We start from the raw sequence: 54,841 nt of genomic DNA, 5'->3' as shown, positions 1-54,841 counted from the left end.
GTGCCGTTCAAGGGCGACGAAAATGCAGCTCTCGAAAAGGTCGAAACTCCGCACTGCGCAAGCATCGAAGATCTCACCAAGTTCCTGAACGTGCCTGCCGAATCAACTGCCAAGTGCGTGTTCTTCGACTTCGAAGGCAAGCTCATCACGGTCGTTGTCCCGGGCAACCTCGACGTTTCCGAAATCAAGCTCCACAACCTACTGAAGGCGAAGGAACTTTACCCTGCCGAAGACAGCCTCATCAAGGCCTGCGGCATGGTTCCGGGCTTTGCTTCCCCGATCAATTCTCACGACACCCGCATCATCGTGGACGAAGCGATTGCAGATTCCTTCGACCTCGTGACCGGCGCCAACGAAGAAGGCTTCCACTTCAAGCATTGCAACCCGAAGCGCGACTTCCCGAAGTTCGAAGTGGCGGACATTGCCGAAGCGAGCGAAGTCTGCAAGTGCCCCTGCTGCGGCGAACTCCTCACCGAAACTCGCGGTATCGAAATGGGCAACATCTTCAAGCTCGGCACCAAGTTCTCCGAATCCATGGGTGCGAAGTTCCTCACGGCCGAAAAGACGACCGCTCCGGCCATCATGGGCTGCTACGGCATTGGCGTGGGCCGCCTGATGGCATCCGTCGTGGAAAACAGCCACGATGACTTCGGACCGATTTGGCCCAAGTCCATCGCTCCGTTCCAGGTGGAAATCGTCCCCATCGGCAAGGAAGCCGAACTCGTGGAACTCGCCGAAAAGTTCGAAAAGGAACTCGAAGCCGCCGGCATCGACGTGCTCGTGGACGACCGCGACGAACGTCCGGGCGTCAAATTCAAGGACGCCGACCTGTGGGGCTCTCCGGTGCGCATCGCCATCGGCAAGAAGGGACTTGCCAACGGTGAAGTCGAATGGAAGTTCCGCAACGAGAAGGAATTCTCCATGGTCAAGGTCGAAGACGTCGTGAAGAAGGCGAAGGAATATTTCGAAAAGTAATTAGATCCTCGCCTGCGCGAGGATGACAAAAACGCGGAATGACAACAAGAATCGCGGGGATGACTTATGAGCAAGATTAAAGTCGCAACTTTGCAAGGCAAGTGGACAGGCGATTTCGACAGCAACAACGCCTGGTACGTGGAACAGGCCCGCGCCCTCAAGGGCAAGGGCTACGACCTGGTGGTTCTGCCGGAACTTTTCCATACGCCCTATTTCCCCTTCGAGGAAAACGCGGACTTCTTTGACCTTGCGATTGAAAAGGACCACCCGCTGGTAGCGCAGTGGCAGGGCATCGCCAAAGAACTGAACGCCGTGGTGGTGTTCCCCTTCTTCGAGAAACGCGCCCGCGGCATCTACCACAATTCCGCCTTCGTGTTCGAGCGCGACGGCAGCATTGCAGGCCTCTACCGCAAGAGCCACATTCCCGACGATCCCGCCTTCTACGAAAAATACTACTTCATCCCGGGTGACACGGGTTTCGAGCCTATCAAGACATCCGCAGGCACCCTCGGCGTGCTCATTTGCTGGGACCAGTGGTTCCCGGAAGCCGCCCGCATCATGAGTCTCAAGGGCGCAGACGTGCTCATCTACCCCACGGCCATTGGCTGGATGGATTCTGAGCCCAAGGAAATCTACCCGCGCCAGCAAGACAGCTGGACAACCGTCATGCGCGGGCACGCCATCGCAAACCGCACGTTCGTGGTGGCGGCTAACCGCATCGGTACCGAAGGACACCTTACCTTCTGGGGCACGAGCTTTGCCGCCGCACCCGACGGCTACATTTTGGAAAAATGCGCGCCCGATTTTCTCGGTGTCTCTACCGTAGAAATCGACCTCGCCGAAACCGAAGAGAATCGCCGCTGGTGGCCGCATTTCCGCGACCGCCGCATCGACCTTTACAAGGACATCCTCAAAATCTGGGGTGAATAATGACAACGAAAATTCGCTATCCCGCCGAATGGGAAAACCAAAAGGCTACATGGCTAGCCTTCCCGCACAACAAGCAGAACTGGCACGGAGAACGCGGAATCAAGATTCGCAAGTTCTACATCGACCTCATCCGTACCATTAGCGAGTTCCAGCCTGTCAACGTGCTGCTCCCGAAACTGGATTTCCTTACAGCCGAAGAAAAATTCGCTGTAGCCGACCGTCCTTTTCCGGCCACGTTCATTCCGCTCAAGACCGATGATATCTGGATTCGTGACTATGGTCCGTTCTTCGTAAAAAAGGGAAACAAGACAGCCGTCTCTGAATCCGTATTCAATGCGTGGGGCGCAAAATTCCCGCCCTGGAAAAACGACAACCAGATTCCCGCCAGAATTGCAAAAGCATTCAAATATGCCAAGGGCAAAAGCATTCCCTATATTTTCGAAGGGGGTGCCATTGAAGTAAACGGGGATGGTCTCGGAATCACGACACTGGACTGCCTTGTAGGCAAGAACCGCAACAAGCCGGAAGACCTGACAAAGATCATCAAGGCGATATGCCAGATGCTCGGCCTCAAGAGTCTGCTCATCCTTCCCCGCGGTCTCAACGGCGACCACACGGACGGACATATCGACAACGTAGCCAGATTCGTCGCCAAGGACCGCATCGTCATGTCATGGGATACAAGCCGCAAGGGACCGAACGCCCCCATCCTTGCTGAGGCTAAATACCTCCTAGAAACCTGGCTCGGCGCCTATTACGGAAAAAAATCGAAGGTGGACACGCTTGCGCTCCCGCCGCAGCGAAAGCTAAGCGACGGACAGATTCTCCCGGCAAGCTACATGAACTTTATTTTTGTGAACGGCGGACTAATTTACCCCAAATACAAATGCAAGAACGATTCCGTCGCCCAGAAATATTTCGAGAGCGTTTATCCTGACCGGTTCGTCATCGGACTCGACTGCCGCACCGTCATCGAGGAAGGTGGAAGCCTGCACTGCATGAGCAAGCACGAAAGCCTCTAAAATTTCTACATTTGGCCTATGTTCCTAGACGAAAAAACCATTGAAGTGCGCTCCGGCAAGGGCGGTGACGGCATCGTGAGCTTCCACCGCGAAAAGTTTGTTCCCCTCGGAGGCCCTGACGGCGGCGACGGCGGTCGCGGCGGTCACGTGATTCTGCAGGTGAACGAGCAGTATTCCACGCTCCTCGACATGGGCAACGCACGCGTGTACAAGGCGCTGGGCGGCCAGCCGGGTGGAGCGAAGCGCTGCACCGGGCGTAGCGCCGAAGACCTCATCGTCGATGTCCCGCGTGGTACCATCGTGAAGGATTCCGAAGGTCGCATCCTCGCAGACCTCACGCAGCCGGGCCAGAAATGGATTGCGGCGCGCGGCGGCAAGGGCGGGATGGGCAACCAGCATTTCGCGACCCCGAAGGTGCAGGCACCCCGCAAGTGCACACCCGGCGAAAAGGGCGAAAAGCGCGAACTTTTCCTGGAACTCAAGCTCATGGCCGACGTGGGCCTGGTCGGGTTCCCGAACGCGGGCAAGTCGAGCCTCGTGAACAAGATTTCGAGCGGACGCCCGAAAGTCGGCGACTATCCGTTTACCACCCTCGAACCGGTGCTCGGCATCGTGCAGACGAACGGCCACAGTTTCGTGGTCGCCGACATTCCCGGCCTGCTGGAAGGCGCCAGCGAGGGCAAGGGCCTCGGGCACCAGTTCCTCAAGCACATCGAACGCACGCACACGCTCCTGTTCGTCATCGACGGTTTTGCCGAGAACGCCTACGAGCAGTTTACCGTGCTCAAGAGCGAACTCAAGGCATTCCACCCGAAGCTCGCCGAAAAGCCCTTCGTGATTGCACTCAACAAGGACGATCTCGGAATCGAGAACGCCATCAAGGAATTCAAGAAACACCGCCAGAAGGTCATCGTGACGTCCGCCATGACGGGCGACGGCTGCAAGGAACTCGTACAGGCTCTCGACGAGGCCATCCCGCACGTACAGAAGAAGAAGGTCGGCTGGGAATCGAAGGCCCTCGAAAGCAGCAAGGCCAGCGGCAAGAAGAGCGGCTGGGGCAAGAAGGCTTAGCGCATGGCAAAGAAGGAGCAACAGAGCACGCCGGTCATCATGAACCGCAAGGCAAGCCACCTCTATTTCGTCGACGAGACGTTCGAGGTGGGCATCATGCTCATCGGCTCCGAGGTCAAGTCCATCCGCGACGGCAAGTGCACCATCGGTGAAGCCTGGGTCGACGTCGACGACAAGAAAGACGAACTCTGGCTCATTGGCGCCCGCATCGACGAATACCTTTTCGCGAACAGGTTCAACCACTTCCCCGCCCGCAAGCGCAAGCTCCTCGCCCACGCGCACGAAATCCAGAAAATGCGCAAGGCGAAGGAACTTAAGGGTTGCACCATCGTCCCGCTGAAACTATACTTTAAGAACCGACGGGCAAAACTCGAAATTGGAATATGCAGAGGCAAGGATCAACGCGACAAGCGACAGGATATAATCAACCGCGAAGCGAAGCTGGAAATGGACCGCGCCGCAAAGGCACACCGCTAGTTTTCGCCCTGTTGCTGATAATCGGCTGGGCAATGTCCTTCGCCGACGTCAGTGCCGTCGATGCTGAAGCTTTCGCCAAACAGAACGGCGCCTCTTTCCACTGGTTCCCCATCCAGAAATCGTTCATCCTCGTCACCGAGGAAGACACAGCCAAGTTTGCAGTCGGCATTCCCTTCGCTTCGGTGAACGGCGGAACCATCGATTTATCCGCAAGCCCCGTCCTCGAAGACGGGCACCTGTGGATTGCAGAAGAGGACGCGAAGCAGATTTTCAAGAAAGTTCCTGCCAGCAGCAGTTCAGCCGCAGCAAAGGATTCGAGCTCTTCGACCGGTTCGGCAAGTTCCGCGAAGGCCGAACCCGCGGCAGCGCCCGCAAAGGCAGACCAGAAGGCGGTTTCTGCAACCAAGCCGAAGAACGAGACCGCGGGCACCCGAGAAGTCAAGACCATCGTAATTGACCCCGGCCACGGCGGCAAGGATTCTGGCGCTCTCGGCAAGAATTCGCAGGAGAAGGACCTCGTTCTCGCCATCGGCAAGCTCCTGAAAAAGGCGCTCGCGAAAGAAGGGTTCAACGTAAAAATGACCCGCGACAAGGACGTGTTTATCGAACTCGGGCAGCGCGCCAACCTCGCGAACCAGTGGGATGGAGACCTGTTCATCAGCCTCCACTGCAACGCCGTCGATGCGACTCCCGAACGCAAGAAGCAAATCAGGGGTTACCATGTGTACGTGCTCCGTGCCCCCGAAAGCGAAGAAGACAAGGCGATAGCCCGCCGCGAAAACAAGGTGGCGACCCTCTACGGCGAAAAGAACGCGAAAGAGGAACTCTCCCCCATCGAATGGTTCAAGCTGGAAGCCCGTCTCGAAAAGTATAAACAGAACAGCTACATGTTCACCGAGGAAATGCTCAAGGCGATGGACGGCGGAAAAATCCGCAGGCAGGCGGGAGGCGTCGGAGGTGCCGGGTTCATGGTGCTCGTGGGTGCGCTCATGCCCGCAGTGCTATTCGAAATCGGATTCATCAGCAACCTCGACGACGAGGCCTACATGATGAGCAAGGCCGGCCAGGAAGATATCGCCGACCGAATAGCGAAGGCCGTGAGCACCTACAAGGCGGCAGTGCACAGCTACCGCGAGACTCTCGGGCGATAAGCCGCATCACTCCTCAAGCACAAAAAAACCGACTGCTCCAGGCAATCGGTTTTTCAATTTTTGGAACGAATAGAGCTTACTCAGCAGCGTCCATATCGGCTTCGTCGATTTCGGCGTTGTGGTAAACATCCTGGACGTCGTCGTGGTCTTCGAACTTGTCGATGAGCTTGAGGAGCTTCACGGCATCGTCGTGACCGAGCTTGACCGGGTCATTCGCGACGTAGGTGATTTCAGCGCTCATCATCTCGATTCCGGCGGCTTCGAGAGCCTTGGAAACGGCGTCGAAAGCTTCCGGAGAGGTGGAGATTTCATGCACGCCGTCTTCGGTGGACATGTCTTCGGCACCTGCTTCGAGCACGAGGTCCATCACCTGGTCTTCAGGATACTTTTCTGCGTCGACAATGATCACGCCCTTGTAGGTGAAGGCCCAGGAAACGGAGCCCGATTCACCCATGGAACCGTTGTTCTTGTTGAAGATGTTGCGGATTTCGGCAACCGTACGAACCTTGTTGTCGGTCAGGCACTGCACCATGATGGCAATGCCGGCCGGGCCGCGTCCTTCGTAGAGCGGTTCCGTCATTTCGGTACCGGAGTTTGCACCCGTACCCTTGGCGATGGCGCTTTCGATGTTCTTGGTCGGCAAGCTCTGGCTCTTGGACTTGAGAATTGCCGCACGCAGGCGCGGGTTTGCGTCAGGGTTTCCGCCGCCGAGCTTAGCAGCAATGGAGATTTCCTTGATAAGCTTGTTCCAAGCCTTCGCACGAGCGACGTCAGTCTTGGCTTTCTTGCGTTTGGTGGTGGCCCATTTGGAGTGACCGGACATAGATTACCTCGAATAATTCAGGTTTTCGATTTAGTGAAACTTTTACTTTTTCTTCATGCGGCAACGCTTCTTTTCTCTCGGAGAAAGGTTCGGGTCGTCGCATTCATCCCTGTTGGACATTTTTTTCTTTTTCTTCTTCGGCTGATCGTCGTCAGCCATATCCTTCATGCGCTGTTTCCTCTTCTCGGCAACAGACATTTCGGAATCCTCCGCTTCCATCTTTTTCTTCTTCATGGACTGAAGCTTGCGCTTGTCAATCGGATCGGCGGAAGCCTTCGTGATAGCCCTTTCGTACTTGCCCTTCCAGATCTGGCCAAGAAGCGAGCCCGAAGCAAGAGCGTCGTTGAGGATTCCCTTCGACCAATCGTCATCGGCCGGAGGCAACAGCCTGAACTTCAGGTTACGGATCGTGGTCGGTTCTTCATCATAGTAGAGCATGATGTCGAAGAGGCCCACGTTATACTGTTCGCCATTGACTTCCACGGGGGAATTGTCAATATAGGCAAGAACCGCATAGACTTCGCCTTCGAAAAGGGCTTCGCGCAGAAGCTCGGGATCGCCGTTGGGAGCTCGAACCTCACCGATGGCCTGGAACGCCCAGGGGGCGACATCCACCTTCAGCGAGAACTTCAAAAAACCCTTCTCCGAATCCTTGAGCTTGAGCAACGCACCGGAGAAGGCCTGGAACTTAGGCCTTATAGAACCTTCCTGTGCATAGCCCACCATGGAAAGCGCCAGCACAAGTAATATCAGTATTTTTTTCATATATGCTTTCCTTTTCCCCAAATAAAACACTTAATTCTTGAAGAACAGCGCCTTCGCCGCCTCGAACATCGGGTCCTTTTCGTCCGGTTCACGGCATTCGGTGTAGATGCGCACCTTCGGTTCGGTACCCGACGGACGCACGAGCATCCAGGAGTCGTCTTCGAAGATGACCTTCACGCCGTCGAGCGTGAGGAGCTGCTTCACGGTCTTTTCGTTCTTGCCGACCAAGACCTTTGCACCCGGCTTCGCGATTTCGGCGATGGCGTCGACCTTGGCCTTCAAGGGAGCACCCACGAGGGACTTGTCGACTTCGAAGCCCGAACGGGTCGGGTAGAAGCGGCCATATTCTTCGTAAAGGGCGTCGAGGTATTCACCGAGGTTCTTGCCGGTAACGGCCATGATTTCAAGAGCGATGAGGAGGCCGAACTGGGCATCCTTCTCGAGCGTGTTGTTGAGGCCGGAGATACCGTCGGATTCTTCGAATGCGACGAGAGCCTTCTGCTTCGCATTTCGGCTGAGCCACGGGCGGAAGTTCTTGAAGCCCACCGGAGTTTCCATCACAGGCACGCCGAGCTTTTCGGCAATGATGTTCACGAAGTTGGAGGTCGCGACGGACTTCGCGACGCAGCCCTGTTCCTTGCGCCAGGTTGCCATGTAGTGGAACGCGATGGCACCGAACTGGTTCATGTCAATTTCGCGCGTGCCGTCGTAGAAGCGGATGCGGTCGCCATCCGGGTCAAAAATTGCACCGAGGCGGAATTCGCTCTTGCTTTCGTCGAGCACCTTGCGGACCTTCTCGAGGTTCTTGCTGGACGGTTCCGGAGCGATGCCGCCGAACAGGGAGTCATCCTCGTTGCGGAGCGTGATGAGGCATTCCGGATTGTCGAGCAGCGCAGCCGGGCGGCGGCGGGTAGAGCCGTGCACGTGGTCGCACACGAGGGTCAGACGGCCCTTCTTGATGAATTCCTTGATGCGGTCGAACTTGATGGTTCCCTGCTTCACGAGGAATTCCTTGTAAATCTTGAGGGAGTCGATAATTTCCCAGTCAACCTTGCCCACCGGTTCAAACTTCCAGGTGGCCATCATTTCGTTGCTAAGCTTGGTAATGACGTTCGTGATTTCCGGACCTGCAGGACCGCCGTCAGCCGGGTTGAACTTGATACCGTTGTAGTGGCTCGGGTTGTGGCTCGGAGTCATGTTGATGGAGCAGGCGGCACCAAGCATCTCAATAGCGGCGCTGAATTCCGGTGTGGGCATTTCGCCACCGTAGTAGACCTTCACGCCGGCCTTCGCAAACTGGTCAGCCACGGCTTCGCAGAATTCGTGACCGAGCAAGCGGTTGTCATGACCCACGACCACGCCACGCTTCTGGAGTTCGGCAAAATCCTTCACGCCGAGAGCTTCGAAAAGTTCAGGAGTCGCTTCCTTATAGAGGCGGACGATTGCCGCACCCACCACCTGCAGATTGCGGAGCGTAAATTCGGAACCGATTTCGCCGCGCCAGCCGGACGTACCGAAGCTCACCTTGGCGGGCTCCTGGGAGGTCAGAGCGACCTGTTTCACCTGTTCGACCAGGCCCATGTCGGTTGCCGGGTTGAATTCGGGGGACTGAATCTTTTTCCAAATCTGGGTAATGTTTTCCATAACGGTTCCTGTATTTGAATTTAACGCCTTTAATTTAGCAAAAAATTTTTCTGCGACAGAGCGGACTAGTCCCGCAGGAATCCCGTGAGCGGGTCGGACGCGGAAGCGCCGCGCGTAAGGACGCGCCCAAGGCCTGCAAGGTAGGCCTTGCGACCCGCCTCGATTGCAAGCTTGAAGCTCTGCGCCATCATGGGCAAATCGCCAGCCGTGGCAAGCGCCGTATTCGCCATGATCGCGGCGGCACCCATCTCCATAGCGGCACAGGCCTCGGAGGGTTTCCCGATTCCCGCATCCACGATAACCGGAAGTTCAATTTCGTCAATCAGAATTTGAATAAACTCACGAGTGGAAAGGCCCTTGTTGCTCCCGATCGGGGCAGCAAGCGGCATCACGGCGGCGGCCCCCGCGTTCACAAGGTCGCGCGCCACGTTCAGATCCGGATACATGTAGGGCATCACCACGAAGCCTTCCTTCGCAAGCGTCTCGGTCGCCTTCACCGTCTCGTAGTTGTCCGGCAAGAGGTACTTCGTGTCGCGCATGATTTCAATCTTCACGAAATCGCCGCAGCCGAGCTCGCGGGAAAGACGCGCGATGCGGACCGCCTCGTCGGCGGTGCGGGCGCCGGAGGTATTGGGGAGCAAGGTCACTCCTTTCGGGATATAGTCCAGAATATTTTCATGGTCCTTCGTGTTCGCCCGGCGTACCGCGAGTGTCACAATCTGTGCACCCGCATCGCGCACCGCAGCCTCAATCAGCTTCAGCGAATACTTGCCAGACCCCAAGATAAACCGCGATGTAAATTCATGCTTTCCAATAACGAGAGTATCTTTTTTTTCTTCCATTTTACTTTACCTTTTTCCGCTTTTTCGGAGTAAAATATAGAATTTCTTAACGTTTTTCTAACGCCTCCACCACCAGCAAATCGGCGGGGAGCCAATCCACAGAATGCAACTCCGCAGGAGAGAGCCACCTTGCAGCTTCGTGTTCCAGCAGTTCGGGAGACTTTCCGCCCGCAACCGTGCAAAGATAGCAGTGCATGGTCAAGTGAAAAGCGGGATAATCGTATTCCACGGTGCATACAAAATCACCGACAAGGACATCGACGGCCAGTTCTTCCCTAAGTTCGCGAACAAGCGCCTGCTCGGGAGTCTCGCCGGGTTCCATCTTTCCGCCGGGGAATTCCCAGTAATCCTTATAGTCGCCATAACCGCGCTGGGTAGCGAGCATCCTAGTCCCCGCCAACCGCGGATCGCCATCACAAACAATACCCGCCACGACTTCTATCGTTTTCATGGCGGGAAATTTAGAAATTTTACGATGTAAAGGCTACTTGACTATAACGCGGAAGATACGTCCGCCCTCTTGCGACTTGACCAGGTAGGATCCGGGACGCTTGACCAGAGAGGCAGTCTTCGCCTGCAGATTTTCGGAGCCCTCGCCCATGAAGCGCGCAATAAATTTTCCCTGCATGTCGAACACGCTGTAGCAGGAAACACCCGACGAACCGAACCGCATGATGCGTGCTGCGACCGAAGTCGTAGTATCAACTGTCGACGAGGTATCGGCTGTTCCGCACTGAGCCGCCGCACAAAAATCAAGCCAGTCAATGTTTACGTAATTGCCAACGATTTCGAGCCTGAGCACATGCTCGCCCGCCGTGAGGTTCACCTTTCCCGCATCTAACGTGGAATAAGTCTCCCAGTCGCTACCCTGCGGGAATATCACGTCGTCCGTAACGGCCTTGTCGTCGAGATAAAGCTTGAAGCCCGCATTTTCCGAAGAAGTCGCATAGCTCGCGGACAGGCCATACTCGCCCGCCTCGGCCACCTTCACGGTGTATTCGAGCCATTCGCCTTCCTGCGTGTAGCCGATGGCGTAACCCGAGCCGCCCTTCACGATATCGACAGCGTCTTCACGATACTCGCCGCCCTTGTTGTCGTCGTCCTTGTCGAGGTAAGCCTTGCCCGAACCGCCGACATCGTAATTTTCGACTTCGACCTTGCCCGGGATTGCAGCGGCGACATCTTTATAAGGAGCCTGCGGGATAATCGGGGTGATGTAGACGCGGTAGCCGTACTTGGTATTCGAGATGTTCACCGGCACCGTAATCTTGCCGTCATTCACGTCGTATTCCTTGTCGGACACCAGGTTCGTCGAAGGAACGGCCTTGTCCTTGTTTTCCCAGACCACGTATTCCACCGTCACATTCACCTTGTTGCCAAATGCAGAGGGAATGCCCGAGATGTTCACATTGATATCGCCCTTGGTGTTTCCGCCAAGCACGATGCTCGCAAAGCCCTTCTTTTTATCGAGGGCGGCAAAGCCGTCCACGCCGTCGCTTTTGTCGTTGGGAGGCGTAACCTTGGCCATGTAGCCGCTCATGTCGCCATACCACTTATAGAGCCACCAGCCACCACCGCGTTCGTTATTGGAGGTAAGGAGACTCCCCAGACGGCCCGGAAGCGGTACGAACCACCAAGAAATCATGGCGCTTTCGACACCGTGACGTTCGAACTTGGCGATAAACGGTACGGACAGGCCAGGGCATCCTTCCTCGGAATGTTCCTCGGAGGAATACTCGTTGATGCTGAGAGGACGCGGCTTGACATTATACTTCTTTTCGAGAGCGCGGTAGGTCTCGACAGCGCCCACAAAGCCGCCACTTCCCCACTGGTGCCAGCTTACAACGTCGGGCATGCAGTTGTTCTGCGAGCAGTACTTCACGAATTCTTCCATCTTGGAAGCATGGTAAAAAGAATACGACGGACCGATAATTTTTGCCCCCGGGTCCATCTGGCGAATCAAATCATAGGTCTGTTTCCAAAGACCGGAATTGAAGTCGATGCCAGAGACCTTCCAGGTGTCATTGGGCTCGTTCCAGATTTCGTAGCCGTCAAAGTTCTTGTTTTTGGAAGCAAGCTTGTCGTTGATGACGGATTTCACCTCGTTTTTCCAGTGGTCCATGTTCTGGAACTTGTAAGGCCAACCGGGCAAGACGTCGGCCAAGCGGATCTGGATCTTGGCACCGATGCTTTCCACACGCGGTGCCACGAGGAAGGCTCCGCCTATACCCTGCTGGCGGCCGCTACCGCTACGCGCAGGCGAAAGGAACACGTTCGGCTTGAGCGGGGCGACATCTTTCTCGATATTGGCGGGAAGCGTCTCGGTAAGCCCGTAAAGCGAGCCCGTGGCCACGTGGGTCACCGGCTTGATGCTGTCCCCCAGGCTCACGTTCAGATTGACGGCCGCGTCCGAAAAGGCGGCCATGGACAAAATAGCAACAAAGCTGTTTATCTTTTTCATAAACATCTCCATAATTCACCAATAAAAAAATACCCCTTTTTAGGGGATATTTTCACTTTTTTATCATTTTTCTATGGATGGATTGTCAACGGGATATTGGGCGGCACCTTTTTTACGCTAGGTCAAGAATAATCCGCACCACCGTCAGGGCCTGGTGGGCAGCGCAAAGCATCACACGGGGAGCAACGAGCCCGATTCCGTCGTTCACATCGCTTTTGCCGTCACCACAAACATAAAAGCGTTTGGTCACCTTGCGGGTCGTAATTGAATTTCCGCTATCGTAGCCCGCCATTCCAGAAGCCGCGACTAGGTACTTTTCAGGCATATTTTCGAGCACCGTATTCACAAGCATCGCCTTCGCCTCGGCATTATCAAAAGCCTCGCAAACCACGTCGGCCTTGGCCAGGAGCGGGACCGCATTTTCGGCAGTCACCTTTTCAAAGTGAGTTTCATATTCCGTATACGGCGCGATCTCTTTCAAGTTCGAAAGCAGAGCATCCGGCTTCGGCATGCCAACCTGGCTCGCCCTGTACTGCTGGCGATGCAAATTCGTCACATCGACGCAATCGAAATCAATCAGGACCAGCTTGCCTATTCCGGCACGCGCCAGGGAAATCGCGATATTTGAACCAAGCCCGCCCAAGCCGCAAACGGCAACCGTGGCAGCCTGCAACTTGCGTACGGCATCTGCACCTTGCCGCTTTTCTAGCGCGGCAAGCATCTCTTCGCGAGTCGGCACGCGGAAATCGCACATCTGCGAAATTTCGGATTGCATCACCCGCCGCCCACAAAGTTCACAACCTCGACGACATCGCCATCGGCAAGCACCGTCTCGGCATACTTTGCCTTCGGAACAATTTCCTCGTTCCGTTCCACAGCGATGCGCACGGTATTGTACCCCGCTTCCGCAAGGTATTCGGCAACGGTCTTGCCAGCCGCATCGACACTCTGTCCATTAATCGTAAGCATGTGAACAAATATAGGAAAAGTTTTCAGGCTATCGGCTTTTCTATAAAACGTTGCAAAGAATCGGCGATTCTTAATACATCATTTAAAGGAAATTTTTCCCGTTCCTTATCAAACAACCCGGCAAAGGCGCCATCATTAATTATCCAATATTTGGAGAAATCCTTATTGATATTATCCACATACGCCCCTATCATAATACCAACTCTATACACAGGATAACGGTTTTTCGTCCACTCATTAATCTTCCCTTCTAGCCATCTCCCCTGCGACTCTATTTTATGCATCAGGTCACTTTGCAAGACACCTGTGCTATCAATGAGTTCACCATCTTTAAATATAAAGTCCGCTTGGTTATAATCCCTATCCGGCAATGCCCAATTCTTTGTATCAATGGTAAATATTCCTTTCGTACTAATTATAACATGGTCTATGTTAAATTTTCCGCATACAACATCATGAAAAAAAATGTACTGTTAGAAGAAAGCCTTTCCAACTTTGTGCCTACATAACGTTCGCCATCAAGACCTTTGCGATGATTTCTTATTTGCCTATTAATTTTTCTTACTTTGACAAACGCCCTTACAGAAAAGACGACCAAAAGGATTGTCATAAACACAGCAGAAAGAAGACTTACTGGCAAAAAACCTAGGTAAATCATCCAAATAAATATAGACGCAACAAACGTCACCATCGGTAGCAGCAACGTTTCAAACGATTCATCACCCAATTGATTGATTTTATTCTCTAGAGATTCACCTTGCACATGGGGTCTGAAATGCTGTTTGCGATTCATAAGAACTATTCCATCTCCCATTTCAATACGGGGTACCCATCATTGAGTTCGGAATCATAAGCGAATTCGTCACCGAGGAGTTCGGCAAAGTCGTTAGATTTCATTTCATCAGCGGTTTTGGGCTTTGCAACGCCGCCACCATTATTGAGACCGAAAGGTTCTTGGTCGCCTTGCTCCAGATAATAGTAGTCCGCCATTGTAGTGTTGTAGTTGTAGCCAATCATCAAGCCGATAAGCGAATCACCATCGACTTTGCCAGTGGAATAAGCGGAACTGGTGACGCCTTCTTGATTATATCCAACAATTCCCCCAACATAGGTTAAACCAGAAATATTCCCAACATTATAGAGCAATTTTGATTTTGTGTAGGACATCGAACTAACAATCCCTCCTGTACCCCCTTCTCCAGTAATATTACCCTTATTCACTAAATTATCAATAGTTCCATAGCACACTTCACCAGCAATGCCTCCAACATAGCGCAAGCCAGTCACATCACCATCATTATACGCCTTTTGAATCACCCCACAGGGATAAAAATCATAACACGAATAACTTGATGTTTTGTTTAAGGCCAAATCATTTAAGGTAACAGAGCCTCCGCAATGTCCGATGATTCCGCCAACAAAATGTTTTCCAACAACATTCCCGCTATTCCTTAAATTTTTCGTTTCATTTTTAGAAGAACTACCAACACCACCAAATACTCCTCCAACATAACCAAACCCCTCAATAGCACCTATATTTTCCGCGTCTTCTACCGTAACATAAGTAGCACACCCAGCAACTCCGCCAACATTTTTTTCACCAGCAATAAAGCCCATATTTACAGCTTTTTTTATCACTGAATTTGTCTTATAATCTTTTTGATAAGAACTACCAATTACACCTCCAATACACTCTTCTTTTCCAGACACGCTGGCCAAATTTTTCGTACTTAATACGGAACCTGTACTACGTCCAACAATACCCGCAGAATATTCTCCTCCATACACCCAAGAATTCTCAACAGTCAAATTCTGTATCGTTCCACTAGAATTTCCAAACAATCCATTGTGTGTACTTGTGGTATTGATGAACATGCCGCTAACGGAGTGTCCATCGCCATCGAAAACGCCATCAAAGACAACGCTCGAATTGCCAATAGGAGTCCACTTGTGGAGCTTGGTTGAATCACCAACCAAGGCGCCCTTTTCGTCGATGACATCGCCTTTGTTCAGCTTGATATCAGCTCCGAGCTTAAAGAACTTGCCCTGGTACGCCTTGTCGCTCGAATTCACAACAAATGAGAGATGAGCCAGCTGTTCCGCAGTCAAAATAATGTACGGGCTCAACTTGGTTCCCGCGCCGCAAGCAAAATCCTTCGCAGTGGTTCCGTCCCAAGGCTCCCCTGCCTCCCCGACACAATCTTCATCTAGGTCCTCTGTACTACTAGAAGATTTCTTGTCACCGTTTTTACTCTCGGAACTTGTACCCTTTTTGCTGGAACTGCTGATTTCAGACGAATCATCGTCATTTTTAGGCGCAGAGACCGTTTGCGAGCAAGCAACAAGCAATGCCGCAATTCCAATAAAACCAAACAAAGAGTAGCGCATAAAAGCCTCAAAATAGTCTATTCATTAAAATATATATTATGCCACAAAAAAGAAATACGCGAGAATTATTCCAATATGGAAATTACAAAAAGACCTTTTTATCTCTTGACAATTTAATTTCTCAAATCTATACTTAGTGCACGAGTGAGTAGGAGTACTTACTAAACAACCAGACGAACCCCCGCCTTTTCTTGCATGCAGGCGGAAGGAGCAAAAGATGAATACTAGCCAAACCAGGCAAGAAAAAGTTATATTGCCATTTAGCAATAGATGTACCCCTTCATGACATTAGACGACAACGCAGAAATTGTCCATTCCGAAATGGGCAACGACGGCCGAGTCAAGGTTTACATCGAAAAACCCGATGCAAAAGACGGTTTTCATCGGGCGACATGCTATTTACCCTCCTACACATGGGAAGATATATTCGGTTTTTCAGATGAGGAACTCGACCGCTACAAGAAGGTGATCGAGTCAACGGCTCATCTGATAATGGAATTCTCTCAGAAAGGTGGGTTTAGCAATGCCGCAAATCTTTAAAATAGGCTCTTTCTGGGTTTACTTTTGGTCCAACGAAAACGATCCGTTGGAACCAGTTCACGTTCACGTATCCTAAGGCTCTCCCACTGCTAACGCCACCAAAATCTGGATTACAAAAGCAGGCAAATGCCTTCTTGCACACAACAATTCTCACATCAATCCGAAAGTTCTTCAAAACATTCTTCGGATTATTGAAGCAAGGAACGAAGATGTCATCAACAAATGGAAAGAATTCTTTGGGACGATTTCGTACTACTGCTAAGCCCCGTTCCTAGAACATCACGCGATAGCGGATTCGTCTGTCGAAATGGCGGCCCTTGAGGTCGCGGTAGCCATTGCGGGGGCGCATTTCTCCAGCACGGAGAACACGATTATCGCGGGTATCGATCCGGCGGATTGCATCCGTCGAATCCTTCACGCCCTCGTCGAACTTGATGTTGCCTACGAGCGTTTCGCCGCCGAGGCCTTCCGCTGTCAGGTAGAAGTCCTGCACGCCCTTGAGTTCCGGCAGGTTGGTGCAGCGCACGTCAATCCACTTGCTCGCGTTACCCGCCGAAGGCAACTCGCACTTCGAAATCACGTCGCCCTTCTTGCTATCCTTGCGGATGTTCAGCGTACCGCCGGCTCCGTTCTTCACCTGCACAAGCACGCCCGGGCCCACGATGGAATCCGTAATCACGTTCTCGAAAATCGCGTAGCCGCCGTCCTTGATGGCGAACTCGTCGTCCGCAGTCAGACGCACGCGGATGCCGTTGTCAAAGCCGTTCGCCGGAATCGTGTCGCGGATAATGCGCAAGAAGTCGAGGCGGTCAAGTTCCGCATAGTGCTTGCCCTTCGTAATCTCGATAAAGTTCGAGCCGCGCTTGAGTTTCGCGGGGATGTACACCACCGACTTCTCGGGGAAAGCGCTCCATGCGCCTGTCAACGGCAGCTCCACTTCCTGATTTTTGCCGTTGACGCTCACAAAATGCGAGCTACCGTTTGCACCGTCTTCGGTCCAGTTGTTGTCGTAGCGGTAACGAATCAGGTAATCGCCCGCCTGCGGGATAATCATCGGCAGGCGAATCTTGCTGTCTTCGTAGTTGATGTAGGCGCAAAATTCTCCGTTCGAAGCATCGGAGCTGCTCGAAATATCCACGTGCGTCAAGGCGCCATGTTCCGCCTCTGCGCTCAGGTAACGCCCGAGGAACGGCTGTCCCAGTTCCGGCCAACCGTCGTCGGTATAGACGATGTCGCGAACTTGTATGTAAGAGTTACCGCCGTCGTTCTTGTCGTAGTAATGGTTCACGAAGCGCTGACGGTTCACGTCCTGGAACGCCTCGCCGCCCGCAGGCCCGTAGTAGCGTCCGTAACGGCTCAACAGAATCGTGCCGCCGCCATCCAGCAACTTCTTGCCGCTGCGGTCCACGTACCCACCGTCAATGCGGTTGGAGCGCCCCACCGTCGTCTTGTAGGAATTGTTCTCGAGGTCCGCGCCCTTCTTGCAGCAGTTATCCCACGCCGTAAACAGGTAGTAGTAGCCGTCGTGCTCGATGAGGCTTGCGCCCTCGATTCCCGAGCCGCCACGGTTCGCGATGTTGATCATCTTCGCACCGTCTTTCACCTTGCCTGTTTCTTCGTTCAGTTCCAAAATGTGGATGCCCGTGCCCCACGAACCGAACGCCATCCAGACCTTGCCATCGTTGTCCTTCAGCACTGCCGCGTCAATCGCGTTGTAGGCGTCGCTCTTGACCGTGTGAATCACTTCGCCCTGGTCCGTCCAGCCGTAGCCGGGCTTTGTCGGGTCGATTTCCTTGCTCGACATGAACCCCATGCCCGACGAGCGGATGCCCATCTCGGAACCGCAATAGTACATGCGGTATTCCCCGCCAATGTAATGAATGTCCGGCGCCCAGATGTCGATCATGTTCGGGGCGTAGTCGTAAAGCCACTTCGAAAATTCCGGCATGGCGGGCTCGCCGTTCTTCCAGTTCAGCGCGTCCTCGGAGAACTGCATGAGCATGTGGTTATCCGTTGTCGCAAGCGCGTAGCCGTCCTCGTAACGGATGATGTCCGGGTCATGCCCCGCCCAGCGCGTCTCCTTCGCGTACCAGTCGGCCGCAAGGGCCTGCCCCGCCAGCAGTGCAGAAAGTGCAAAAACCACGTCGTTTCTTTTCATAACGCCTCGCTTTCCACACATCCAGCTTTAAAAATACACTAAAAAATGTTAACGGTCAGCCTTATCCTGAATATTCTAGGTCGATAATGTCCAATTCGTTGATTGCTTTCGGTATTTTATGGGTCGCTGCAAATTTCATCTGTACCCGAACAAATTTTATTTGCCTCTGCAAGGACTTGAATTGTTTTTCCGTTTGTTTTGAAGCTTCTAGTCCTTGAGGCAACGAACGGAGTACCCATAGCCCTTGCTGTTGCCCCCGTACGCAATGCCGTCGTTGTAGTTCATGTGTATGTCGTACGCGCCGTAGCTATTGTACTCTGTAGAACTCCAGAATTCTGCGCCGCTGCCGCCCCCTTTGATGAAACTCCCATAGTCGGACCTGTTGCCAGCAGGCAACGCCGAGAACGAGAACGCATCCGTGCCGTTGCCATTACGATTCCACCCAGACGTGGATTTGAGAACCTTGCCAGCAGTCGTTTCTCCGCCCACCGCCATGAACAGGGCTCTCCATTCCGTTTGAGTCGGCAGATGCCAATCTTCAGGGCAAACGCCGCGAACAGGGTAGAACGACGAACAAGTCTTATCAGCACCGCAATCCTTGCCATTTGCACTCCACTCGCCCACGCTGTCCATGGCTGCGCTCCACAGATAAAGCCTTCCTATTTTTTCGCAATAACTAGCACTATCATTATAGCAGAAACTGTTATCTGTCTCGTAGTTCAGGTTCTGCGCCATCCACCATTGATCACCGATTTTCACCGTCTTATAAACTTGACCATCACGGTCATCAACCAGCTCGCCATACTCGCAGTTGTCTTCGGTTTTTGTCTTGCACGGTGTCGCCAAAGTCACCGAACTAGATGATAATTCGGCTGAACTGCTACTCGAATTTACACTACTGCTGGACTTAGTACTGCTACTGGACACACTTGTCTCACTATCGTTCGACTTCGGTGTGACGCTGGACGAAGACGACTCAATCGAAGAATCATCGTCCGGGCGCGGGGCAAAACTGCTGTCGTCGTCACCGCAGGCGGTGAGGCACAAGGCACAGGCAAGAATTGTTATGAATTTTTTCATAGGTCCTCGCTTTCCACACATTACACTCTAAATTTATACTCCCTTAAGACATTCGTCAACCACCCAACAATCCAATACCATTGATTTTTTCGCAACAAGAAACAGCGTTTTTCAGCGTCCAACCGCTTGCGAACCCTCATAAAATAAGGCACATTTAGAAAGTAGATCTTATAGGGGCTCTTTATGAGCCGAGGTAAAACTCATTCAAAGTTCAAATTTCATCCCCTCCATTCTTCAAAACCGTTCCATTTTGTCAATATTTATTGACAATTTAATCAAAACAATATATATTTATTGACATCATGGGCAAAAAAAGCGTAACTCTACTGCCGAAAACCGGTAAAATCCTTGAACAGATGGGAGAACAGATCCGTCTGGCTCGCATGCGTCGTAAAATTTCTGTCGCACTTGCTGCCGAAAGGGCGGGCGTCAGCCGAGCATCGGTATGGGCGGTGGAAAAAGGTTCCGCGGCAGTGGCCATCGGCATTTACGCAGCAGTACTCCACGCCATAAGCGGCATGGACACCGACCTTCTCAAGGTCGCCGCAGACGACGAACTCGGACAAAAACTCCACGACATCGAACTCCTGAAGAAATATCACCCGGAGGGCAAGTGAAGCAGATTTTGGTTTACGAGAACTGGCTGCGCGCAGCCCCCACGCGCATCGGCACGCTCTTTGTGGAAGGCGCAAGAGGCAAAGAAGTCTGTTCATTCGAGTACGACAACGAATGGCTAAAGCACTCCGGTAGCTTTATGCTGGACCCGGACCTGTCCCTTTTCAAGGGTCGGCAGTTCGCTCCTGTCGGCAAGGAACTTTTCGGCATATTCGAAGACTCGTGCCCCGACCGGTGGGGACGCACGCTCATGGACCGGCGGGAATCCATAATCGCCCGTTCCGAATCGAGAAAGCCCCGAAAACTCATGGAAAGCGACTACCTGCTCGGCGTCCACGACATGTCACGCATGGGAGCTTTGCGGTTCAAAGCGAACGAGGACGGCCCCTTCCTTTCGGACGATTCCGACATGGCAGCCCCTCCGTGGGTCGCCCTCCGCAAACTAAACGACGCCGTAGCCGCATTCGAAAGCGACACCACGCACTCGGACAAATGGCTACAGATGCTAATTGCGCCGGGTTCCTCGTTAGGGGGCGCACGCCCAAAAGCAAACGTCATTGCACCGGATGGCAGCCTTTGGATAGCAAAGTTTCCTTCCAAGAACGACAAGATAAACTGCGGCGCTTGGGAAAAAACGGTCTATGAACTTGCGGAAATGTGCGGATTGAACGTTTCAGAAAGCCGCCTTGAAAAATTTTCGCGATACGGTTCCACTTTTCTCGTAAAAAGATTTGACCGAGAGTCCGGTCGGAGAATCCACTTCACGTCGGCTATGGCCCTGCTCGGCCACACAGACGGGGACGATGACTGCGGATACACCGAAATCGCCTCCTTCATCAAGTCTGCCGGAGCAGCGCCCAAAAAGGACCTTCTTGAACTCTGGAAACGGATTGTGTTCAACATCCTCGTGTCCAATACCGACGACCACTTGCGCAACCATGGTTTTCTCTTGTCCGAAAAAGGGTGGATGCTTTCGCCCCTGTTCGATGTAAACCCGAATCCGTACGGAGAATTCCTTTCGCTGAATATTTCTGACAACGATTCCACACTATCATTGGAACTCGCCCAGGATGTTTGCGAACTTTACGGATTACCTGCGGCAAAGGCAAAAGCAGCCATTACTGAAATGCAAAAAATCGTCAGCGCAAACTGGCGTAAAATCGCAACAAAGAACGGGATTTCCCGAAACGAGCAGTCCTTTATGGAAAGCGCCTTTGCATCTAGGTAATCACCCTGTTTTACTTTTTTTCAGAGTCCAACCGCTTGCGAACCCGCATAAAATAAGGTATATTCAAAAAAAATCTTTTAGGGGCTCTTTATGAGCCGAGGGAAAACTTAGCTTTTTTGACAAGGGCGAAATCATGAAGAAAATAGTGTCATTTTTAATGCTTTTATCTGTTGTAGCTTTGGGTGCACCAGATAACGAAACTAACAATGGGACAGAAGATTATGTTCCCCCCAAAAAAACAGTAGCACAATCTTTACAAGAACTAAAGGAAACAATAGACAATCAAGTTCAGAATAATCGTTGTTATGACCGTTACAAATTATATTCAACAACAAACATGTACAATTTTATAAAGCTGGATACAAGAACGGGAATCATGCACATGGTTCAGTGGGGTCTTGAAGATGGTAAAGAGGGAACTTATACTTTAAATGAAAAAAGTTTGGTTAATGAATGGAATGACTATGGATGTGGTTCATTTGAACTTTATCCAACTCAAAACATGTATCAGTTTATACTTTTGAACAAAGTTGATGGAAGACAATGGCACGTGCAATGGGGTTTTAAGTCAACAGAAAGATGGATTCGCCGGATTTACTAGACTATTGGAAGATTGTATTATCCCTCAGCATTAAAAGTTGGCGATAGTCTTATAGGGGCTCTTTATGAGCCGAGGTGAAACTTACAACTCGTCCGATTCTCGTGAGGTGGCCGAAGCTTTTGCAAATGAAATTTTGAAAGATATAGAGGAATGAAAATAAATGAAGAAGAAAAAAATCATAATAAGACTTTTGATAGCTTTGTTGTGTGCGATTATTTTTGCGTTGTTGGTTCCTTACGTTTACGGAGAAAGATTTACGCATTGTCGTTGGGGAATGGCTTTTTTATTTTGGATGTTTTGTTCTGCTATTGCAATATCTCCTGAAATCACGATAATTCCCATGAATTTAATAGAGAAAAAGAAACGGGAACTAACATTTGATGAAATTCTTTCTGGCAAAGAGGAGCCTAAAGAGGAGGAAGACTTTGATACACTAATTTCCAAGAAGAAATGAGATTTATTATCTTATAGGGACTCTTTATGAGCCGAGGTAAAACTTAAGTATAGCCTCGAAATGGCGAAAAAATATGCCGAATTGATAAAACCGAAAAAGTGACCTGTATTGGGTCGCTTTTTTTATCCCTGATTGGAATAAGGAAAAGCCGATTTTTGCGTATTTTGTTGAATTTTGACACTTTTTTATATATATTAATGGTGTGAGACGGGGTTTACCATGAAAATGACGATGAACATAATTAAAACGAGCAAAATGCCGTCTAAGTGCAAAATAAATTTTGTTTGCGCTGTTTTGCCGCTTGTTCTTTTTGTGTTCGGAGTTCTTTCGCCTGTTTGGACGGACAGCTTTGTTGTTTATGTCTTTAGCCTGCTTCCGTTTTATGTATATACGTACATTGTCGAAAGCGTGTTTGTTGATGGAGGCTCTTTGTTTGGGACTAAACGCGGCCTTTATGCTTCGAGAATGTGGGTTGCAGGAATAGTTGTTACGACGGTTGTTTCTGTAATTGGTGCGTTTTTTCTTGGCGATACAGGGGCTATTTACTATGGTCCGTGCATGATTTTGGCGATTAATATTCCTGTATCTGTCGTTTATGCGATTGTGTGCATTTTTGCAGATTCTGTGAGATATGCTAGACCTCTTCAGAATTTTGTCGCTTAAAAGATGTTCATCTTATAGGGACTCTTTATGAGCGGAGATAAAACAAAAAGTTCAGCCAGCATTAAGGGAATACAATGGAAACAAAAGACATAATTTTCGGAATAGTGATGTTTGTTGTTGAGATTGCTTACTACATGATGGGTGGCCGAAAACAATTTGTCTTTTTTATTCTTATTATAGTAGGGCTGCTTTTATATGGTGCTTTTATTCGATAACTATTTTGTAGTTTAGTCTAAAAAAGAAAACCTTCTTTAAGGCCGCTCATCGGCGGCCTTTTTCCGTATATTAAGGCTAGCAAGGCGGGAAACATGTATTTCCTATCTTATAGGGGCTCTTTATGAGCCGAGCTAAAACATGACGAACATATCTTCACCGACGAATTCGAATTTGTTTCCGTCTAGTCCGTTTAAATAACCTTTGTGTTTAATTGATATTTGTGTTTTTGTTATATTGTAAAAATGTATTTTTTTAACGAATTGGAATAGTGAAAATATGAAGGATCAAAAAAAATGAGATGGAAGAGGTGTCAAAAATAAAGATTTCGGGGTATGTGATTTTCTTTGCATCGATAGTTGGCGGATGGCTTGGCCTGCATTGTGTTATTGCCCGTCGATACCGCAGGGCGTGTGTGTATTTTCTTATGGGTGGAACGCCCTTTGCATGTCTTAATGGGTTGATGAATAAGTCGGGCCCAGTGTGGTTTTATTTTATTGCGTATTCTCTGATGTTTATTCAGATAATATGTAATTTGATTGATACTTATAAAATCAGTAGAGGAAATTATACGGATAAGACGGGAAATATTATATATACTAAAAGTCAGTGGATGCCAATAGTCTTTATTATATTTGCTTTTTTGTACCTGCGCTCCTTTTATTATGATGTAATTCATCTTGCGGTTCAAGTGGTTAAATTATTGCAATAACTGTTTATTGGGAAAAAGCCCGTAACGGGCTTTTTGCAAGCATATTGCGAGCGGTATTCCGTAAAAAATAAAGCCCCGGTTTAGCCGGAGCAGTTTAAAGCGCGAATATAACGGCGCGGTTGCTGTGAGACAAAAAATCGCCTTTCATGAGACAAAATGAAAGGCGATTTTTTAACCATTTGGAACAATGCTATTTAATTGTTCCCATCCATCTTGATTGCTGTTGATTTTATAGAATGTAATACCATAAGGGCTTATAGTCACTTTACGAGTTTCAGAACCAGTAAGAGTGGCTGATGATGTCTTATAAGGGCTCTTTATGAGCGGAGGTAGAACCTCCGAAGGCTAGATTGCTCTAAATACACCACTTTTCTCTGGATTTCCACAGGCACCTCCATTTCAATAGTGCGCAAAGTATTTTCTGTAAAAAACATCAATAAAGCGCATTGTTTCAGCACAAATGTGACCATCACTGAAACCGCAGCAGAACCGCAGTCGGAATGCAGTGACCGTGCAATTTTGTAAAAAAAAATACGATTTGACTTGACAGAGCCAACGAATTAGTATATATTTGTGCAGTAGCACAAAAGTGCATATTCGGAGTTTTTATGATTGAGCGCATTCGCGGAATCCTTATCGAAAAATCCCCCACCTTCGTCGTCGTTGACGTGAACGGTGTCGGTTACGGAGTAAACATTTCAGCCTACACGGCCGGCAAGTTGCCCGAAGAAGGCTCCGAGGTGACTCTCCACACGAATCTCGTGGTCCGCGAAGACTCCATGACGCTCTTCGGCTTTGCGGACAGAATCGAAAAGGACACGTTCCTGATGCTCATCGACGTGAACGGCGTGGGGCCAAAGCTTGCACAGCGCATCCTGAGCGGAGTCTCGCCAGCCGACCTCCTGAACATGGTGGCAAGCGACAACAAAAGCGCCCTCGGCAAAATCAAGGGTCTCGGCAAAAAGACCTGCGAGCAGATGGTCCTCACCCTCAAGGACAAGGCGGGGGCGATGCTACAGGCGCTCGGCGATGTCGAAGGCTCGGGCATTACCGGCATGGGCGTCCTTACCGGAGCGAAGATGGAGGCGGTCCTCGCCCTTCACACTCTCGGCGTAAAAGACCCTGCGGCAGAGAGAGCCGTTGTCAAGGCGGCCGAAATTCTCGGGGATTCCGCCGATGCGGCGACCCTCATACCCGAAGCTTTGAAGTATCTTTGATCGCAAACCACAAACGAGGAATGTTTTTTCATGGACGACCAGCGGATTATTTCGCCCGAAAAAAGAATCGGTGAAGGCGACGACGTGGATCGTACGCTCAGGCCACCCAGCCTCGCGGAATTCACGGGACAAGGAGACATCAAGGAAAGTCTTTCCATCGCCATCGAAGCGGCGAAACACCGCGGCGATTCGCTCGACCACTGCCTTTTCGCCGGCCCTCCGGGTCTCGGCAAAACGACCCTCGCAGGAATCATCGCGAAGGAAATGGGCGTCAACATCCACATCACGAGCGGCCCCGTCCTCGACAAGGCTAGCGACCTGGCCGGCCTCCTGACAAGCCTGCAGGAGAACGACGTCCTCTTTATCGACGAGATCCACCGGCTGAACCGCGTGGTCGAGGAATACCTCTACCCCGCCATGGAAGACTACAGGCTCGACATCATGCTCGATTCGGGACCGACGGCGCGTAGCGTCAACCTCCCGCTCAAGCACTTCACCCTCGTCGGAGCAACCACTCGCAGCGGCATGCTCACGGGTCCTCTCCGCGACCGATTCGGCCTCCAGTACCGGCTGGAACTCTACAACGAGGACGACATCGTCAAAATCCTTATCCGGAGCGCGCGGATCCTGGGTGTCGGGCTCGAGGAGGACGCCGCAAGGCTGCTCGGCGGACGTTGCCGCGGGACGCCCCGCATCGCGAACAGGGTGCTGCGCCGTTGCCGCGACGTGGCCCAGGTACGCGGGAACGGGACGATCGACCTCGAAGCCGCCCAGCGCACACTGCAGATGCTCGGAATCGACACCGAGGGGCTCGACCCTACCGACCGGAAGATCCTCGGACTCATTATCGACAAGTTCGACGGCGGGCCAGTCGGCATAACAACCATCGGGGCCGCGATGGGCGAAGAGCCCGACACGCTAGAAGAAGTCTACGAGCCGTACCTCATCCAGAAAGGTCTCCTTTCCCGAACCCAGCGAGGGAGAATCGCCACGCGCAACGCCTACGCCATGCTCCACCGCGATATTCCGCAGAAACAAGTACCAAGCGACCAGATTGAACTTTTCTAGGCGACGCGGGGGCCATGCCCCTACTTGAATTCGGGCGCGATGGTCAGCACCAGGTTCACGCCATGGAGCCCGTGAAAACCAAGCTGCACGCGGAACCAGTACATGTCCGGCTTGCGGACGCGGACGCCGAACCCCCAGGAATTGTTGAGACGGTGAACCGACCAGTCCTTGAATGTCGGCGAAAACATCGCATACTCGTTGAACAGGACGCCGTCCACATAATAATCGATAGGCCAGCGGTATTCCATGCTCAGGCTCATGACATGCTGGGCCGCATAGTAATCCTGGAACCCTCGCAGCGGAAACCTCGGCCCGACGAGAGAATACAGCTTGAACGGGGCTCCCCCCTCCTCTATTTCCCAACTGTCTATCATCCTGAACTGAAGCGCTATCACCCTCCTTTCGAACAGGGTTTCACGGACATTGTCGGGCCGCCACATGCGAAGGGCGTCATTCCAGTTGAAGTCCATGTAAAAGCGCCGATTCTGTCGCGCCTCTTTTTTTGTCAGGTGGAACTTTTGCGCTTTGCCAAAATAGAAATAATGCTGGAACACGAATTCCGTCCGCACGAAGTCGTGGTTCATGCCGTTATCATCGAAATCAAACCTTGTCGGCCGATTTCCCGGCTCCTCCGCATTATCGAAGGATATCCCGCTGTATTTTCCAACAAAAAAGTAACGGGCCAGCAGCTGCATGCGGCTCCCCCGCGAAGGCGCGAAGGGAAAATCGAGATTGTCGAACAAGACCGAGAGCCCGACAGGGAACATCAGGAACGACTGGTAAAGGCCGCGGTCGTCGATGGAAAAATCACGGCTGACAAGGATGCTGTCCTGCGAATTTCCCGGAAGGCTACGGTCCACGATATCCACCGTGCCCAGCAGCTCGAGACTCCAACGGCCATCGCTCGTAAGGGGTATGCCCGCCTGCAAGTCGATGGTGAATGAGGAATCCGGCATGACAAAGTCCTCTCGCGTCCCCGGATAGACAAAGAACCCGTCGCGGTCCCAGAACTTACGAAGCCGAATGCCCCCGAACAAGTCGGTCCCGAAAAGTTCGTGCTTCGTGTAGCGCAGGTCGACGAAGAAATCGCCGTTCGCGAAATACTGCGGCGAAAGGACTAGGTAATCCTTGCCAAAGAACAGGCTCCTGTGGCGGTAGGTCAACCCTAGCATCGTGGAATTGCCGGGTTTAAGGTTCATTATGGGATAAAGCAGAATGTTCCGTTTCTCGCCAAACGTAATCAGGTCGACAGCCGTCTCGATGACCCCGTTGTCGAACGCGTAATGCAGGGGTTGCGCTATCGGATAGACCGCCGCGTTCAGCACCGGCTGGATGATATGTTCGAAAGGCCAGGTGAAAAAACGTTTCCACGACGAGGAGGATTCTTCGACTGTAGCCGAAGAATCGGGACCGTGCGCCATCGAGTCGGCAACGGCCACAGAATCCGCCTCGGCAAAGGCGGATGTGGCCAGCGCAAGGGCAAAGGCGATTATGCAAAGCCGCAAGCGAATCATCTCAATCCTAATTTATAATTATATTATAGCCGATGTTTTCCCTAATCAGCAAAATAACCAGAAGACTTACACGATTTCCTGTAGCCGTTTTGCTTTTCGGGACCATTTTCGCCATTCTTTCGGCGTTTCCCATCATGAACCTGCGGTGGGACCTCCAGTTGCAGGACACGCTCTCCTTCAGCGACGAGTCCAACAACGACTACAAGCGTATCGAAAGCGACTTCGGCGGGCTCGGGAGCCTCATTGTCGTCCTGCATTCCAAGGACAGCCTCCAGAACTACACCACCGCGAAAAGTCTAGCGCAGATGTTGCGCAAGGATCCGCTGGTCCACTTCGTGGATTTCGAAACCGACACCGACTACTACACGCGGCACTGCCTTCTCTATATCGACGAGAGCGACCTCGATTCCACCATCAACCGCATCCGCCCCATACGGGACAAGTTCATCAGCAGGAATAACCCGTTCTACGTCGACCTGGACGCCGGCCTCGATTCCTCCACGGAAAAGGAAATCGAATTCCGCGTGAACGACCTCCAGGAAAAATACGCGAGAATCATGAACCGCAGCCACTCGAATCCCGACGGCACCATCCGGGTTGTAGAGATATACCCCACGCACCCGCTAACGGACCTCAAGGCAAGCCGCGAACTCCTGTCGCAGACCAGCACCTACCTCTCCGCAATCATCCAGGGCGGCGACGTGCAATCCTACTTTACCGGAAAGGTTTTCGAGACAATCCGCCGCGGACGGACGCTCCTTCCCGAAGCCCAGCTAGCGGGCGGACTTACCGCCCTCATCATCCTGCTCCTCTTTGTCGTGAATTTTTACAGGCAGCCGCAGCTGATATTTATCTCGTCGGTGGCGACGGCGCTCCCAATCGTCTACACGCTCGCCCTCGCATCGCTCCTCTACGGGAGAATCAACCTATACACCCTGCTCCTCGCCATCATCCTGCCGGGCCAGGCATGCCAGATAGTGAACCACGTCTACAAGCGCTATTTCGAAGAACGCGCCCGCAACCTGAGCCCGCAACTCTGCATCGAGAGCGCTATTCTCGGCATCGGCCCCTCCACATGCGCATCCTCGTGCATCATGGCCTCCCTCTTTGCATGCATGATGTTCGTGCCGCTTCCCGGGCTGCAGGAACTTGCCATCCTAGGGAGCCTCGGGACACTCATCAACTGGATGGTCACCCTCCTTGTCGCCACCGCCCTCCTGCGCGTATTCCAGAAGAGCCGTCCGTTTTCGGTCAACTCATTCAAAATAAATCCGTCCTCGCACAAAGTGACGCTTCTCCCCCATAGGCTCAATGTCGTCCTCATCGCCATCGTGTCTATCATTAGCCTCGTATGCCTTGTCTACGGAGGGTCAAATCTCAAGTTCTTCTACGATTTCAGCAAGACCGAAATCAAGAAGACAACCGGCACGGCCGATTCCCTCCTCGCCCAGACCGGATTCCCGCAATACGACCCCATCATCGTCGAGACAACAAGCGCAGAGGCAAGCACGGAGCTCTACCGCAACTTCGAGCAGCTAAAGAAGAAAGGCGCCATCCCGAACGTCCAGAAGATGTACACGCTCGCCAAGACTGTTCCGCACGCAAGCGTTTCTCGCGAACAGAAACTCGACACGCTGGAGGCTTTCGCGAAAGGAATCGACGTCAAGGATCTCGACGAAAAGCAGAAGAAAGCCTACGACTTTATGGCCGAGGCGCTTTCGAACAGGAAGGTCGACGACGAGGACCTGCCTGACAACGTGAAAGTCAAGTTCAGCGACAAGAACGGGAACCGCGGCGTTTTCTCTTTCATTTTCCACAATATCGATCCAGACGACGGACTCGCGTGCCGCAGGCTGAACGAGAACCTCGACAAGATCAGGGGCCCGGAAAAGGAAGGTATCCTGATGACCGGGGAACCCGTCATCCGCGCAACCGTCCTCGACCTCATCCTCAAAAACCTGGACAAGACCCTCTGGATTGGAAGTTTCCTCGTATGGTTCTTCCTGCTCATGTTCTACAACCGATTCAGCAGGGCCATATTCACCCTCCTCCCCTCGGTATTCGCCATAAGCTGGCTGCTGATCCTCATTAGGCTGCTCGGCATCGAGCTTTCGTTCTACAGTTCGCTCGCATTCCCCCTCATCATCGGGGCTAGCGTCGACGGTTCGCTGCAGCTCTGGAGCGCCTTCTACACGAAACAGGCAGGGACAGCCATCACGGTCCTCCAGACAAAGTTCTTCGGCATCCTCCTGAGCCAGGCGGCATCGTTCATCGCCTCCTTCAGCCTTATCATATCATCCCATCCCGGACTCCGCAGCATCGGCCAGGTCTTGCTACTGGGGCTCGCCTGCATTGCGCTTGCACAGTTCACCACCTTCCCGCTGATTGCCGGAATCCTCGACAACTACCGAATCTGGAAAAAGAAGAAAGAGTCAAAATGACACGTCCCCTTTCGACACGAACAGAAAATATCGCAGCATCGCTCACTGTCGCCATCGATACGCTCGCCAAGCAAATGATCGCCGAAGGCAAAGATGTGGTCAGCCTCGGCGCGGGCGAACCCGACTTTCCGACTCCAAGGCCCATCTGCGATGCCGCCACCAGGGCGATTACCGATGGCAAGACGCGCTATACCGCCCCCGTCGGGATTCTCGAGGTGCGCAAGGAAGTCTGCAACAAGCTCAAGCGCGACAACGGCCTCGACTACGCTCCCGAACAGATCATCATGACTAGCGGTGCGAAGCACGCCGTGTTCAATTCACTCGCGGCCCTCGTAAACCCGGGCGACGAAATCATCATTCCCGCCCCCTACTGGGTCACCTACCCCGAACTCGTGAAGTGGCTCGGCGGCGTTCCCAAGTTCGTGCCGACCACCATCGGGAACAAATTCAAGATGACCGCGGAGCAGTTGCAGAGCGCCATCACCGAAAAGACGAAGGCGATCCTCATCAACAACCCCTGCAACCCGACCGGAAGCGTGTATTCGCACGAAGAACTCGCCGGCCTCGCTAAAGTCATCGTCAAGAACGACATCTACTGCATCTCCGACGAGGTTTATGAATACTTCGTCTATGGCGCACAGTTCGCAAGCATTGCGAGTTTCGACGGGATGGCCGAACGAACCATCGTCGTGAACGGGTTCTCGAAATCGCACTGCATGACGGGCTGGAGAATCGGATACGACGCCGCCCCCGCTCCGATTGCAAAGATAATCGGCAAAATTCAGGGACAGGCAACACACCACCCGAGCAACATCGCGCAATATGCAGCCCTCGAAGCTCTCCGCATGGGCATGGGCGAAGTGGATAAGATGCGCGCGGCATTCCGCAGGAGGCGCTACTTCATGGTATCGCAGGTTTCGAGAATCCTCGGCGAAAGCATCTCCGCGCCCGAAGGCGCATTCTACCTGTTCGCGCCCGTCGCAAAGCTCTACGGCAAAAAGACGCCCGCAGGTGCAGCCGTAAACAGTTCGATTGACTTCTGCAAATACCTGCTCGAGACACAGGGACTCGCCATCGTGCCGGGAGCCGCCTTCGGAGACGACAGCTGCGTGCGGTTCTCGTATGCGGCAAGCGACGAGACGTTGGCAAAAGCCTGCGAAAGATTCGAGAACGGAATCAAAGAGCTCAAGTAATGCGGCGGTAAGCGGCCATGTTCAGAATCATTACGCCAGATACAAGCAAGCCCTTCACCATCGGGCGCAGAGAAGGAAGTGACCTCCGCTTCTCGGAGCGTTTTGTATCCAGGGAACATGCCGTCATTGAACGAGAGCAAGGTCCGAACGGAGCCGTCTGGAAAATCCGCAGCCTTACCGAAAACAGTTTCACCCTCCTGAACGAAGCCCAGATAAACGAAAGCGAACTTCACGACGGCGACATCATCGGAATCGGGGTCAAGAGGCTGAGGGTCGACATCAAGGAAGACAAACTTTCCCTCCTGCTTTACGACATCAACGACGAAGTCCAGGAGCAACCGCTCGAAGACAAATTCTGCATGGTGGATCTAGGCGAGGACGGTTCGACAAAACCCATCCAAGTGCGCAAGGACGGAGACGGCGCCGAAATCCGTTTCCAGCACCCCATCATAGACGAGGAAGGCAAGAGCAGGAAAAAAATAGGGCTCCGCCCCGGCGAAGGAATCCGATTCGACCAGACGGAAATGAGCGTCAGGGATGGGAAGCTCTTCATGCGAAAAGCGGGAGCAGGGTTCGAATTGCACGTCCGGGACCTCGACGTATACGCGGGGAAGAAGCAGCTCTTGTCGGGTATCGACTTCGACCTCCCCGCCGGCGAAATACTCGCCATCATCGGACGCTCGGGACAGGGAAAATCAAGCCTACTGAAACTCTTCGAAGGCACCTACCGCAAGGGCGAAAGAAGCGAAGTCACCATAGGCGGCGTCGACTACCGCCACAGCCAGATTCGCGAACGCATCGCCATTCTCGAACAGGATCCGCCACTCCGCAGCGACCTGACCGTCGACGAAACGCTCCGCCATGGCGCCCGCATTACGCTTGACGCAAAGGACTTTCGCGAAAGCGCGGACGGGCGACTCGAAAAGTTCTGCGAACTTTTCGGGCTGAGCGGCAGGCGGCAGAGCCGCATCAGGACGCTCAGCGGCGGCGAGATACGCCGCGTCGCCCTCGCAGCGGAACTCATGGGAAACCCAGGTCTCATCATCCTCGACGAGCCGCTTTCGGGTCTCGACCCATTCAACTCCCGCATCCTGTGTTCGCACCTGAAGCAGCTCGCCTTTCTCGGGCACACAATTATCCTCACCACGCACAGTTACGAGGCGCTCCGCATTGCGAACAAAGTGCTCGTCATCCATCAAGGCGAACAGTGCTTCTACGGCAGCCCGCAAGGAGCATACCAGTTCTTCAAGACAAGCAATCCTGACGAAATCCTCTCGAACCTCTCTACGGATTCATCTTCGATTTGGCAAAAATCAGGAATCATCAGCAAGGACACGGTTTCGAACAACCTAAGCCACTACTACTTCACCAAGCAACGGCACAAGGGTTCGCTATTCTACAACATGGCGCTCATGCTTCGCCAATGGGTTCGTGACAAGGGGAAGCTAGCCGCACTTCTTTTGCAGCCCTTCATCATCGGCTTTCTCTTTTCGCAAATTTTCTCGCGGACATCCTCGCTCTGGACAGTCGCATTCGCCATCGTGCTCTGCGCGAACTGGTTCTCGCTATCGCTTTCCATCCGCGAAATCGTTCAGGAAAAAAATACAATCAAGGGCGAATTCCGCAAGGGGGCCCGCATACTTCCCTACCTCTCCGCCAAATTCATCCTCCCCACGATTGTATCCATCCTGCAGACCGTCATTGTATACGCCTTTATCGCCTACCGCATTCCCATCCACCACGACATTCCCGAGCTCCTGGCAATCGCCGTTACGGCAACAACTCCCGCCATCGCCATCGGGCTTCTCGTGAGCTCACTATCGCGCAATTCGGGACAAGCGAACGCCTTCTTGCCGCTCCTCATCATCCCGCAAGTGGCGCTCGCCGGGGCCCTGGTTCCCTTCGACCAAATGCAACAGGTGGGCAAATGGCTTTCCTACATCGTCTGGTCACGCTATAGCCAAAGTTCGCTGCTGAACACGCTGCTCGAACATCCCGATGACGTTTGGAACAAAGGAGCGGCCCTACTCCTCGCCGCATTATTTTGTATAATTACCGCAACGATTCTTTACCGGTCCAAGAAAGCAAAATGACAGAACCTGCATCACAGAATTTTCCCAGGCCCTTCAACGAGAACTACGACCTTATCGGCACCCTCGGCAAAGGCGGCATGGGACTTGTCTACAAAGCCCTCGACAAAAAGCTCAAGCGCGAAGTCGCCTTCAAGATTCTCGACGCCTCCGCCGACGAAGAAGCCATCCAGAGGTTCTACCTGGAAGCGCAGGCGATGAAGGAACTGGACCACCAGAACATCGTCCACGTATTCGACTTCGGAAAGCAGAACAACCAGCTGTTCATCGCGATGACCTACGTGCAGGGATTCTCGCTTTCGGACGTATTGCAGAAGCAAAGCAAGCTGCCGTTCGACGCCATCGAGGTCATCATCCGCCAGATTGCGCGCGGGCTCCTCTACGCCCACAGCAAGGGCATCGTCCACCGCGACGTAAAGCCCTCGAACATCATGCTCACGCGCGACAACCGTGTCTACGTGATGGATTTCGGGATTTCGTACATCCAGGAGATGGAAAAGGATAGGCTCACCAAGACGGGCGTTACCATGGGTACGCCGGAATACATGAGCCCCGAGCAATGTCACGGAGACGAAGTGACGCTCCAGTCGGACATCTACAGCATGGGCGTTATCTTGTACGAAATGACCTGCGGAAGACTCCCCTTCAACGGAAGCCGACCCGTAGAAATTGCGCTCAAGCACGTTCAGGAACCTCCCCCGGATCCCAAACAGTTCCGCCCCGACATGCCACCGGGACTCTCCGAGCTCATCCTCAAGTGCCTTAAGAAAAAGCTCAACGAACGCTTCCACGACATGCAGGAATTCCTCGATGAATGCGACCAGGTTTTCCCGCAAAAAGAAACGCACGGAAGCGTAAAGATCGGCAAGAAGGGCTCCCTGCTGCGGCACGGTCCCGCCTCGATTGCCGAAGCGGCCACCCGCCTCCCATCGCACGTACGCGTCATCCGCAGGCGTTTAACCGCGCTTGCCATCTCGCTGTTCCCGCTCATCATCCTGCTCCTCGTTCTCCTGATGCTCACGCACAAGCCCGAGAGGATGCTTACGGAGATTGAATGGGACGATGCGATGGGCAACCACGAGACCGCAGCCATCGAAGCCGACATCTCGGGTGGCTACCCCATCGACAACCTCACCGATGGCGACCTCAAGACGGCCTGGCTCAACGCCATGCCTGCCAAGCCGCAGAACCCGGTACTCACGCTGTTCTTCGACAATATCACGCTCATCACGCACGTCGGATTTGCCGTAGGTTACCAGAAATCGGTCGACGACCCATTCGGCGACCGCTTCCGCATCTTCAAGAAGCCGAAGACGCTCACCTTCGAGACCAAGGAAGGCTTCAAGCAGAAGGTGACGCTTGAAAACATCAAGGGCATGCAGTATCCGAAAATCCAGGCGATGGAAACCAGCGAAATCAAGATTTACCTCGACGAAGCCTACGACGCCGAAAACAAGGACTTCGCCATTTCTGAAATGCGCCTGCTCGGCATGGAGCTCCATTGAACAGCAAATCCAAAGGAAACCTCGTCGAGACACACGCCTCCGCGTACCTCTTGCGAGAAGGGTACCGTGTCCTCGCCCGTAACTACGCCTATCGCGGCGGCGAACTCGACATCGTTGCAAAGCAGGGCGAAACGATTGTTTTCGTAGAGGTAAAATCCGTATGGAAAACCGGCGAAGGGAATCCCGCCGCACGCGTGAACGTGCAGAAGCAACGGAAAATCTGGCAGACGGCGTGCCACTTTTTGCACACACACCGCGAAGAAGCGCCCAGGGGCTTTGACCAGCCATGCCGTTTCGACGTCCTCACCGCGCGCATGTACCAGACGCCCGTGCAATTCGCACACATCAAGAACGCTTTCGAAGGCACCCAAGTGATTCCGCAGTGCTAGCGAGATAAACTATCTGCCCTAAAGATCCTCGCCTTGCTTCGACAAAACTCAGCACAAGTCGCGAGGATGACGATGCAAAATCCAGCCATATTTTTATATTATCGCCATGCGTTTTGAAGTACATCCAGACAACCCGCAGGCGAGAATCGTGAAACTCGCTGCAGCAGCCCTCGAAGACGACGCGCTGGTACTCTACCCCACCGAATCGGGCTATGCCATCGGCTGCAATGCAGAATCCCCGAAGGCAATCCACAAGCTTTACGCCCTCAAAAAGCCTATGAAGAAGTTCTTCATGGCGCTCATCGTCCCCGACATCCGCAGTGCGACCGAGTACGCCCGCATCGACAACTTCGCGTTCAACATCATGAAGCCGCGCGTGCCAGGACCCTACACCTTCATTCTGCCCGCCGACCCGCACATTGCCCGCAGGCTCGACGTGAAGCGCCCCGAAATCGGCATCCGCATGCCCACGCACCCGTTTTTCAAGGAACTCTTCCAGCATTTCGACAAGCCCATCCTCAGCACGGCGGCAAAACTCAGCGAAGAGGACATCTTCGAGCCCGACGTAATCTGGAAGACCTTCGAGCATTCCGTAGAGATGATGGTCGACTGCGGCCCCATTGAGATTAACCCGACGAACATAATAAGCCTCATCGGCGGGAACGTCGAAGTCATCCGCGGCGAGTTGCTCGACCCGTAGGCACCCAGAGCAAAATCAACTAGAAAAACACCCAGACGGCAATCCAGTAAGCCATCAGGGCGAACTCCATGCCCTGCGAGATGCGCGAGAGGAACGTGGAGCCAAACACGGAGACGGCGATTGCCAAGAGGCGTGTCCACGGCATGTCGAAGCCGTGGTAGAAGAGCGACACGGAGCCGAAGAACTCGACCCAGAACCACATGACCTGAGCCATGAGCAGGTAACGGCGGCGCTTGACGGGCAGGGCCGTCGTAGAGAAGCACAGGGCCAGCGCGAACATGCGGAAGGGGTAAGATTCCATCGCAGGGTCGTTCATGTCGCCCGAGAAGTAGGCGTAGACGCAGAACACGACTACGGCGGCAAGCAAGAAGAACGCCTCCTTGAACAGGCGGATGGGGCGGCGCCAGAAGAACTGGGCCATGGCGAGCGCGAGGAGGCAGGCGACAGCGTTCATCAGCGGGATCATTGTAGAACCTCCGCCGAATCGTTTGTTTCGGGCGTCGAATTGTTTATCTCGTGCGTCGAATCGTTTATCTCGGGTGCAGGGATGTCCTCCGGGGCAAGCGAGCGCATGTATCGCACGAGGGCGCGGGCTTCAGCCTCGGTAATGCGGTCACCATACGGGTTCATGTTCGTGCGCCCGTACATAATCACGTGTACCAGAGAATCCTCCCCGAGGGAATCGAGACGAGCCGCAGTCAACTTTTGCGGAACCGGGTAGAACTCGCGGACAAACTTCGCGTTGAACTTGCCGTCCGTCCCGTGACATCCGCTGCATCGCGCGTTCCATACCGCGCGCGTCCGCAGCGTATCAAACGCGCCACTGTCCGCCTCCCCCGGGACCTGCGCATAGCTCGTGAATTTCGAGGGCGCAGACGAACCGCCCGCATAAAACACTCCCGCAAAAAACGCAAACATAAGTACACATATAGCAAAGGCGATTTTCAGGTAACGGGAACCGCATCCATCTGCATTGTGCGCCGAAACCGCCTGCCATACCGGGCGTATGCATAGGGCAATAGCGGCCACCAGCGCCACAATCGGGTAGAATAGCGGGGCAACGTTCGGGATAGCGACCGCCACCGTATCGAACACGGGCTGCGACACCGCCCAGAGCGTGTAGACAAGCGCCACGAGCACGCCCAGCAACAACGGGAAGCGCAACACGATAAACTCGCGGCTCGTGAGCGGTTCCGTATGGGGTTCCACAACCGGCGCAGAAGCCTCTTCCAGTTCGCCGAAAAGAAGTTCCCCGCCCTCGATGGGCTTACGCAACTTTACACGCAAAATCACAAGCAACGTTGTAAACAACCCGATGGAAAAAGCGACAAGGCCCGCATCGACATACCCAAAGCCGCGCGGTTCGGCGGGCATTACCAGGAAGAAGCGTTCCAGCCAGAGCCCGAAAAGTACCGAGATCGAAATCGCAAGCCGCCCGATGGGGCTTTCGCGCACGGCAGACACCCACCAGAGTTGCGGCAACAGCGCCCCGAACGCGAACACCGAGAAGTTCCAGTCCCCCTTCAACGCGAAGTTCCAAGCCCAGAATACGAGCATCACGAAGGAACCGACCATCATGAGCTTTTCGAGCAGGCGCACGCGGCAGCCTTCCGCAACAAGCAGCACGTTCACCATCGCAAGGCCCGAATAGATGGCACCCGCGATAAAGTACAGCGGGAAAAACGCCCCGCGCCACTCGGGCACGAACGTCACCGCAAAATCGAGACTCACAATCGTGTGCACCCAGAGCACCAGCGGGAAGAGTAGCCATGCCATCGGGCGACGCACATCTTCCAGCGCCTGCGACCTATCCGCAAACAGGTGAATCGCGAAAAACACGAGCGAGAGTACCGCATAGATGGCGATGCAGCAGAAGTCCCACACCAGCGGGGAACGCACGTTCGCGAAACTCCCCCGTGCATCCAGAAACGGGATGACCATGTAGAAGTTTTCCACCACACCGAGATGCATGAGCGGGTATATCGCGGCGACCAGGAGCGCGCAGAGAGTCGTGAGTTCGGCAAGCATCGAGGTGCGGCGATCGAGCGGCACGCCGAGCGCAAGGAGAATCGCAGAAATGAGTGTACCCGCATGGGCGATGCCTATCCAGAAAACGAACAGGCTTACGGGAGTTCCCCAGAAGGTATGCGTGTCCAGCGACCACACGGCAGGGCCTTCCCAGAGGGAATACCCTAGCGCGGCAAGGCCGGGCAACAGGAGCGCAAGCCCCGCATATAGGAGGATGCGGAAAATCAACGATGCCCCCTCATGTAGACGATAGACGGGTCAAGCGAGGCGACTGCCTTCGGGGCATAGAGCACGCGGTCCTTCGCCGCCCTTACCAGCGGGGAACCTTCATCGAGCCAGTTGCCGAATATAATCGCGTTCTTGGGGCACGCGGCGGCACAGGCGGTGGTCACGCCGCGCCCGCGAAAACTTTCTCCCGGATGGAGCGCCTTGAAGTCGTGACGCGCATCCTGCAGGCGCTGCAGGCACAGCGAGCATTTTTCCATCACGCCCTTCTCGCGCACGGGAACGCCAGCGTTAAACTTGAGCGAACGGCCCGAAGCCACAGGGTCATCGAAATTGAACTTGCGGGCATGCACGGGGCAGTTCGCACCGCAAAAACGGCTCCCGGTACAGCGCTTGTACATCATCGCAGAGACGCCATCGGGAGTGTGGTTCGCGGCCCCCGTCGGGCAGACTTTCTCGCAGGGGGCATCCCCGCAGTGGAAGCACATCGCGGGCGCACCGCCGCACATCTCTATCCAGTGCATGAACTGCCCGCGGTTCGCACGCTCGGGAGCACTAAGCGGGATGTTGTTCTCCTGGATGCAGGCAAGCACGCACTTGCCGCAGGCATCGCAGGCATCCAGGTCGATAGCCATGCCAAAACGGTTCTCCTGCGAGGCACCGGGAGTCTTGAGCGCTGCGGGCATCGGCACGCGCACGAGTTCCATACCGGGCTTCATCTTCGAGAGGGCGAATTTCACCTCGTTCTCGAAGTCAGCGAGCTTGAGGCGCGCGCCCTTGACCGGCATATCGCCGAGCAGGCCGTCGCGGCACCCGAACAGCGCAAAACCCGCCACCGTCGCCGAAAGGATTTTCAAGAACTCGCGCCTGTCCATAAACTACCTGTGGCACGCGGCGCAGTACGTGGCCGCCCGCCTGAAATTCTTCTGTTTGAACGTTTCGCCCCTGTGGCAGGCGAGACACATCTGCATGCTGAAATTCTCGCCGCCGTACACGTCGGCCTTCGCGCCGGGCTGAGCTCCGGCAAAACCGCGGTGACAGTCCGCGCACTCCACCCCGGCGGCCGCGTGTACCCCGTGGTGGAACACCACGTGCTCCGGCAACGCGGACTCGTGCTTCCAGGGGTATGCCGGAGCGGCGGCCAGCGCCGAATCCAGCTTCTCGATTCCGGGATTTTCGGTGAGCGGCAGGCGGTGGCAATCCATGCAGTCCGCCTTTGCGGGCATATATGCGCGCGCCCCGGACGCAGCACCCGTATGGCAGTGGCTGCAATCGAGCCCGATGTTTTCGCCGTGAAGCTCGTGCAAAAAGGCAATCGAATTCGGGCCGCCCGCATCGGCACCCACTCGCACAGGAGTGGCCTTCTGGCAAAAGAGGAAATCCGCCAGAAAGAACGCGCACACGACCGCAAAAATGCCACCCATCCAATACTTCAAGCACAGCTCCTGTTACTTAGGCCTTCCGAGGTCGTCCGGGTGCTCCAGAATATACAGCAGCCACGACGCCATCATCTTCGCGTCGGCTTCGCTCATGGGCGAAATTTCCATCGGGTCCCACTGGTCAGGGTGCTTGGGTTCGGGCTTCATCAGGTACTGCACCAGAGCCTCGGGATTCTCTACATACTGCGCGACGTTATCCTTCATGGGCGGCGCCGCAAACTTGCGCGCCCAGCGATGGCAACCCTTGCATTCGTTGTTGTAGTACTCCCCCGCTTTCGCCTTGAGTTCGGGCGTCACGGCAGGTAGCACAAACACGTCCGCCGCAAAAAGCGCACAGACAAGGAGCACAACGGGTATAACGACACGAGAAATCATCAAAAAACAATATAGAAGTTTTTTGGCGAAAGAGTCCCATGCTAGTCCTTGACGCAACGGACTGAGAGCGCCATCTCCTTTTCACTGCCCGCCATGCCCACCAAGTCGTCTTCGTAAACAAAGTTCACCTCATACGCAGCATCACTATTATCCTCGGTAGAGCTCCAGAAAGCAGCGCTGATGCCCTCATTGTGGTATTCGCCATCGTAGTTGTAGCCGGCAGGAAGCACCGAGAATCCATAAGTATCAACGCCATTTCCTCCATCTTTCCAGCCAACCTTAGATTTTAAACTTTTACCAAACTGATCACTACCGATCAAATTAGGCAATATATCGAATTCCTCCTTGCTCGGCAAATGCCAACCGCTCGGGCACGCAGTTCTTGCTGCGTTCCATTTGTAAAGACGGCCATACTTTTTGCAGTTTACAAACTTACCGCCATAGCAATAGCTATCCTGCGTCTTGTAATTCAGGTTCTCCGCCATCCACGTCTGGTTGCCTATTTGTACCGTCTTGTACGATTTCCCATCGCGCGTATCTACCAAAGTTCCAGCAGAACTATTCGGTTCACCCAATTCGCCAGCGTCCTGGAGGCAACGCACCGAGAACCCAACGAGTTTATCGTTGAAAGACCGGCTCGCATTGTCCATGCCGTAGTTCAAATATATGTAGAACGCGTCGTAACTACTGGCTTTCGTAGAACTCCAGAAGTGCGAGAAGTTGCCCTCTTCGAGGTAATTTCCATCGTAGCTCCTAACACCAGCAGGAATCGCCGAAAAACCGAAGACATCCGTGCCGTTACCGTCGCTATTCCAATCAGACTTGGCCTTTAATTTTACTCCAGCAACCTGTTTTCCACCAACAGATTCGAACAATGTTTCAAATTCTGCATTGTTCGGCAAGTGCCAGCCTTCGGGACAGGCCGAAGTTGCCGCATTCCATGTGTAAAGGCGACCATACTTGGAACAGTTGCTAGAGTTATCATCATAACAGTAACTATCCTGCGTCTTATAATTCAGGTTCTCTGCCATCCAGGTCTGCGAGCCGATTTGCACAGTCTTGTACTTTTTCCCGTCACGTTTGTCAATTAAGGATCCTGCAGAACTATTTTCATCAACAACCACTGATGCGGCCAGAACCGGGCCTTCAGAAGAGTCGAATAATATAACTTCTTCTATATAATCTTGAATACAACGCACAGATAACCTACGATCTGAGGCTGTATGACCGGTTTCCAAACCCGCGTTGAGGTAGCGATAGTCCAAAACCATATAGTACGCGGATCCAGCATTTGCCTCAGAAGAACTCCAAAAATCAGCACCGATGCCCTCATAGTTGTACCCCTTACTGTCGTAGCCATAGCTGCAGCCGGAAGCGAGCGCCGAAAAGCCAAAGGAGTCCGTTCCATTACCACCATCTTTCCAGCCATTCTTTGATTTCAATTTTTTACCAGCGATGCTTTCGCCACCAACGGACTTAAACAATCTCTCAAATTCCTCTTTGTCCGGCAAATGCCAGCCTTCAGGACAGGCCGATCTTGCCGCATCCCAAGCGTAAAGGCGACCATATTTGGAGCAATTTGCAGCCTTGTCTTTGTAGCAGTAGCTATCATTGGTCTTGTAATTCAAGTTCTCTGCCATCCAGGTCCGATCGCCGATGGTAACGGTCTTATATGTTTTGCCGTCGCGTTCGTCTATCATGGAACCTGCCGTAACATTTACAACCGACCTTGTTGATTCATCGCCATTCCTGAGACAACGGACTGAGAACCCATAGTCCCTAGGCCCATCCTCCAAACCCACACTGTTGTAATCATACAAGTACATGTAGTATGCAAGATCTCTGCTACGCTCTGAAGAACTCCAGAAGTACGCAAACTCGCCTTTGGCTCCATAGCCCCCATTGATGCTTCTGTAGCTAGTGGGGAATCCCGAGAATCCGAAGGAGTCATTACCATTGCTATTGCCGTTCCAGCCAGCTTTCGATTTGAGAGCTTTACTAGCAGAGCTTTGACCGCCAACAGCCTCGAACAAAGTTTTAAATTCCTCTTTATCCGGCAAATGCCAACCAACAGGACAGGCCTTTTGAGCGGCATTCCACGCGTAAAGGCGACCGTATTTTTTACAATTTGCCGACTTGTTTTCGAGACAGTAGCTGTCCTTCGATTCGTAGTTCAGATTTTCCGCCATCCACGTCTGGTTGCCGATGGAAACCGTCCTATACGTTTTACCGTCACGTTCATCTATCAAGGAAGCACTGGATTTTTCGTCATTGTATACATTCCATGCCGCGTTTACTGGCTGCACCTCCGATTCGTCATCGTCCAAGAGGCAACGGACGGATACCTTGTAGTGCTTAAAGGGGTCGATACTTAATAATACATCGTCGAAGTTACCACTCAAATTCATGTAGCAGACACCATTGCTATCATTCTCTGTAGAACACCAAAACGTTGCGTTGTAATTTTCGCGGTTGAAACCACCATTGGAATCCCAGCTGCCGGCTGGGAGCACAGAGAAGCCGAAAGCGTCAGAACCATTGCCAATCTTTCCATTCCATCCGCCTTTCGATTTAAGAGCCTTGCCTGCAACATTTACCCCGCCAGTTGCAGCAATCAGAACCTCGAACTCCTCTTTGCTTGGCAAATGCCAGCCAGCGGGGCATACATTTAACGCAGTTTCCCATGTGTAAAGGCGACCATATTTTTTACAATTTGCAGCCTTTTCTTCATAGCAGAAACTGTTCTCCGTCTCATAGTTCAAGTTCTCCGCCATCCAAGTCTGATCGCCTATTGTAACGGTCTTGTACTTTTTCCCATCTCGATTGTCAACGAATTCTTTTTCATCGTCCTTGAGGCAGCGGACAGACAATCTTAAATCAGCTGATTCTGCTCCCAAGTAGACATCGTCTGAATTCCAAAGAAAATCTATGTAGAACGCATTGCCGACATGGGCCCCAGAAGAACTCCAGAAATTCGCGATATCATCCATGCCGATGTATCCATAATAATCTCCAGAATAAGTCCAGCTACCAACAGGACGCACGGAGAAACCAAATGCATCGATTCCATTCTCCTCAGACCAACCAGTTTTTGACTTCAATTTTTTTGCAATTCCCTTGCCGGCAGCATCTCCACCAATTGAAGCAAACAATGCTTCAAACTCCTCTTTATTTGGCAAATGCCAGCCAGCAGGGCATGCTTGTAGTGCTGCATCCCATTTATAAAGGCGTCCATTTTTTTTGCAGTTTGCAGACTTGTCTTCGTAGCAATAGCTTTCCTTAGTCTTATAATTCAAGTTCTCAGCCATCCAGGTCTGCGAGCCAATTTGCACCGTCTTGTACTTTTTCCCATCGCGCTTGTCGACCAAGGTTCCCTGCGCTGCAGCCATGGCCGAAGAGACCACAAGCAAAAGAGCCAATATTAAAGTTGAATACTTCATACCTTTAAGATAACACATTTTTACACAAACCGTACGCATAGCCAACGCATTTTTTCTTTTGGCGAGCTATTTTCCCCTCTTTTCCGCAAGTCCGCGAAAAAAACGGCCCAAAGGTAACGTTTTCGCGTTTCAATCGTTTTTATAGGTAGGCACACCCCAATTCCGGGGTATCGCCAACCCAAAGGGAGATTAAATGAACCGCATTGAATACATCGCCATGGCAAAGGACGTGCACGAGCACCCCGAGCGTCTGGCATACTACCGCAAGAAATACAAGAACGTCTATCCGTTTAGCGACGGCATCTTCAAGATGCTCCTGGCGAACGAGGCCAAGCCTGAACGCACCGTGAAGTTTCTAAACGCAATGCTTGGCCTCACCGGTGAAAAAGCGATAAAATCCTATACACTCGGAGTACCCGAAAATCCCGGTGTTTTGAACGACAAGACTGCAATTTTCGACATTTACGGAACTACGCAGGCGGGAGAACCCGTGCTGATTGAGGTCCAGCAGAACTTCAACACGCTTTTTGTGGACCGGCTTCTCTACTATACCGCCCGTGTTGTCTCGCGCACGGTCAAGAAGTCGCAGGATTACAACCTGCCGCACATCTACGTGCTCTCCATCCTGACCGAGAACCAGTTTCCGAAAGAACGGAATACGTACCTACACCACGCTCAACTGGTACGGAACCATCGTCTCTACTATGACAAGATGGACATCTACCTGGTCGAAATCGAGAAGTTCTTTGCCATCGACGATCGCACCCCGCCCGAAAAGCGCGACACGTCCGACAGGGCCGAAATGCTGCGCTTGTTTCGCGATGTACTTGAAGAAAATGAAATCCCCGAAGAAAAGCTGAAGCGCCTCCTTGACAAAGAGTTCGCAAAAGATGTATCTTTAGAAGGGTATACGGACGAAACTCTATTGAACGAGGTTGACGGAATGACGGACATGCTTTATGAGAAACAGGGCTCGTATTTGCAGGGAAAAGAAGACGACCGTAAAGAAGTCGCCCAAATCTTAATAAAAGCCGGCAAGCTATCTCCCGATGAAGCGGTCAGCCTCCTTCATGTTTCCAAAAGTGACATTCTGTCAAACGTGAAATAATCTTTCCATCAATCTTTTCTACACAAAAACGGCTCCCGGATGGGAGCCGTCGGCGTTTTTTAATATGTATCTACCTCAGTGGATTCTTGTCGCTCTTGTACCACTTCATGAACTCAGCGATGCCGTCGTGCAGGCTCCAGTGCGGCTTGTATCCGCATTCGGCCTCGAGCTTCGTGGTGTCGGCGTTCGTCTGGTAAACGTCGCCCGGCTGCATCGGCAAGAATTCCTTCTTCGCGGGCTCACCGTAAGCGTTCTCGATTTCGGCGATAAAGTCCATCAGCTTTACCGGGTGGCTGCAGCCGATGTTGTACACCTTGTAGGGCACGCCGTTTTCGCATTCCGCAGCGACAGGCATGTGGTCGAGCGCATGAACGCTGCCTTCCGCGATATCGTCGATATAGGTGAAGTCGCGAATCATGTCGCCATTGTTGAAGACCTTGATGGGCTCGCCCTTCGAGATGGCGCGGGCAAAGAGCATCGGGCTCATATCGGGGCGGCCCCACGGGCCATAAACCGTAAAGTAGCGCAGTCCCGTCATCGGGATGCCGTAAAGTTTCGCGTAGGAATGCGCCATCAGTTCGTTGCTTTTCTTGCTTACCGCATACAAACTAATAGGCCTGTCGACATTGTCTTCTTCGCTGTAGGGCACCTTCGCGTTCAAGCCATAAACAGAACTGGAAGAAGCATAGAGCAGGTGCTTTACCTGGTTGTTGCGGCATGCCTCGAGAATGTTGAGGAAGCCGACCATGTTGCTCTGCATGTAGGCATACGGGTTCGTGATGGAGTAGCGCACGCCGGCCTGTGCCGCGAGGTTCACCACCTTGTCGAACTTCTCGGCCGCAAAAAGTTTGTCGATAGATTCCTTGTCGGCGAGGTCCATGCGCACGAAGCGTGCACCCGCGAGCGTCGAACTTTCAAGCATTTGCCCGAAGGGGATTTCGGCAAGCACACCACCATTCACCGAACGGAAGCCGTTTTCCCACAGGCGCCCGTACTTGAGGCGTACATCGTAATAGTCGTTGATGTTATCGAGTCCCACCACCTCGTCACCACGGGCCGAAAGCATCGCCATGATCTTCGAGGCGATAAAACCCGCCGCACCTGTCACCAGAATCTTCATTCCTACAATCCTATTTTGTAACGAAAAGTAGAAAAATTCTATAATTCAAAACATGAAGAAGATTTTATTTACCATATTAGCCGTGTATTTCGCACAGACCTTCGCCGATACCCCCGAAGAATGGATTACGAGGGCGAACAGCGTCATCAAAAAAGAAATCCGCGCCTCGAGCAACACCATACGCTCCGCCTATTCCCTCGGGAGCCTACAGGAGGCATCGGCAATACTAGATTCTGCGCTCGAGCGCTTCCCGTACCGAATCGACATCTGGCTCGGGCAGGTCCAACTGAACGGCGAAATGGAAAACTGCAAGGAGCAAGTCAAATACTTCGAAAAAATCCACGACCTGTTAAAGACGAAAAAGGACAAGTGCGAACTCGCAGGTGGGCGAAAAATCGACAACGCAGACAAACTACTGGAGGGCGAATTCACCATCGCCGCAAGGAAGCACTTCGAAGTAGAAAACGACCCGTGCTACGAGATGCTCGCGCGCCAGATGTTCAAGTTCCTCCCCAACAGCGTCGAATCGCTGAACGCCATGAGCGTCGTGCACATGCTCCAAAAGAGCGACAGCGCGATAGTTTATCTGGAACGCGCCCACAAACTATACCCTTCCGACTGCATCGTGATTCACAACATCGTGGAATTCTACAAGCGCAAGGGCAACAAGAAAAAACACGAAGAATACACCATGAAAGAAGCGCTCATGTGCAAGCAGAAATAGAGCAACTCATATAAAAACAAAAAAGACCGAAGCGTCATGCTACGGTCTAAATTTTTTGCGGGGCGCAATCTTAGAAGTGGATCACGCGGACCTTGATGACCTTGTCGAGCTTGGAGAGTTTCTCGATGATGGAGTCGTCCACCTTGCTTTCCACGTCAACGAGGTTGTAACCGATTTTGCCGTTGCTCTTGTTGCTGAAGCTGGCGATGTTGATGCCTTCGGCGCCGAACACCTTCGTGATTTCGGAAATCATGTTCGGAACATCCTGGTTGATGACCACGACGCGGCTCTTGACGCCAGCGTGCGGGTGATCAACGAGGGCCGGGAAGTTCACGGAATTGCGGACGCAACCGAATTCGATGTAGTCCTTCAGTTCTTCGACGGCCATGACGGCGCAGTTTTCTTCGGCTTCTTCGGTAGAGGCGCCGAGATGCGGGAAGCAAGTCACCTTGTCGTTCTTGATGAGGTCTGCATCCGGGAAGTCGCAGAGGTAGCCCTGCAGAGAACCAGAGGCGAGCATCTCGTTGACCGGGGCCATTTCCACGATGCCACCGCGGGCGAAGTTCATGATGTAGCTGCCCTTGAAACCGGCGAGGTTCTTGCGGTTGAGCAGGTTCTCGGTCACGCCCTTGATGAACGGGACGTGCACGGTGAGGAAGTCAGACTTCGCAATCACGGTGTCGAGGTCGGCGATTTCCACCTTGTTGGAGAGTTCATGCATGTTGGCGGCGTTCGGATACGGTTCGTAAGCGATGACGCGCATGTTCTTCCAACGGGCATAGTTGGCGACGAGCACGCCGATCTTGCCGAGGCCAATCACGCCGAGAGTCTTGCCAGCGAGTTCCATGCCGGCGAATTTCTTCTTGCCGCTTTCGACGGTCTTCGCGAGGTCCGGGTCGGTGGTGTCGAGGTTCTTGACCCATGCGGCGGCCTTGTCCACGTTACGGACGGCCATGCCGAGCACGGTCATCACGAGCTCGGCAACGGCGTTGGCGTTTGCACCCGGAGTATTGAACACGCAGATGCCCTTTGCAGAAGCCTTGTCGATGGTGATGTTGTTCACGCCAGCGCCGGCGCGGGCGACAGCCAGCAGGCCGTCAAAGTTGTCGGTATCAACCTGGGCGGAACGCACCAAGATAGCATCCGGATTTTCGACGGAGTCGGAAACCTGGTAGAACGAGCCAAACAGGCTCAAGCCTTTCTTGGAAATGTTGTTCATCGTCTTAATAGTTGCCATTTTTATGTCCTTTGTTAATGTTTAAAATCTTTTCTTCAATGTCATCCTCGCGAAGGCGAGGATCTTTTAAGGTTCCTGCCAGCGACCGCGCTCCTTAATCAAATTCACGAGTTCCTCGATGGCGTCCTCTTCGGGGATATTCTTCTTCACAGCCGTCTTGCCTTCGAACAGCGTAATGCGGCCGGGGCCACCGCCCACATAGCCGAAGTCGGCGTCAGCCATTTCACCCGGGCCGTTCACGATGCAGCCCATGATGCCGATGGAAATGTCGGAGAGGTGTCCGAAGCGGGCCTTGATCTTGCCCATGACCTGCTGAATATCGTAGAGGGTGCGGCCGCAGCTCGGGCAGCTGATAAAGTTCGTCTTGCTGCGGCGGCAGTAGGCGGCCTGCAGAATATCGAATGCAAGGAGCACGCATTCCTTAGCGCCCTTGTAGCCGTCGATAACGACGGCGTCGCCAAGACCGTCGGTTACCAAGCTACCGATATCGGCGGACACGCGGAGTGTTTCCTTTTCGGAGTCACCAATTTTGGCGTAAAGCAAAATCGGGTCTTGGCGACCTGCCGCATCCAATGCGGCAGCAAGGGCGCGCACGCCAGCGACCATCTCGGCGCCGGTATAGCAGAACACGGAACCTGCGGGCACGCTCGCCGGATTCGCGGCGAACCCCGCGATGTCTATCGCGTCCTTGAACTGTACCACGGGGGCGGCATCCAAACTCGGCAGCGCAAATTCCGCGTTGCGGCGTTCGCCGGTAAGTGCAATCGCATCGGCCTTCACGCCGACCTTCACCGGACTATTGCCACCAATTTCCACGCCGGAAACATTCACGACAGAAGTCGCGCGGCGCTCGTAATGGTACGGGTCCTTCTCGAGAACCGGCACGTTGTATGCCGTCGGCGCAGCAGGCAAAGCGCAGGCCTTGATAAGCTCCTGCGCCACCGGGACTTCGGCCACAGGATCTTCGGTGAGTGATACGCGAATGGTGTCGGCGAGACCGTCAAGCAGCAAGGCGCCGATGCCGGCCGCAGACTTCAAGCGTCCGTCGGCACCCGCGCCCGCTTCCGTGACACCCACGTGGAACGGGTACGGCTTGAAGCCTTCCTGCTTGATGCGGGCAGCGAGCATGCGGTAGGCGGCAATCGCCACGCGCGGGTTGCTGCTCTTCAAACTTAAAACAACTTGGTCAAAATGCTCGGCTTCGCACACGGCCAGGTATTCCATGGCGCTTTCCACCATGCCTTCCACCGTATCGCCGTAGCGGTAAATCATGCGGGCAGAGAGCGAGCCGTGGTTAACACCGATGCGGATGGCGCGTCCCAAGCGCTTGGCCTCCTGCACAAACGGAGTGAAAGCCTCGGCAACCTTTTCCTTGCCCTCGTCAAACGACTTGTCCGTCTGCTGGTCGAGCGTCAAAATGCCCGTATCCACGAAGTTACCCGGATTGATGCGGACCTTCTCGACCCACTTGAGCGCCTCGAACGCGGCCTTCGGCTGGAAGTGGATGTCGGCGGAAACCGGCACCGTGCAACCGGCGGCACGCACCTGCTTCATCACTTCTTCAAGAGCGGCTGCATCTGCAAATGTCGGAGCGGTAATGCGAACCAGGCCACAGCCCACCTTGGCGAGCGCTAAAGTTTCGGCCACCGTCTTCTCGACGTCCTTCGGCTTGGTGGTGGTCATGGACTGAACTAAAATGGGGGCGTTGCCCCCGATAAGTGCGTCGCCAACGCGAACTTGTACAGTTTCCCTGCGGACGGCATTGAAGCGGTCGGCAACATACGGGAATTCGCTAAACTTTGTCATGGTGCCAAAGATAGAAAATTAAAAGCCAAAGCGGGTTATTTTTACTTTTCGTTGGACTCCCAGCCGGGGCTATTCCTGTAATAGTTCTCGAGTTTTTCGCGGCACGCGACAAAACTTGCCTTGAGCCTCGGGTCAAAATGCGTCCCCATCGAATCTATAATCAAATTGTAAGCATCCTCAAAGGACATCTGCTCCTTGTAGCAGCGCTTGCTCACCAACGCATCGTAGACGTCCGCAATCGCCATGACGCGCGCCTCGAACGGGATATTCGCGCCAAAGAGCCCGTACGGATAACCGCTCCCGTCAAAACGCTCGTGATGGAAGCAAGCGATATTCTTCGCAATCTCCACAAAGAAGGGTTCCTCGATTTCAGAAAGCAAGTTCTCCACGATGGCGGCCCCCTTCTCGGCATGCGTCTTCATCACCTCGAATTCTTCGGGCGTAAAGCTGCCGGGCTTGCGCAGGATCTTGTCGTCAATCGCAATCTTCCCGAGGTCGTGCATCGGCGCCGCCGCAATCAGCGCGTCGTAATATTCCTTCGTGCGCCCAAAGCCATCATCCTTCCGAAGTTCTTCGGCAAGGATTCCCGCGACCGCACTCGAGCGCATGATGTGGCCGCCCGTATTGCTGTCGCGACTTTCGACCATCTTCGCCATGCCCACAATCATCTGCTCCTGGATGGCGTGGATATGCCTGTCGTTATCCTTGATAACGTCCTTGAGTTTCGTGTTGTGCGTATCGAGTTTCTTGATATAGCGCTGCAGCTTGGTCTCATCCTCGATGCGAAACAGCACGATATGCGAAATCTTGTTGCGGGCAACCTTCCGCACGCACACCCTGAAGTTGCGCCGTCCATACGCGAAATAGCTGTCGCTCGGGGAATCCTTCCTCACGAACGATTCCATCAGCGAGCCAAAATGCTTCGAGATTTCGAGCCCCTCGGGCATCGTCTCATCCACACGGAATTCGTTGAGTTCCGGGAAAAACTTGAAGGCGATGTCGTTACACCCGAGGTAGATTCCCTTGTCCGAAAACGCCACATAGGCATTCTGGTTCTCCGCCTCGAGCGATTCAAGGACGGAATCCGAAATATCGCTCATCCTTACGCGCAGGCACACGAAAAAGAGAATAAATTCGTCAATGACAAACACCGTCGGCACCACCATCGTATCGCTCCCGACCTTTCTCGAAACAAGGAACGATATAATGGAAATCAGAGTCATGCACGCAATGGCAATCAGGTTCTTGTAGCTCACGTTGATCCGCGTACGCGCCGCATAGCTAATGGTCACGATATTAGCAAGCGTGTAGCACACCAGCACTATGTTCCACAGGATATGCGTCGGCCCATATTCGCAAGAGCAATAGCCCACCCCGTACATGTGCGTGTAGGTGACCGTCTTGTAATAGATATCGCTATATCCGATAGTGCAAGCGAGCACGAGTATCGCTACAGAACAAAGCCCCAGCAAAAGCTTTCCCCAGTCCGGGAACCTGAAGCGGCAGATGCGGAGGATAATGAAATACTCGAACATCGGCACGAAAACGGACCCCAGGTAGCAAAGCTTGGTCGCGATGATGACCGTCTCCCTCGTCTCGGAAAGGGCCCCAGCCAAGTAGCCGATGTTCGCAACAAGTACCGAGACAAAGATAGACGCGAAATAGAAATTCAGCTGTTTGCGATACAACAGCACAAGCGCGAACAGGTTCAGGAACGAGACCACGCACATCAGCACCAAGTAAGAAATCACCATGTTTTCCATACGCTAGTGCTCCACGGTCCTGTAGTAATCGCGAAGTTTTGGTTCGCAGTCAATAAAATATTTCTGAAGGACAGGGTCGAACTGTGTCCCCATCCCGGAGAGGATAATATCCCCCGCCTTGTCATACGACATGCTTTCCTTGTAGCAGCGGCTACTCACCAGCGCGTCGTAGACATCCGCGACCGCCATAATGCGTGCTTCCACGGGAATCTCCTCGCCCCGCAAGCCATGCGGGTAGCCCGTACCGTCAAAACGCTCGTGGTGGTAATGCGCCACGTTTTTCGACAGCTGCACAAAGAAGGGGGTCTCGATTCCGGTCAGCAGGTTTTCGACTATCACCGCACCCTTCTCGGCATGGGTCTTCATCTGCTCATATTCGTCATCGGTAAATCGTCCGGGCTTGCGCAAGATTTCGTCATCGATAGCTATTTTACCAAGGTCATGCATCGGAGCGGCAGAAATCAACGCATCGTAGAAAGAATCCATCCTCCCGTAGGCCATGTCCTTGCGCATCTCGGATGCCAGTATGCGAATCACCTGGCTCGTGCGCTTGATGTGACCCCCCGTATTGCCGTCACGGCTTTCGACCATATTCGCCATGCCGACAATCATCTGTTCCTGGATAGCGCTCACCGCCTGCGCATTCTGCTCGACCACCTTCACCAGCTGGTTATGACTCTTGCCAAGCGTGTCCACGTACATTTGAACGCTCGTATCATCCTCGACGCGGAAAAGGCAAATCTGCATCACGTTCCAGAGAGGAATCGTTCGTGCCGAGCACCTGAAATGACGATTGCCGAACCAGAACTTGAACGCATTCCGCGATTTTCCGCTCTCGACCTGCTTGAGCAGCGGATTGAACACCGCCCCCATCTCGCTTTCGTCGGGAATCGCCACATCCACGCGGCACTCCGCAAGCTTCGGGAAAAAGGCAAGCGCAATCTCATTGCAGCCAAGGTATTCGCCATCAGGCGTGAAAGAGACAAACGCGTTCGTGTTGTCCTTTTCAAGCGACTGCATCACGCTCCTAGCAATGTCGTACCACTTTACGTTCAAGCTGATGTAAAGCAAGAAGAACTGGTCGGCGAGATACACGAAGGGCATGCAGAGCATGTCGTTTTCCATGTACCTCGAAACAAAGAACGACGAAACCGTCACGAGCTGTAGAGCAAACATCGCAAAGATATTCTTGAGCGAGACCAGCCTCCGCATAAGGCAGGCATGGACAATCACCCCGATATCGAGCACCCCATATAACAGGATCATCGCATTGAAGACATCGTGACCCCAGCCGTAGGTCGCCACGTAGTTGCCCGCCCCGCTCTGCACCACGAACTCGACGGTCTTGTAGTAGATGTCGCTATAGCCCACCGTGAACGAGAGAAAAAGGACAAAGCAACTAAAGGCAATCAGAAGGACCCGCACCACCGGATGAATCCTCAGCCGGCAAACCTCCGCGAGCGTAAAGAACATGAGCATCGGCAAGAACGCCGAGCCCAGGTAATTTATCTTATTTGCAAGGATGGCCCCGTCGACCGATTCCGAGAACCCCAGGAGCCAGTGACCGAAACAGCTGACGACGATGGCGACAAACGTAAAGAACATGTAATTGTTCTGCTGCTTCCGAAATAAAAGCAGAAAGACAGCGAAATTCACTATCGAAAGAGCAAACGCCAATGTCAATAAGAACGGTCCCATCACAATCCTTGTTACAAAAATATAACAAAAAAGACGTTCTTTCCGCCTTTATGCCTAATTATTCATATAAAATCGCAAAAAAAGCATTCCATTTGACGAAAAAAATGTTAAAATAAGGGTGTAGACGGAGAATTTTTATGATCCCGAAGATATTTCATTATTGCTGGCTTTCGAACGAACCTTTTCCGGAAAAGGTTCAACGTTGTATGGAATCCTGGGAAAAGTTCCTGGGCGACTACAACTGCATTTTTTGGGATTACCAGAAGGCCAAGGCGACAGGCATTCCCTGGATTCTTGAAGCCATGGAACAGGGCAACTGGGCGTTTGCCGCCGACGCGGTGCGCCTGTACGCGCTCTACACCGAAGGCGGAATCTACCTGGATTCCGACGTACAGCTTCTGATGTCGCCGAACCACCTCCTCGACCGCAAGTACATTCTCGGATACGAGAACGGTTCCAAGCGAATTGAGCCTTCGTTCCTGGGGGCGGAGAAGGGCTCGCCCATCATCGGCGAGGCGCTCAAGTACTACACCGAAAGGCATTACGAATACAGCGAAGAGAAGGTGGAACAGCTGGTACTCCCGCAGATTCTCGCGAACGCCTGTGACAAGTTCAACGGGCTGGATATCCTGCCCGAATGGTACTTCTCGCCCAAGCGCTTTTTGGACGGTGCTATCAATACCGCCGACGAGACGGTGAGTATCCACCACTTCGGGAGCAACTGGCGCCCCGAGAACATCCGCATCGGCATGAAGCGCAGGCAGTACATCTTCAAGAAGTTCCCGCGCCCCATCGCAGAACTGCTAGCCGTCCCGACCACCTTCTGGTCCGACATGAAGGCCCAGGGAATCGGGGCTGCGTTTAAGCACCTCTTCTCTAAATAGCGACAAGGGCGGGCTTGGCCCTCCAACCACCATTGTCATCCCCGCGTAGGCGGGGATCTTTCTTTATATACGAAAACGCCCGGCGGTTAAGCCGGGCGCTTTCAATTTCGTATAAACGAATTATGCTTCAGCCGGAGCTTCTGCAGCAGGTGCTTCAGCGGCCGGAGCATCAGCCGGAGCAGCCTTCGGAGGGAGGAGCGCCTTCATAGAAAGCTTCACCTTGCCCTTCGGGTCCACACCGAGGCAGAGCACTTCGACTTCGTCACCGACGTGAACGACGTCTTCGACCTTATCGACGCGGTGGTCGGCAAGTTCGGAGATGTGCACGAGGCCGTCGCGACCAGGCAGGATTTCGACGAATGCGCCAAACGGCTGGATCGTCTTGACCTTGCCCTTGTACTTGCGGCCCGGTTCGGGTTCGGCAGTGAGTTCTTCGATCATGCGGCGGCAGACTGCAGCGGCCTTGCCACTGGGAGCGGCAATGTCGATGTTGCCATCGTCGTCGATGTTGATGGTGCAACCCGTCTGAGACTGCATGCCCTTGATCACGGAGCCACCGGAACCGATGACGTCGCGAATCTTGTTCGTCGGGATGCGCATCTTGATCATGGTCGGAGCCTTCTCGGAAACCTTCGGACGCGGAGCGGCGAGGCCGAGTTCAGCCATCTTGCCCAAGATGTGGAGACGGCCCTGACGAGCCTGTTCCAGAGCTTCGCGCATGAGTTCCGGCGTAATGCCGCGGATCTTGATATCCATCTGGAAGGCCGTGATGCCTTCGGCAGTACCCGTCACCTTGAAGTCCATATCGCCGAGGTGGTCTTCCGTACCGGTGATGTCGGTCAAGATCTTGATCTTGCCGCCTTCCTTGACGGAACCCTTTTCGGAGATGAGGCCCATGGCGACACCTGCGACCGGAGCCTTGATAGGAACGCCAGCGTCCATCAAGCTGAGGCAGCCACCGCAAACAGAGGCCATGGAAGAAGAACCGTTGGATTCCTGAATTTCGGAAACCACGCGGATGGTGTACGGGAAGTCTTCCGGCAGCGGAAGAACGGCAGCGAGAGAACGTTCGGCGAGGTGGCCGTGACCGATTTC

The 54,841-nt window shown here is 53.2% G+C and carries 49 protein-coding genes and 1 pseudogene; 24 read left to right on the top strand and 26 right to left on the bottom strand.

Annotation, left to right across the window (positions count from 1 at the left end; translation table 11 throughout):
- The 6 genes from B2310_RS01160 to B2310_RS01135 all read left to right on the top strand — a co-directional run.
- The coding region (locus B2310_RS01160) for a proline--tRNA ligase (protein ID WP_290728080.1) at window positions 1–975 on the top strand (975 nt) is incomplete at its 5' end.
- A 66-nt stretch (window positions 976–1,041) separates the two neighbouring features.
- A complete protein-coding gene (locus tag B2310_RS01155; RefSeq protein ID WP_290728078.1) occupies window positions 1,042–1,905 on the top strand; it encodes a carbon-nitrogen hydrolase in 864 nt (287 codons plus the stop codon).
- Window positions 1,905–2,927: an agmatine deiminase family protein gene (locus B2310_RS01150; RefSeq protein WP_173381959.1), complete on the top strand. Its 1,023-nt coding sequence runs from the start codon at window positions 1,905–1,907 to the stop codon at window positions 2,925–2,927. The genes B2310_RS01155 and B2310_RS01150 overlap by 1 nt, the downstream gene beginning before the upstream one ends.
- Window positions 2,928–2,945: 18 nt before the next feature.
- A complete protein-coding gene (gene obgE, locus B2310_RS01145; protein WP_290728076.1) occupies window positions 2,946–3,998 on the top strand; it encodes a GTPase ObgE in 1,053 nt (350 codons plus the stop codon).
- Between the two features lie 3 nt (window positions 3,999–4,001).
- On the top strand, window positions 4,002–4,475 hold the full coding sequence (gene smpB / locus B2310_RS01140; protein WP_173366342.1) for an SsrA-binding protein SmpB: 474 nt from the start codon (window positions 4,002–4,004) through the stop codon (window positions 4,473–4,475).
- 32 nt (window positions 4,476–4,507) lie between these two features.
- Complete coding sequence (locus B2310_RS01135) at window positions 4,508–5,626, top strand: N-acetylmuramoyl-L-alanine amidase family protein (protein WP_290728074.1); 1,119 nt, start codon at window positions 4,508–4,510, stop codon at window positions 5,624–5,626.
- 76 nt (window positions 5,627–5,702) lie between these two features.
- On the opposite strand, the gene B2310_RS01130 is transcribed toward B2310_RS01135, so the two are convergent.
- The 11 genes from B2310_RS01130 to B2310_RS01080 all read right to left on the bottom strand — a co-directional run bounded on the left by B2310_RS01130 (window position 5,703) and on the right by B2310_RS01080 (window position 15,518).
- Window positions 5,703–6,449 (bottom strand): YebC/PmpR family DNA-binding transcriptional regulator, encoded by a 747-nt coding sequence (locus B2310_RS01130; protein WP_173366345.1) that lies wholly within the window; start codon window positions 6,447–6,449, stop codon window positions 5,703–5,705.
- Window positions 6,450–6,491: 42 nt separating this feature from the next.
- Window positions 6,492–7,214 (bottom strand): hypothetical protein, encoded by a 723-nt coding sequence (locus tag B2310_RS01125; RefSeq protein ID WP_173366346.1) that lies wholly within the window; start codon window positions 7,212–7,214, stop codon window positions 6,492–6,494.
- 30 nt (window positions 7,215–7,244) lie between these two features.
- Window positions 7,245–8,858, bottom strand: a complete 1,614-nt coding sequence (locus tag B2310_RS01120) for a phosphomannomutase (RefSeq protein ID WP_290728072.1) — start codon at window positions 8,856–8,858, stop codon at window positions 7,245–7,247.
- 65 nt (window positions 8,859–8,923) lie between these two features.
- Window positions 8,924–9,700 (bottom strand): thiazole synthase, encoded by a 777-nt coding sequence (locus B2310_RS01115; RefSeq protein ID WP_290728070.1) that lies wholly within the window; start codon window positions 9,698–9,700, stop codon window positions 8,924–8,926.
- A 46-nt stretch (window positions 9,701–9,746) separates the two neighbouring features.
- Entirely contained in the window at window positions 9,747–10,151 is a 405-nt protein-coding gene (locus tag B2310_RS01110; protein WP_290728068.1) for a (deoxy)nucleoside triphosphate pyrophosphohydrolase, read from the bottom strand.
- Window positions 10,152–10,184: 33 nt separating this feature from the next.
- Window positions 10,185–12,161, bottom strand: coding sequence for a cellulase family glycosylhydrolase (locus B2310_RS01105; protein ID WP_290728066.1), 1,977 nt, complete (start codon window positions 12,159–12,161; stop codon window positions 10,185–10,187).
- Between the two features lie 112 nt (window positions 12,162–12,273).
- The gene (gene thiF, locus B2310_RS01100) at window positions 12,274–12,936 is read right to left on the bottom strand and encodes a thiamine biosynthesis protein ThiF (protein WP_290728064.1); all 663 of its coding nucleotides are present in this window, start codon (window positions 12,934–12,936) and stop codon (window positions 12,274–12,276) included.
- On the bottom strand, window positions 12,936–13,130 hold the full coding sequence (gene thiS / locus B2310_RS01095) for a sulfur carrier protein ThiS (protein WP_072978161.1): 195 nt from the start codon (window positions 13,128–13,130) through the stop codon (window positions 12,936–12,938). The genes thiF and thiS overlap by 1 nt, the downstream gene beginning before the upstream one ends.
- A gap of 23 nt (window positions 13,131–13,153) precedes the next feature.
- Window positions 13,154–13,546: a hypothetical protein gene (locus tag B2310_RS01090; protein ID WP_290728091.1), complete on the bottom strand. Its 393-nt coding sequence runs from the start codon at window positions 13,544–13,546 to the stop codon at window positions 13,154–13,156.
- A gap of 11 nt (window positions 13,547–13,557) precedes the next feature.
- A complete protein-coding gene (locus B2310_RS01085) occupies window positions 13,558–13,923 on the bottom strand; it encodes a hypothetical protein (protein WP_290728062.1) in 366 nt (121 codons plus the stop codon).
- Between the two features lie 5 nt (window positions 13,924–13,928).
- The gene (locus B2310_RS01080; RefSeq protein ID WP_290728060.1) at window positions 13,929–15,518 is read right to left on the bottom strand and encodes a hypothetical protein; all 1,590 of its coding nucleotides are present in this window, start codon (window positions 15,516–15,518) and stop codon (window positions 13,929–13,931) included.
- Window positions 15,519–15,800: 282 nt separating this feature from the next.
- Here B2310_RS01080 and B2310_RS01075 point away from each other — a divergent pair, with 282 nt between their 5' ends.
- Together B2310_RS01075 and B2310_RS13325 are read left to right on the top strand one after the other, a co-directional pair.
- Window positions 15,801–16,058 carry a hypothetical protein gene (locus B2310_RS01075; RefSeq protein WP_290728058.1) on the top strand — a complete coding sequence of 86 codons (258 nt, stop codon included), beginning with the start codon at window positions 15,801–15,803 and terminating at the stop codon, window positions 16,056–16,058.
- Window positions 16,042–16,320: pseudogene (locus B2310_RS13325) on the top strand (DUF4160 domain-containing protein). The gene B2310_RS01075 and the pseudogene B2310_RS13325 overlap by 17 nt, the downstream one beginning before the upstream one ends.
- A gap of 9 nt (window positions 16,321–16,329) precedes the next feature.
- Here B2310_RS13325 and B2310_RS01070 read toward each other — a convergent pair.
- Window positions 16,330–18,216 (bottom strand): family 43 glycosylhydrolase, encoded by a 1,887-nt coding sequence (locus B2310_RS01070; protein ID WP_290728056.1) that lies wholly within the window; start codon window positions 18,214–18,216, stop codon window positions 16,330–16,332.
- Between the two features lie 207 nt (window positions 18,217–18,423).
- Complete coding sequence (locus B2310_RS01065) at window positions 18,424–19,296, bottom strand: fibrobacter succinogenes major paralogous domain-containing protein (RefSeq protein ID WP_290728054.1); 873 nt, start codon at window positions 19,294–19,296, stop codon at window positions 18,424–18,426.
- A 302-nt stretch (window positions 19,297–19,598) separates the two neighbouring features.
- Between B2310_RS01065 and B2310_RS01060 the strand changes: the two genes are divergently transcribed.
- The 7 genes from B2310_RS01060 to ruvB all read left to right on the top strand — a co-directional run bounded on the left by B2310_RS01060 (window position 19,599) and on the right by ruvB (window position 26,067).
- Window positions 19,599–19,913 (top strand): helix-turn-helix domain-containing protein, encoded by a 315-nt coding sequence (locus tag B2310_RS01060; RefSeq protein ID WP_073054531.1) that lies wholly within the window; start codon window positions 19,599–19,601, stop codon window positions 19,911–19,913.
- Entirely contained in the window at window positions 19,910–21,139 is a 1,230-nt protein-coding gene (locus tag B2310_RS01055; RefSeq protein WP_290728050.1) for a type II toxin-antitoxin system HipA family toxin, read from the top strand. The genes B2310_RS01060 and B2310_RS01055 overlap by 4 nt, the downstream gene beginning before the upstream one ends.
- 133 nt (window positions 21,140–21,272) lie before the next feature.
- Window positions 21,273–21,740 (top strand): hypothetical protein, encoded by a 468-nt coding sequence (locus tag B2310_RS01050; RefSeq protein ID WP_290728048.1) that lies wholly within the window; start codon window positions 21,273–21,275, stop codon window positions 21,738–21,740.
- 160 nt (window positions 21,741–21,900) lie between these two features.
- Entirely contained in the window at window positions 21,901–22,194 is a 294-nt protein-coding gene (locus B2310_RS01045) for a hypothetical protein (protein ID WP_290728047.1), read from the top strand.
- Between the two features lie 219 nt (window positions 22,195–22,413).
- Window positions 22,414–22,857, top strand: coding sequence for a hypothetical protein (locus tag B2310_RS01040; RefSeq protein ID WP_290728045.1), 444 nt, complete (start codon window positions 22,414–22,416; stop codon window positions 22,855–22,857).
- A gap of 1,533 nt (window positions 22,858–24,390) precedes the next feature.
- Window positions 24,391–24,999, top strand: a complete 609-nt coding sequence (gene ruvA / locus B2310_RS01035; protein WP_290728043.1) for a Holliday junction branch migration protein RuvA — start codon at window positions 24,391–24,393, stop codon at window positions 24,997–24,999.
- A 30-nt stretch (window positions 25,000–25,029) separates the two neighbouring features.
- A complete protein-coding gene (gene ruvB / locus B2310_RS01030) occupies window positions 25,030–26,067 on the top strand; it encodes a Holliday junction branch migration DNA helicase RuvB (RefSeq protein ID WP_173366224.1) in 1,038 nt (345 codons plus the stop codon).
- Window positions 26,068–26,087: 20 nt separating this feature from the next.
- On the opposite strand, the gene B2310_RS01025 is transcribed toward ruvB, so the two are convergent.
- Window positions 26,088–27,581 (bottom strand): BamA/TamA family outer membrane protein, encoded by a 1,494-nt coding sequence (locus B2310_RS01025; protein WP_290728041.1) that lies wholly within the window; start codon window positions 27,579–27,581, stop codon window positions 26,088–26,090.
- 134 nt (window positions 27,582–27,715) lie between these two features.
- Here B2310_RS01025 and B2310_RS01020 point away from each other — a divergent pair, with 134 nt between their 5' ends.
- The 6 genes from B2310_RS01020 (at window position 27,716) to B2310_RS00995 (ending at window position 35,899) form a co-directional block, all read left to right on the top strand.
- On the top strand, window positions 27,716–30,022 hold the full coding sequence (locus B2310_RS01020; protein ID WP_290728039.1) for an MMPL family transporter: 2,307 nt from the start codon (window positions 27,716–27,718) through the stop codon (window positions 30,020–30,022).
- On the top strand, window positions 30,019–31,215 hold the full coding sequence (locus B2310_RS01015; protein WP_290728037.1) for a pyridoxal phosphate-dependent aminotransferase: 1,197 nt from the start codon (window positions 30,019–30,021) through the stop codon (window positions 31,213–31,215). Before B2310_RS01020 ends, B2310_RS01015 begins: the two co-directional genes overlap by 4 nt.
- 17 nt (window positions 31,216–31,232) lie before the next feature.
- A complete protein-coding gene (locus tag B2310_RS01010; RefSeq protein ID WP_290728035.1) occupies window positions 31,233–33,308 on the top strand; it encodes an ATP-binding cassette domain-containing protein in 2,076 nt (691 codons plus the stop codon).
- On the top strand, window positions 33,305–34,810 hold the full coding sequence (locus B2310_RS01005) for a serine/threonine-protein kinase (protein WP_173366219.1): 1,506 nt from the start codon (window positions 33,305–33,307) through the stop codon (window positions 34,808–34,810). The genes B2310_RS01010 and B2310_RS01005 overlap by 4 nt, the downstream gene beginning before the upstream one ends.
- Window positions 34,807–35,199: a YraN family protein gene (locus tag B2310_RS01000; RefSeq protein WP_173366218.1), complete on the top strand. Its 393-nt coding sequence runs from the start codon at window positions 34,807–34,809 to the stop codon at window positions 35,197–35,199. Before B2310_RS01005 ends, B2310_RS01000 begins: the two co-directional genes overlap by 4 nt.
- Before the next feature lie 106 nt (window positions 35,200–35,305).
- Window positions 35,306–35,899 (top strand): L-threonylcarbamoyladenylate synthase, encoded by a 594-nt coding sequence (locus B2310_RS00995; RefSeq protein ID WP_173381944.1) that lies wholly within the window; start codon window positions 35,306–35,308, stop codon window positions 35,897–35,899.
- Between the two features lie 19 nt (window positions 35,900–35,918).
- On the opposite strand, the gene B2310_RS00990 is transcribed toward B2310_RS00995, so the two are convergent.
- Genes B2310_RS00990 through B2310_RS00965 form a run of 6 tightly spaced genes read right to left on the bottom strand, consistent with a single transcriptional unit; the run spans window position 35,919 to window position 43,406 of the window.
- Entirely contained in the window at window positions 35,919–36,365 is a 447-nt protein-coding gene (locus tag B2310_RS00990) for a hypothetical protein (RefSeq protein WP_073115869.1), read from the bottom strand.
- Window positions 36,362–38,155 carry a c-type cytochrome gene (locus tag B2310_RS00985; RefSeq protein WP_290728032.1) on the bottom strand — a complete coding sequence of 598 codons (1,794 nt, stop codon included), beginning with the start codon at window positions 38,153–38,155 and terminating at the stop codon, window positions 36,362–36,364. Before B2310_RS00985 ends, B2310_RS00990 begins: the two co-directional genes overlap by 4 nt.
- Complete coding sequence (locus B2310_RS00980; protein WP_290728030.1) at window positions 38,152–39,027, bottom strand: 4Fe-4S dicluster domain-containing protein; 876 nt, start codon at window positions 39,025–39,027, stop codon at window positions 38,152–38,154. Before B2310_RS00980 ends, B2310_RS00985 begins: the two co-directional genes overlap by 4 nt.
- A gap of 3 nt (window positions 39,028–39,030) precedes the next feature.
- A complete protein-coding gene (locus tag B2310_RS00975) occupies window positions 39,031–39,588 on the bottom strand; it encodes a cytochrome c3 family protein (RefSeq protein WP_290728028.1) in 558 nt (185 codons plus the stop codon).
- A gap of 12 nt (window positions 39,589–39,600) precedes the next feature.
- Window positions 39,601–39,966 carry a c-type cytochrome gene (locus B2310_RS00970; RefSeq protein WP_290728026.1) on the bottom strand — a complete coding sequence of 122 codons (366 nt, stop codon included), beginning with the start codon at window positions 39,964–39,966 and terminating at the stop codon, window positions 39,601–39,603.
- Between the two features lie 41 nt (window positions 39,967–40,007).
- Window positions 40,008–43,406, bottom strand: coding sequence for a fibrobacter succinogenes major paralogous domain-containing protein (locus B2310_RS00965; RefSeq protein ID WP_290728024.1), 3,399 nt, complete (start codon window positions 43,404–43,406; stop codon window positions 40,008–40,010).
- A gap of 193 nt (window positions 43,407–43,599) precedes the next feature.
- Between B2310_RS00965 and B2310_RS00960 the strand changes: the two genes are divergently transcribed.
- Window positions 43,600–44,514 (top strand): PD-(D/E)XK nuclease family transposase, encoded by a 915-nt coding sequence (locus B2310_RS00960; protein ID WP_290728022.1) that lies wholly within the window; start codon window positions 43,600–43,602, stop codon window positions 44,512–44,514.
- A gap of 70 nt (window positions 44,515–44,584) precedes the next feature.
- Here the strand turns inward: B2310_RS00960 and B2310_RS00955 are convergent, their stop codons facing one another.
- The gene (locus B2310_RS00955; RefSeq protein WP_290728020.1) at window positions 44,585–45,634 is read right to left on the bottom strand and encodes an NAD-dependent epimerase/dehydratase family protein; all 1,050 of its coding nucleotides are present in this window, start codon (window positions 45,632–45,634) and stop codon (window positions 44,585–44,587) included.
- Between the two features lie 52 nt (window positions 45,635–45,686).
- Here B2310_RS00955 and B2310_RS00950 point away from each other — a divergent pair, with 52 nt between their 5' ends.
- Window positions 45,687–46,358: a hypothetical protein gene (locus B2310_RS00950; RefSeq protein ID WP_290728018.1), complete on the top strand. Its 672-nt coding sequence runs from the start codon at window positions 45,687–45,689 to the stop codon at window positions 46,356–46,358.
- Between the two features lie 70 nt (window positions 46,359–46,428).
- On the opposite strand, the gene B2310_RS00945 is transcribed toward B2310_RS00950, so the two are convergent.
- From B2310_RS00945 to B2310_RS00930, 4 genes are all read right to left on the bottom strand, one after another.
- A complete protein-coding gene (locus tag B2310_RS00945) occupies window positions 46,429–47,595 on the bottom strand; it encodes a phosphoglycerate dehydrogenase (RefSeq protein ID WP_072810253.1) in 1,167 nt (388 codons plus the stop codon).
- A gap of 66 nt (window positions 47,596–47,661) precedes the next feature.
- Complete coding sequence (gene ispG / locus B2310_RS00940; protein ID WP_290728016.1) at window positions 47,662–49,401, bottom strand: (E)-4-hydroxy-3-methylbut-2-enyl-diphosphate synthase; 1,740 nt, start codon at window positions 49,399–49,401, stop codon at window positions 47,662–47,664.
- A 41-nt stretch (window positions 49,402–49,442) separates the two neighbouring features.
- On the bottom strand, window positions 49,443–51,164 hold the full coding sequence (locus B2310_RS00935; RefSeq protein WP_290728014.1) for an HD domain-containing phosphohydrolase: 1,722 nt from the start codon (window positions 51,162–51,164) through the stop codon (window positions 49,443–49,445).
- A 3-nt stretch (window positions 51,165–51,167) separates the two neighbouring features.
- On the bottom strand, window positions 51,168–52,862 hold the full coding sequence (locus B2310_RS00930) for an HD domain-containing phosphohydrolase (RefSeq protein ID WP_290728012.1): 1,695 nt from the start codon (window positions 52,860–52,862) through the stop codon (window positions 51,168–51,170).
- Window positions 52,863–52,999: 137 nt separating this feature from the next.
- Between B2310_RS00930 and B2310_RS00925 the strand changes: the two genes are divergently transcribed.
- On the top strand, window positions 53,000–53,746 hold the full coding sequence (locus B2310_RS00925; protein ID WP_290728011.1) for a glycosyltransferase family 32 protein: 747 nt from the start codon (window positions 53,000–53,002) through the stop codon (window positions 53,744–53,746).
- Window positions 53,747–53,866: 120 nt separating this feature from the next.
- Here B2310_RS00925 and B2310_RS00920 read toward each other — a convergent pair.
- A partial coding sequence (locus B2310_RS00920) for a S1 RNA-binding domain-containing protein (protein WP_290728009.1) occupies window positions 53,867–54,841 on the bottom strand: 975 nt, incomplete at its 5' end.

The sequence above is a fragment of the Fibrobacter sp. UBA3629 genome, from assembly GCF_002374005.1.
Classification (GTDB): Bacteria; Fibrobacterota; Fibrobacteria; order Fibrobacterales; family Fibrobacteraceae; genus Fibrobacter.
The sequence above is the reverse complement of the archived record's forward strand: the minus strand, read 5'-3'. Positions and strand labels throughout refer to the sequence as shown.

What these genes read in the sequence shown, in the direction of transcription:
- B2310_RS01155 (WP_290728078.1), top strand. Translation starts at nt 1,042, where the DNA reads ATGAGCAAGATTAAAGTCGCAACTTTGCAAGGCAAGTGGACAGGCGAT.
- B2310_RS01150 (WP_173381959.1), top strand. Translation starts at nt 1,905, where the DNA reads ATGACAACGAAAATTCGCTATCCCGCCGAATGGGAAAACCAAAAGGCT.
- obgE (WP_290728076.1), top strand. Translation starts at nt 2,946, where the DNA reads ATGTTCCTAGACGAAAAAACCATTGAAGTGCGCTCCGGCAAGGGCGGT.
- smpB (WP_173366342.1), top strand. Translation starts at nt 4,002, where the DNA reads ATGGCAAAGAAGGAGCAACAGAGCACGCCGGTCATCATGAACCGCAAG.
- B2310_RS01135 (WP_290728074.1), top strand. Translation starts at nt 4,508, where the DNA reads ATGTCCTTCGCCGACGTCAGTGCCGTCGATGCTGAAGCTTTCGCCAAA.
- B2310_RS01130 (WP_173366345.1), bottom strand. Translation starts at nt 6,449, where the DNA reads ATGTCCGGTCACTCCAAATGGGCCACCACCAAACGCAAGAAAGCCAAG.
- B2310_RS01125 (WP_173366346.1), bottom strand. Translation starts at nt 7,214, where the DNA reads ATGAAAAAAATACTGATATTACTTGTGCTGGCGCTTTCCATGGTGGGC.
- B2310_RS01120 (WP_290728072.1), bottom strand. Translation starts at nt 8,858, where the DNA reads ATGGAAAACATTACCCAGATTTGGAAAAAGATTCAGTCCCCCGAATTC.
- B2310_RS01115 (WP_290728070.1), bottom strand. Translation starts at nt 9,700, where the DNA reads ATGGAAGAAAAAAAAGATACTCTCGTTATTGGAAAGCATGAATTTACA.
- B2310_RS01110 (WP_290728068.1), bottom strand. Translation starts at nt 10,151, where the DNA reads ATGAAAACGATAGAAGTCGTGGCGGGTATTGTTTGTGATGGCGATCCG.
- B2310_RS01105 (WP_290728066.1), bottom strand. Translation starts at nt 12,161, where the DNA reads ATGAAAAAGATAAACAGCTTTGTTGCTATTTTGTCCATGGCCGCCTTT.
- thiF (WP_290728064.1), bottom strand. Translation starts at nt 12,936, where the DNA reads ATGCAATCCGAAATTTCGCAGATGTGCGATTTCCGCGTGCCGACTCGC.
- thiS (WP_072978161.1), bottom strand. Translation starts at nt 13,130, where the DNA reads ATGCTTACGATTAATGGACAGAGTGTCGATGCGGCTGGCAAGACCGTT.
- B2310_RS01085 (WP_290728062.1), bottom strand. Translation starts at nt 13,923, where the DNA reads ATGAATCGCAAACAGCATTTCAGACCCCATGTGCAAGGTGAATCTCTA.
- B2310_RS01080 (WP_290728060.1), bottom strand. Translation starts at nt 15,518, where the DNA reads ATGCGCTACTCTTTGTTTGGTTTTATTGGAATTGCGGCATTGCTTGTT.
- B2310_RS01075 (WP_290728058.1), top strand. Translation starts at nt 15,801, where the DNA reads ATGACATTAGACGACAACGCAGAAATTGTCCATTCCGAAATGGGCAAC.
- B2310_RS01070 (WP_290728056.1), bottom strand. Translation starts at nt 18,216, where the DNA reads ATGAAAAGAAACGACGTGGTTTTTGCACTTTCTGCACTGCTGGCGGGG.
- B2310_RS01065 (WP_290728054.1), bottom strand. Translation starts at nt 19,296, where the DNA reads ATGAAAAAATTCATAACAATTCTTGCCTGTGCCTTGTGCCTCACCGCC.
- B2310_RS01060 (WP_073054531.1), top strand. Translation starts at nt 19,599, where the DNA reads ATGGGCAAAAAAAGCGTAACTCTACTGCCGAAAACCGGTAAAATCCTT.
- B2310_RS01050 (WP_290728048.1), top strand. Translation starts at nt 21,273, where the DNA reads ATGAAGAAAATAGTGTCATTTTTAATGCTTTTATCTGTTGTAGCTTTG.
- B2310_RS01045 (WP_290728047.1), top strand. Translation starts at nt 21,901, where the DNA reads ATGAAGAAGAAAAAAATCATAATAAGACTTTTGATAGCTTTGTTGTGT.
- B2310_RS01040 (WP_290728045.1), top strand. Translation starts at nt 22,414, where the DNA reads ATGAAAATGACGATGAACATAATTAAAACGAGCAAAATGCCGTCTAAG.
- ruvA (WP_290728043.1), top strand. Translation starts at nt 24,391, where the DNA reads ATGATTGAGCGCATTCGCGGAATCCTTATCGAAAAATCCCCCACCTTC.
- ruvB (WP_173366224.1), top strand. Translation starts at nt 25,030, where the DNA reads ATGGACGACCAGCGGATTATTTCGCCCGAAAAAAGAATCGGTGAAGGC.
- B2310_RS01025 (WP_290728041.1), bottom strand. Translation starts at nt 27,581, where the DNA reads ATGATTCGCTTGCGGCTTTGCATAATCGCCTTTGCCCTTGCGCTGGCC.
- B2310_RS01020 (WP_290728039.1), top strand. Translation starts at nt 27,716, where the DNA reads ATGAACCTGCGGTGGGACCTCCAGTTGCAGGACACGCTCTCCTTCAGC.
- B2310_RS01015 (WP_290728037.1), top strand. Translation starts at nt 30,019, where the DNA reads ATGACACGTCCCCTTTCGACACGAACAGAAAATATCGCAGCATCGCTC.
- B2310_RS01010 (WP_290728035.1), top strand. Translation starts at nt 31,233, where the DNA reads ATGTTCAGAATCATTACGCCAGATACAAGCAAGCCCTTCACCATCGGG.
- B2310_RS01005 (WP_173366219.1), top strand. Translation starts at nt 33,305, where the DNA reads ATGACAGAACCTGCATCACAGAATTTTCCCAGGCCCTTCAACGAGAAC.
- B2310_RS00995 (WP_173381944.1), top strand. Translation starts at nt 35,306, where the DNA reads ATGCGTTTTGAAGTACATCCAGACAACCCGCAGGCGAGAATCGTGAAA.
- B2310_RS00990 (WP_073115869.1), bottom strand. Translation starts at nt 36,365, where the DNA reads ATGATCCCGCTGATGAACGCTGTCGCCTGCCTCCTCGCGCTCGCCATG.
- B2310_RS00980 (WP_290728030.1), bottom strand. Translation starts at nt 39,027, where the DNA reads ATGGACAGGCGCGAGTTCTTGAAAATCCTTTCGGCGACGGTGGCGGGT.
- B2310_RS00970 (WP_290728026.1), bottom strand. Translation starts at nt 39,966, where the DNA reads ATGATTTCTCGTGTCGTTATACCCGTTGTGCTCCTTGTCTGTGCGCTT.
- B2310_RS00965 (WP_290728024.1), bottom strand. Translation starts at nt 43,406, where the DNA reads ATGAAGTATTCAACTTTAATATTGGCTCTTTTGCTTGTGGTCTCTTCG.
- B2310_RS00960 (WP_290728022.1), top strand. Translation starts at nt 43,600, where the DNA reads ATGAACCGCATTGAATACATCGCCATGGCAAAGGACGTGCACGAGCAC.
- B2310_RS00955 (WP_290728020.1), bottom strand. Translation starts at nt 45,634, where the DNA reads ATGAAGATTCTGGTGACAGGTGCGGCGGGTTTTATCGCCTCGAAGATC.
- B2310_RS00950 (WP_290728018.1), top strand. Translation starts at nt 45,687, where the DNA reads ATGAAGAAGATTTTATTTACCATATTAGCCGTGTATTTCGCACAGACC.
- B2310_RS00945 (WP_072810253.1), bottom strand. Translation starts at nt 47,595, where the DNA reads ATGGCAACTATTAAGACGATGAACAACATTTCCAAGAAAGGCTTGAGC.
- ispG (WP_290728016.1), bottom strand. Translation starts at nt 49,401, where the DNA reads ATGACAAAGTTTAGCGAATTCCCGTATGTTGCCGACCGCTTCAATGCC.
- B2310_RS00935 (WP_290728014.1), bottom strand. Translation starts at nt 51,164, where the DNA reads ATGGAAAACATGGTGATTTCTTACTTGGTGCTGATGTGCGTGGTCTCG.
- B2310_RS00930 (WP_290728012.1), bottom strand. Translation starts at nt 52,862, where the DNA reads ATGGGACCGTTCTTATTGACATTGGCGTTTGCTCTTTCGATAGTGAAT.
- B2310_RS00925 (WP_290728011.1), top strand. Translation starts at nt 53,000, where the DNA reads ATGATCCCGAAGATATTTCATTATTGCTGGCTTTCGAACGAACCTTTT.